Annotated in this window: 39 protein-coding genes and 7 pseudogenes; 20 read left to right on the top strand and 26 right to left on the bottom strand. The window is 69.8% G+C overall.

The window, feature by feature from the left end:
- Nucleotides 1-151: 151 nt before the first annotated feature.
- A complete protein-coding gene (locus ACZ6MZ_RS32810; protein WP_469356162.1) occupies nucleotides 152-1216 on the bottom strand; it encodes an alkene reductase in 1065 nt (354 codons plus the stop codon).
- A gap of 92 nt (nucleotides 1217-1308) precedes the next feature.
- Here ACZ6MZ_RS32810 and ACZ6MZ_RS32805 point away from each other — a divergent pair, with 92 nt between their 5' ends.
- Entirely contained in the window at nucleotides 1309-1848 is a 540-nt protein-coding gene (locus ACZ6MZ_RS32805; RefSeq protein WP_389793125.1) for a MarR family winged helix-turn-helix transcriptional regulator, read from the top strand.
- 31 nt (nucleotides 1849-1879) lie between these two features.
- On the opposite strand, the gene ACZ6MZ_RS32800 is transcribed toward ACZ6MZ_RS32805, so the two are convergent.
- Nucleotides 1880-2242 (bottom strand): hypothetical protein, encoded by a 363-nt coding sequence (locus tag ACZ6MZ_RS32800; protein ID WP_469356160.1) that lies wholly within the window; start codon nucleotides 2240-2242, stop codon nucleotides 1880-1882.
- Here ACZ6MZ_RS32800 and ACZ6MZ_RS32795 point away from each other — a divergent pair.
- A pseudogene (locus ACZ6MZ_RS32795) lies at nucleotides 2231-2581 on the top strand (amino acid ABC transporter ATP-binding protein); the annotation flags it as partial. The gene ACZ6MZ_RS32800 and the pseudogene ACZ6MZ_RS32795 sit on opposite strands and share 12 nt — an antisense overlap.
- Before the next feature lie 67 nt (nucleotides 2582-2648).
- Here the strand turns inward: ACZ6MZ_RS32795 and ACZ6MZ_RS32790 are convergent.
- From ACZ6MZ_RS32790 to ACZ6MZ_RS32780, 3 genes and pseudogenes are all read right to left on the bottom strand, one after another.
- Complete coding sequence (locus ACZ6MZ_RS32790; RefSeq protein WP_469356158.1) at nucleotides 2649-3698, bottom strand: aminotransferase class V-fold PLP-dependent enzyme; 1050 nt, start codon at nucleotides 3696-3698, stop codon at nucleotides 2649-2651.
- 69 nt (nucleotides 3699-3767) lie between these two features.
- A complete protein-coding gene (locus ACZ6MZ_RS32785; protein ID WP_384331181.1) occupies nucleotides 3768-4496 on the bottom strand; it encodes a DsbA family oxidoreductase in 729 nt (242 codons plus the stop codon).
- A 273-nt stretch (nucleotides 4497-4769) separates the two neighbouring features.
- A pseudogene (locus ACZ6MZ_RS32780) lies at nucleotides 4770-4862 on the bottom strand (transposase); the annotation flags it as partial.
- A gap of 425 nt (nucleotides 4863-5287) precedes the next feature.
- On the opposite strand from ACZ6MZ_RS32780, the gene ACZ6MZ_RS32775 reads away from it, so the two are divergent.
- From ACZ6MZ_RS32775 to ACZ6MZ_RS32765, 3 genes and pseudogenes are all read left to right on the top strand, one after another.
- Nucleotides 5288-5905: a hypothetical protein gene (locus ACZ6MZ_RS32775; protein WP_469356155.1), complete on the top strand. Its 618-nt coding sequence runs from the start codon at nucleotides 5288-5290 to the stop codon at nucleotides 5903-5905.
- Nucleotides 5906-6025: 120 nt separating this feature from the next.
- Complete coding sequence (locus ACZ6MZ_RS32770) at nucleotides 6026-6898, top strand: hypothetical protein (RefSeq protein WP_469356154.1); 873 nt, start codon at nucleotides 6026-6028, stop codon at nucleotides 6896-6898.
- A gap of 262 nt (nucleotides 6899-7160) precedes the next feature.
- A pseudogene (locus tag ACZ6MZ_RS32765) lies at nucleotides 7161-8010 on the top strand (transposase).
- A gap of 17 nt (nucleotides 8011-8027) precedes the next feature.
- Here ACZ6MZ_RS32765 and ACZ6MZ_RS32760 read toward each other — a convergent pair.
- Nucleotides 8028-8261 (bottom strand): hypothetical protein, encoded by a 234-nt coding sequence (locus ACZ6MZ_RS32760; RefSeq protein ID WP_469356152.1) that lies wholly within the window; start codon nucleotides 8259-8261, stop codon nucleotides 8028-8030.
- 187 nt (nucleotides 8262-8448) lie between these two features.
- On the opposite strand from ACZ6MZ_RS32760, the pseudogene ACZ6MZ_RS32755 reads away from it, so the two are divergent.
- Nucleotides 8449-8606, top strand: a pseudogene (locus tag ACZ6MZ_RS32755) (site-specific integrase); the annotation flags it as partial.
- Nucleotides 8607-8832: 226 nt separating this feature from the next.
- Here ACZ6MZ_RS32755 and ACZ6MZ_RS32750 read toward each other — a convergent pair.
- Both ACZ6MZ_RS32750 and ACZ6MZ_RS32745 read right to left on the bottom strand, forming a co-directional pair.
- On the bottom strand, nucleotides 8833-9585 hold the full coding sequence (locus ACZ6MZ_RS32750; protein WP_469356150.1) for a hypothetical protein: 753 nt from the start codon (nucleotides 9583-9585) through the stop codon (nucleotides 8833-8835).
- Nucleotides 9586-9762: 177 nt separating this feature from the next.
- Nucleotides 9763-10395, bottom strand: a pseudogene (locus ACZ6MZ_RS32745) (transposase family protein).
- Nucleotides 10396-10573: 178 nt separating this feature from the next.
- Between ACZ6MZ_RS32745 and ACZ6MZ_RS32740 the strand changes: the two are divergent.
- Nucleotides 10574-11098 carry a hypothetical protein gene (locus ACZ6MZ_RS32740; protein ID WP_469356148.1) on the top strand — a complete coding sequence of 175 codons (525 nt, stop codon included), beginning with the start codon at nucleotides 10574-10576 and terminating at the stop codon, nucleotides 11096-11098.
- Nucleotides 11099-11109: 11 nt separating this feature from the next.
- On the opposite strand, the gene ACZ6MZ_RS32735 is transcribed toward ACZ6MZ_RS32740, so the two are convergent.
- Nucleotides 11110-12348 carry an IS110 family RNA-guided transposase gene (locus ACZ6MZ_RS32735; protein ID WP_469356146.1) on the bottom strand — a complete coding sequence of 413 codons (1239 nt, stop codon included), beginning with the start codon at nucleotides 12346-12348 and terminating at the stop codon, nucleotides 11110-11112.
- A gap of 549 nt (nucleotides 12349-12897) precedes the next feature.
- Between ACZ6MZ_RS32735 and ACZ6MZ_RS32730 the strand changes: the two genes are divergently transcribed.
- Entirely contained in the window at nucleotides 12898-13311 is a 414-nt protein-coding gene (locus ACZ6MZ_RS32730; RefSeq protein ID WP_469356144.1) for a hypothetical protein, read from the top strand.
- 31 nt (nucleotides 13312-13342) lie between these two features.
- Here the strand turns inward: ACZ6MZ_RS32730 and ACZ6MZ_RS32725 are convergent, their stop codons facing one another.
- A complete protein-coding gene (locus ACZ6MZ_RS32725; protein ID WP_469356142.1) occupies nucleotides 13343-13567 on the bottom strand; it encodes a hypothetical protein in 225 nt (74 codons plus the stop codon).
- 713 nt (nucleotides 13568-14280) lie between these two features.
- Between ACZ6MZ_RS32725 and ACZ6MZ_RS32720 the strand changes: the two are divergent.
- Nucleotides 14281-14475, top strand: a pseudogene (locus ACZ6MZ_RS32720) (DUF6193 family natural product biosynthesis protein); the annotation flags it as partial.
- Here ACZ6MZ_RS32720 and ACZ6MZ_RS32715 read toward each other — a convergent pair.
- Both ACZ6MZ_RS32715 and ACZ6MZ_RS32710 read right to left on the bottom strand, forming a co-directional pair.
- Nucleotides 14454-14678, bottom strand: a pseudogene (locus tag ACZ6MZ_RS32715) (IS5/IS1182 family transposase); the annotation flags it as partial. The pseudogenes ACZ6MZ_RS32720 and ACZ6MZ_RS32715 overlap by 22 nt on opposite strands.
- Nucleotides 14679-14774: 96 nt before the next feature.
- Nucleotides 14775-15062 (bottom strand): hypothetical protein, encoded by a 288-nt coding sequence (locus ACZ6MZ_RS32710; RefSeq protein ID WP_469356140.1) that lies wholly within the window; start codon nucleotides 15060-15062, stop codon nucleotides 14775-14777.
- A 92-nt stretch (nucleotides 15063-15154) separates the two neighbouring features.
- Between ACZ6MZ_RS32710 and ACZ6MZ_RS32705 the strand changes: the two genes are divergently transcribed.
- Nucleotides 15155-15607, top strand: a complete 453-nt coding sequence (locus tag ACZ6MZ_RS32705) for a DUF5959 family protein (protein WP_469356139.1) — start codon at nucleotides 15155-15157, stop codon at nucleotides 15605-15607.
- Nucleotides 15608-15858: 251 nt separating this feature from the next.
- Here ACZ6MZ_RS32705 and ACZ6MZ_RS32700 read toward each other — a convergent pair whose 3' ends face one another.
- Complete coding sequence (locus tag ACZ6MZ_RS32700; protein ID WP_384183405.1) at nucleotides 15859-16473, bottom strand: DUF1349 domain-containing protein; 615 nt, start codon at nucleotides 16471-16473, stop codon at nucleotides 15859-15861.
- A gap of 8 nt (nucleotides 16474-16481) precedes the next feature.
- Nucleotides 16482-18014: an aldehyde dehydrogenase (NADP(+)) gene (locus tag ACZ6MZ_RS32695; RefSeq protein ID WP_469356137.1), complete on the bottom strand. Its 1533-nt coding sequence runs from the start codon at nucleotides 18012-18014 to the stop codon at nucleotides 16482-16484.
- 155 nt (nucleotides 18015-18169) lie between these two features.
- Between ACZ6MZ_RS32695 and ACZ6MZ_RS32690 the strand changes: the two genes are divergently transcribed.
- Together ACZ6MZ_RS32690 and ACZ6MZ_RS32685 are read left to right on the top strand one after the other, a co-directional pair.
- The gene (locus ACZ6MZ_RS32690; RefSeq protein WP_384183411.1) at nucleotides 18170-18940 is read left to right on the top strand and encodes an IclR family transcriptional regulator; all 771 of its coding nucleotides are present in this window, start codon (nucleotides 18170-18172) and stop codon (nucleotides 18938-18940) included.
- Between the two features lie 87 nt (nucleotides 18941-19027).
- The gene (locus ACZ6MZ_RS32685; RefSeq protein ID WP_469356135.1) at nucleotides 19028-19498 is read left to right on the top strand and encodes a GNAT family N-acetyltransferase; all 471 of its coding nucleotides are present in this window, start codon (nucleotides 19028-19030) and stop codon (nucleotides 19496-19498) included.
- Nucleotides 19499-19549: 51 nt separating this feature from the next.
- On the opposite strand, the gene ACZ6MZ_RS32680 is transcribed toward ACZ6MZ_RS32685, so the two are convergent.
- Nucleotides 19550-21031 carry an NCS2 family permease gene (locus tag ACZ6MZ_RS32680; RefSeq protein WP_384183416.1) on the bottom strand — a complete coding sequence of 494 codons (1482 nt, stop codon included), beginning with the start codon at nucleotides 21029-21031 and terminating at the stop codon, nucleotides 19550-19552.
- A gap of 288 nt (nucleotides 21032-21319) precedes the next feature.
- Between ACZ6MZ_RS32680 and ACZ6MZ_RS32675 the strand changes: the two genes are divergently transcribed.
- Nucleotides 21320-22576, top strand: coding sequence for an MFS transporter (locus ACZ6MZ_RS32675; RefSeq protein ID WP_469356133.1), 1257 nt, complete (start codon nucleotides 21320-21322; stop codon nucleotides 22574-22576).
- Nucleotides 22577-22605: 29 nt separating this feature from the next.
- Here ACZ6MZ_RS32675 and ACZ6MZ_RS32670 read toward each other — a convergent pair whose 3' ends face one another.
- Nucleotides 22606-23781: a hypothetical protein gene (locus ACZ6MZ_RS32670; protein WP_469356131.1), complete on the bottom strand. Its 1176-nt coding sequence runs from the start codon at nucleotides 23779-23781 to the stop codon at nucleotides 22606-22608.
- Complete coding sequence (locus ACZ6MZ_RS32665; RefSeq protein ID WP_469356129.1) at nucleotides 23778-24824, bottom strand: 5-dehydro-4-deoxyglucarate dehydratase; 1047 nt, start codon at nucleotides 24822-24824, stop codon at nucleotides 23778-23780. The genes ACZ6MZ_RS32670 and ACZ6MZ_RS32665 overlap by 4 nt, the downstream gene beginning before the upstream one ends.
- Nucleotides 24825-25077: 253 nt before the next feature.
- Between ACZ6MZ_RS32665 and ACZ6MZ_RS32660 the strand changes: the two genes are divergently transcribed.
- The 3 genes from ACZ6MZ_RS32660 to ACZ6MZ_RS32650 all read left to right on the top strand — a co-directional run bounded on the left by ACZ6MZ_RS32660 (nucleotide 25078) and on the right by ACZ6MZ_RS32650 (nucleotide 27459).
- On the top strand, nucleotides 25078-25887 hold the full coding sequence (locus tag ACZ6MZ_RS32660; protein WP_469356128.1) for an NAD-dependent epimerase/dehydratase family protein: 810 nt from the start codon (nucleotides 25078-25080) through the stop codon (nucleotides 25885-25887).
- Between the two features lie 110 nt (nucleotides 25888-25997).
- Nucleotides 25998-26219 (top strand): hypothetical protein, encoded by a 222-nt coding sequence (locus ACZ6MZ_RS32655; RefSeq protein WP_389792183.1) that lies wholly within the window; start codon nucleotides 25998-26000, stop codon nucleotides 26217-26219.
- Nucleotides 26220-26259: 40 nt separating this feature from the next.
- A complete protein-coding gene (locus tag ACZ6MZ_RS32650; protein WP_469356126.1) occupies nucleotides 26260-27459 on the top strand; it encodes a TerD family protein in 1200 nt (399 codons plus the stop codon).
- Between the two features lie 125 nt (nucleotides 27460-27584).
- On the opposite strand, the gene ACZ6MZ_RS32645 is transcribed toward ACZ6MZ_RS32650, so the two are convergent.
- From ACZ6MZ_RS32645 to ACZ6MZ_RS32635, 3 genes are all read right to left on the bottom strand, one after another.
- On the bottom strand, nucleotides 27585-27812 hold the full coding sequence (locus ACZ6MZ_RS32645) for a hypothetical protein (protein WP_078490871.1): 228 nt from the start codon (nucleotides 27810-27812) through the stop codon (nucleotides 27585-27587).
- 63 nt (nucleotides 27813-27875) lie between these two features.
- Nucleotides 27876-29456 carry a TROVE domain-containing protein gene (locus ACZ6MZ_RS32640; RefSeq protein WP_469356124.1) on the bottom strand — a complete coding sequence of 527 codons (1581 nt, stop codon included), beginning with the start codon at nucleotides 29454-29456 and terminating at the stop codon, nucleotides 27876-27878.
- Nucleotides 29457-29846: 390 nt separating this feature from the next.
- Complete coding sequence (locus ACZ6MZ_RS32635) at nucleotides 29847-31265, bottom strand: alkaline phosphatase PhoX (protein ID WP_469356122.1); 1419 nt, start codon at nucleotides 31263-31265, stop codon at nucleotides 29847-29849.
- Between the two features lie 103 nt (nucleotides 31266-31368).
- Here ACZ6MZ_RS32635 and ACZ6MZ_RS32630 point away from each other — a divergent pair, with 103 nt between their 5' ends.
- A complete protein-coding gene (locus ACZ6MZ_RS32630; protein WP_389792175.1) occupies nucleotides 31369-32136 on the top strand; it encodes an SDR family NAD(P)-dependent oxidoreductase in 768 nt (255 codons plus the stop codon).
- 98 nt (nucleotides 32137-32234) lie between these two features.
- On the opposite strand, the gene ACZ6MZ_RS32625 is transcribed toward ACZ6MZ_RS32630, so the two are convergent.
- Nucleotides 32235-33725, bottom strand: a complete 1491-nt coding sequence (locus ACZ6MZ_RS32625; RefSeq protein WP_469356120.1) for a hypothetical protein — start codon at nucleotides 33723-33725, stop codon at nucleotides 32235-32237.
- Nucleotides 33726-33919: 194 nt separating this feature from the next.
- On the opposite strand from ACZ6MZ_RS32625, the gene ACZ6MZ_RS32620 reads away from it, so the two are divergent.
- Nucleotides 33920-35752, top strand: coding sequence for an endonuclease/exonuclease/phosphatase family protein (locus tag ACZ6MZ_RS32620; RefSeq protein ID WP_469356119.1), 1833 nt, complete (start codon nucleotides 33920-33922; stop codon nucleotides 35750-35752).
- 131 nt (nucleotides 35753-35883) lie between these two features.
- Here the strand turns inward: ACZ6MZ_RS32620 and ACZ6MZ_RS32615 are convergent, their stop codons facing one another.
- Nucleotides 35884-36462: an SMI1/KNR4 family protein gene (locus ACZ6MZ_RS32615; RefSeq protein WP_384183452.1), complete on the bottom strand. Its 579-nt coding sequence runs from the start codon at nucleotides 36460-36462 to the stop codon at nucleotides 35884-35886.
- A 485-nt stretch (nucleotides 36463-36947) separates the two neighbouring features.
- Between ACZ6MZ_RS32615 and dapA the strand changes: the two genes are divergently transcribed.
- A complete protein-coding gene (gene dapA, locus ACZ6MZ_RS32610; RefSeq protein ID WP_384183455.1) occupies nucleotides 36948-37850 on the top strand; it encodes a 4-hydroxy-tetrahydrodipicolinate synthase in 903 nt (300 codons plus the stop codon).
- 60 nt (nucleotides 37851-37910) lie between these two features.
- Here the strand turns inward: dapA and dapD are convergent, their stop codons facing one another.
- The 4 genes from dapD to ACZ6MZ_RS32590 form a co-directional block, all read right to left on the bottom strand.
- Nucleotides 37911-38900, bottom strand: coding sequence for a 2,3,4,5-tetrahydropyridine-2,6-dicarboxylate N-succinyltransferase (gene dapD / locus ACZ6MZ_RS32605; RefSeq protein ID WP_469356115.1), 990 nt, complete (start codon nucleotides 38898-38900; stop codon nucleotides 37911-37913).
- Nucleotides 38901-39012: 112 nt separating this feature from the next.
- A complete protein-coding gene (locus ACZ6MZ_RS32600) occupies nucleotides 39013-39216 on the bottom strand; it encodes a hypothetical protein (RefSeq protein ID WP_469356113.1) in 204 nt (67 codons plus the stop codon).
- A 48-nt stretch (nucleotides 39217-39264) separates the two neighbouring features.
- Entirely contained in the window at nucleotides 39265-39801 is a 537-nt protein-coding gene (locus tag ACZ6MZ_RS32595) for a TetR/AcrR family transcriptional regulator (protein WP_389790479.1), read from the bottom strand.
- Nucleotides 39801-40121, bottom strand: a complete 321-nt coding sequence (locus ACZ6MZ_RS32590) for a DMT family transporter (RefSeq protein WP_389790481.1) — start codon at nucleotides 40119-40121, stop codon at nucleotides 39801-39803. The genes ACZ6MZ_RS32595 and ACZ6MZ_RS32590 overlap by 1 nt, the downstream gene beginning before the upstream one ends.
- A 125-nt stretch (nucleotides 40122-40246) precedes the next feature.
- On the opposite strand from ACZ6MZ_RS32590, the gene ACZ6MZ_RS32585 reads away from it, so the two are divergent.
- Entirely contained in the window at nucleotides 40247-41395 is a 1149-nt protein-coding gene (locus ACZ6MZ_RS32585) for a DUF7847 domain-containing protein (RefSeq protein ID WP_469356111.1), read from the top strand.
- The last annotated feature ends 137 nt before the right edge of the window (nucleotides 41396-41532 follow it).

Below are 41532 nucleotides of genomic sequence, written 5' to 3'. Positions count from 1 at the left end.
TCCCCCCCGCCGCGTCTTTCTTTCGGGGGGGAGAAGAACTCCCCCCGGGGGCATGAACTGGATGGGTGGGGGGAGGAAAGAAAAAGAAGAAAAGGGCGGGGGGGCTCCCCCCCCCCCCCCCCCCCCGCGCCCCTTTTCCCGCGTGCGGAGCTCAGCTCTCCAGGGACGGGTAGTCGATGTAGCCCTTGTCGTCGCCGCCGAAGAAGGACGCCGGGTCCGGGGTGTTGTACGGGCCGCCCGCCCGCAGCCGGGACGGCAGGTCCGGGTTGGCGAGGAAGAGCGCGCCGAAGGACACGATGTCTGCGGTGCCGTCCTCGATCAGGGCCAGCTCATCCGCGCTCGTGAATCCGTCGGTCGCGGCGTTGAGGACGAGCGTTCCCGTGAACAGCTTGCGCACGACGAGCGTGAACTCCCGGGTGTTCTCAATCAGATGCAGATAGGCGAGGCCGACCGGCTCCAGCTGCTGGACCAGCGCGGTGTACGTGGGCTCCGGCTCGGGCTCCTCGATGCTGTTGTACGGGTTTCCCGGCGAGATCCGCAGGGCGGTCCGCTCGGCACCGATCTCCGCGGCGACGGCGCGGGTCACCTCCACGGCGAAGCGGATCCGGCCCTCCACGGAACCGCCCCACTCGTCGGTACGCAGGTTGGAGGAGGGAGCCAGGAACTGGTGGATCAGATAGCCGTTGGCGCCGTGCAGCTCGACTCCGTCGAATCCGGCCTCGATCGCGTTGCGCGACGCGGAGACGAAGTCGGCGATGGTCTCCCGTACTTCGTCGGAGGTCAGCTCGCGCGGGGCGATGAAGTCCTTGGCGCCCTCGTGCGTGTAGACCTGCCCCTGCGCGGCGACGGCGGAGGCGCCCACCGGAGTCAGGCCCTCCGGCAGGAGGACCGGGTGGCCGATCCGGCCGGCGTGCATGATCTGGGCGAAGATCTTCCCGCCCTTGGCGTGGACGGCGTCGGTGACCACGCGCCAGGCCGCGATCTGCTCCTCGCTGTGCAGACCGGGGGTGTTCGGGTAGCCCTGGCCGACCACCGAGGGCTGGGTTCCCTCGGTGATGATCAGGCCGGCCGAGGCGCGCTGCGCGTAGTACTCCGCCGTCGAGGCGGTGGGTGCAAGTCCAGGGCCGAAGGCCCGGCTGCGGGTCATCGGGGCCATGGCGATGCGATTGGCGAGCTGCGTACCCGAAAGGTCGATCGGATCGAACGCGGTGGTCATGGAGGCTCCCGTAGCAAATATGTGGTCGGCCAAGTAATCAACCGCGAGTCACTGTAGCTCATTCCTTGGTCGACCAAGCTAAACTCCGTGACATGACATCCGACGACCCTGCCTGTACGGACGAACTGCCCGGCGCCGCGCGGGGCGGCCCGGTCAGTCACGCCCTGTCCCGGATCTCCCGGCTGCACCGCATGACGGCCGGCAAGCTGCTGCGGCGCACCGGCCTCTACCCCGGCCAGGAGTTCCTGATGATGCATCTGTGGGACTCGGACGGGGTGCGCCAGTCCGAGCTGATCAAGTCGATGGACCTCGACCCGTCGACCGTGACCAAGATGCTTCAGCGGCTGGATCACGCGGGGTACGTGAAGCGCTCCCCCGACCCGCTGGACCGGCGCGCGGTGCTGGTGGAGGCCACGTCGGACAGCTGCGCGCTGCGCACCGAGGTCAAGGACGCCTGGACGGAGTTGGAGGAGCGCACCCTCGCGGGGCTCGACGACACCGAGCGCGGGGAACTGATCCGGCTGCTCGCCAAGGTCGAGTCGAACCTCTGCGCGGAGACGGAGGGCTGCCCGGAACGGGGGGCGGACGCGTGCACCGGCCCACCCGCCGACGCGGAGGACGTCCAGCGCTGAGGGCCTGGCCGAGGGCCTAGCCGAGGACGTGTCAGTCCAGTCGGACGGACGAGGCGGAGGCGGCGAGGGCGATCAGCGCGGCCGTCTCGTCGAGCGCGTGCGCGTCCTCCGTGAGCCGGCTGGTGGCGATCCGGACATGCGGGCGGGAGTAGGAGACGCAGAAGCGGCTCCCCGGCGACACCATGACGCCCCGGGCCGCGAGCGTGACCAGCGCGGAGGTCTCGTCCGCCACCGGCACCCACAGCATCAGCCCGTCCCGGTTCTCGGTGGGCACCCCACGCCGGGCAAGGCGCTCGGCCAGCCCGTTACGCCGCAGGTCGTACCGCTCCGCAGCGGCCCGCACACACCGGCTCGCACCCTCGTCGGCGAGCAGATGGGCGAGGGCGTCCTTCACAAGGCGGCCGCCTATCCGCGGCAGCTCTCCGGCGGCCGGCAGCATCGCGTCGCCATCGCCCGCGCGCTGGCCATGCGGCCGAAGCTGATGCTCTTCGACGAGCCGACCAGCGCCCTGGACCCCGAGCTCGTCGGCGAGGTCCTCGCCACGATGCGGGATCTGGCCCGCGACGGACTCCCCATGCTCGTGGTGACCCATGAGATCGGCTTCGCCAGGGAAGTGGCGGACCGGGTGGTCTTCATGGACGCCGGCCGGGTGCTGGAGAGCGGCACTCCGGAGGAGGTCCTCGACCACCCGGCCAACCCCCGCACCCGGGCGTTCCTGGGACGGTTCCTGTAGCGATTGCGCGCGCTGCGTACGGCGGCCTCGTACGACGGCTTCGTACGCCCGCTGCGTACGGCCGGGCTCAGCCGGCGAGCACCTCCAGCGCCCGGTCGACATCCGCGTCGGAGTTGTAGAGATGGAACGCGGCCCGCACGTAGCCCGCCCGGATGGAGACCGCCACCTGGGCTCGCTCAAGGTCGGGGTGCCGGTGCGTCAGTCCCTTGACGGAGACGATCGCGGACTCTCCGGGGACCGGCTCATGGCCGAGGCCGGTCAGTCCCGCCCGGAAGCGGGCGGCGAGGGCGGTGCCATGGGCGTGGATCGCCTTGACGCCGATCTCCTCCAGGAGTGCGAGGGACTGCTCGGCTCCGTGGTACGAGAGAAAGGACGTGGCCTCGTCGAAGCGGCGTGCGGAGGTGGCCAGTTGCTCGACAGGACCGTACGTACTGGCCCAGAGGTCCTCGGCGGCGATCCAGCCCGCGTGCATCGGCACCAGCGATTCCTGCGCCTCTTCGGTCACGGTGAGGAAGGACGTACCGCGCGGGCAGACCAGGAACTTGAACGCGCCGGTGACGGTGTAGTCGTACGCCCCGGCGTCCAGCGGCAGCCAGCCGGCCGACTGGCTGGCGTCCAGCAGCGTCCGGGCGCCGTGCGCGGCGGCTGCCGCCCGTACCGCGTCCAGATCGGCGATCCTCCCGTCCGCGGACTGGACCGCCGAGAAGGCCACCAGCGCGGTGTCCGGCCGCACGGCCGCCGCCAGGCCGTCCAGCGGCGCGTACCGCAACACGAGGTCGCCGCGGACGGCGAACGGGGTGACGACCGAGCTGAACTCGCCCTCCGGGAAGAGGACTTCGGCGCCCGGCGGCAGCGAGGCCGCGATCAGTCCGACATGTACGGAGACCGAGCTGCCCACGGCGACCCGCTCGGCGGGGACGGCGGCCAGCCGGGCGAAGGAGGCGCGAGCGGCGCCCACGGACTCGAAGCTCCCCGCGCCCTCCCCCCGCCGGCCGCTCGCGTTCTCCTCGGCCAGGGTACGTACGGCCTCGACGGCCCGTCGGGGCAGCAGACCGCAGCTGGACGTGTTCAGGTACGTCATCACCGGCGCGAACTCGGCGCCTCCTAGGGTGTCCATGCAGCCACCCTGGAACCCCCTCACCTCATAGTCAATCGCGCATGGCTGAAGGGCACACCCAAGCAGTCCTTATGAATGGGCCCCGGCCTGCGGAATCTCGCAGGAACCGTCGGTGTCGCAGACCTCGGCGTCCGGCGCGGATCCGCCGATGGGCGTGATCGCCCGGCCCTGCCACGCCTGCTCGAGCGCCTGCGTGAACACCTCGGCCGGCTGCCCGCCGGAGACTCCGTACCGCCGGTCGAGGACGAAGAACGGCACCCCGTTCGCCCCCAGCTCGGCGGCCTCGCGCTCGTCGGCCCGTACGTCGTCGGCGTACGCCCCGGAATCCGCGAGCACCCCACGGACCTCCGCCTCGTCCAGCCCGGCCTCGACCGCGAGACCCACCAGCGTCTCCTGGTCGAAGACGGAACGCTCCTCGGCGAAGTTCGCCCGGTAGGCAAGATCCAGCAACTCGACCTGCCGGCCGCGGGCCTTGGCCAGATGCAGAAGCCGGTGAATATCAAAGGTACTGCCGTGGTCCCGCCCCTCGGTGCGGTAGGCGAGCCCCTCGGAGCGCGCGTTGGAGGCGACATGCTCCTCCATGGCGAGGGCCTCCTCGCGACTACGCCCGTACTTGGCCGCCAACATGTCCACCACCTGCGCGGTATCCCCCTTGGCCCGCCCCGGATCCAGCTCGAAGGACCGATGCACCACCTCGACCCCGTCCCGGTGAGCAAAGGCCGCCAGGCCCTTCTCAAAGCGGGCCTTCCCGATGTAGCACCAGGGACAGGCGATATCGCTCCAGATCTCGACGCGCATGTGTCTACTTCTCCAGGATCACGAGTCTCATACACCACGGAGCCACCCCCCGCCCCCACAAAAACACCCCCGGCCCCCCGACCATTCCCGGCTGCTCAAGACCGGCCCGCGGCAACGTCAGCGGACGGCTGTCGCGGTGGGTGGGGCGTCGCGGTCGCCGGTGCCCGTGCGGAGTGTGTCGTAGGGAGGTGGACGACGGATCTGCCTCAGCACGCGCCGCCAAGGAGTGCGCCGGTGCGAAGCGCGATAACCCGCTGGTTCCGGAATTCGGCCATCGGTGGTGTGCTTGTTCCGCCAGATGATGTAGCGGCTGATCGTGCTGCCCTGCTCCTTGTGGCTGGCGTGGTCGGCGCCGTCGAGGGTGAAGGTGGCGTACGACGGCGAGACGGGGTAGCGGGCGGGCCTGCCCGGTGACAACTACTGCACCCGGGGCATCGCCCGCGACAGGGCCCACGATCTCCTCAGCGGCGAGGACAGCCAACTCGTCCCGCTGGCGGAAGCACTCATCTCGGCCGCTTTCCCCCGATCTGTCCTCAACTGGCTCAGCCGCAGTGGTGGCCAGCTGCTGATGAGCCTGGCCGCGGGACAGGCTGAGATCACTCAGGACCTGCTGGACGACCTCCCTCAAGACCACGACACACGCGCGGTCCGGAACCTCTCGTCACCACACAGATCGCGCCCACCGAAATGAGTTCCTGGCCTGCCTGGAGATCTGGCTCCGCCAGGTCCTCAAAGCTCTACCCGCCCACCACCATCTGCGGATCATCCGCCCCGTTGCCGAGTGGTCCATCGTGCGCGATGCCCGGCGCAGATCCTCCAGCGGCCGCTATCTCGAATGCGCAGCAGGCATGGCCCGGGCCCAGATCCGAACGGTAATCGAGTTCATGGCCTGGCTGGACGCCAACGACCTCGCCCTCGCCGACCTGGCTCAGCCCCAACTCGAACTATGGCTGGTCACAACCCCACAGACCCGCCGCAAGGCAATCGGTGCATTCATCCGCTGGACAAACGCCCGCCGGCTGACGCACCGGCTTGAAGTCCCCATGCAATTCGACAAGGCCCCCGTCCTCCTTCCTGCGACACTGGCCCGACTCGTCGAACAGCAGATCGCCAACCCCCTGACACGCTCCGTGCTGCAACCAACTCCCGGCAGCGGACCCGTGTTCCTCTTGCCTGGGCGTTTGGCGCATCAGCCTCGACGCCTGCACGGACTGACGAGGCAGCCCCTTGAACTCGGACTACCGACTCTCGCCGCACACAACACAGCGATGATCGCCATAGTCGCTGACCTTCCATCGATCGTCTCCGGCGACCTCTTCGGCATCCACGTCAGCACCGCGATCGAGTGGGCCCCACTGGCACAGGACATCTGGGCGGACCACCTGGCCGCCCGGAAGGGCACCGAATAGCGCACGGTCGGAACGCTGACTCTTCACTAGCACCGGCCTCGCCGCAGCCTGTCTCGGCCGACGACGGATGATGATCTGCGCAGGTCAAAATGGCGTGCGAGTTCATAGGGGGATGCGGCAATGATCGAGGTCGAGCGCAACGGGGCCTTCAACGTCAACAGCGTCGGGATGAATCAGTTGCCGTTCCCGCTGAGTTTCACCGTTCGTGAGGTCGACGGGTCGTGGCAGATCAGTGCTTCGGCGGCCCAAGCCAGCGAGCTGATCGATGTGCTCTCGCGCTCGGCGAACGACACGATCCTCGTTGTGGACCTTGCGACGAACAGCTTCCTGCACGAGGACTTCCCGCAGTGGCAGCCATCGTTGATCGCCGCTGAACAGGGGGCCGACTTCACCGTTCACCCGGTCGGGGCATGGGCTTCTGGCACCCCAGGACTCGGTGAGGAGATCCTGGTGATGCACCGCAACAGCCTGCCCCGGTTCCTGGATGGCAGCTGGTCGCCCTACGAGCTGTCTCTGGTTGACGTGCCGATGGTGCCGACCCCGGCCCAGCTTGACGAAATCGCCCTGGTCATTGGAACGGCTGCCCTCGATGAGCCGGTCCTACCCCGCCTCAAGGGCTCGCGCTTCTGGTATTCCGGGCATGACGACTGCTATCTGGCGGTCGAGTCAACAGATCCGACTATGCCCGCATCGGTCCTGAGCCGTCTGCTCGCCCTGCTGGCCGGCTCTGCACTCGTCAGTGCCGGTGAAACCTCATCAGTGATGATCCCCGAACCGGACATCGCGACGATGGGCCGGCTGATCCGCGAAAGCCCCCACTGGATCGGAGTCGTTGGGGCCGGGTCAGGAACCCTGGCGACCATCTACCTGTCTGCCTTGCCGCAGCGGTGGTGTCCCGGCCAAAAACCGCCCGCGCACGTCGACTACACGGCGACGCTCGACCTGATCCGAGGCACCTGGCAGGTCGCTCCGCCGACAACCACTGCCCTCTGACGGGCGAATAGTGCAGGGTCGGAACACTGCCTCTTCACCAGTACCGCCGCCGTCTGACACAGAAAGGAGCTGGAACGGCAGTTCGCGGCAGAAGGGGGCTCCGGGGGGTGGTGTCACCGGGTCTGGAGGCACCGACGGACCGCTGATGAGGGACTTGAGCACCGGCTCCACCCGGGCCGGAGGAGCTCCGTAACTCGGGTGTGGCAGCTCGGTGCCGTGTCAGGCCGGATGAAAGCGTGAGTAGGAGTAGAGGGGCCCGCACGTGACCGACATCGGCGACATCGACGTCTTCCTCGGCTCACCGGCCAGGAAGAAGGCGTTCGACAAGCGGCCGCCCAACACCGTGCCCAGGCCCCGCGAGTTGTTCGCGAAACTCCAGGCCAAGCACGGAACAGTGCTCGTGGTGGTGGACCAACCCGCCTCGATCGGCGCTCAGCCGCTGGCAGTCGCCCGGCATGCCCTGGCCGGCGAGGCCGCCAGGGTTGCCAACCGACTGCACAGCCTGCTCACCCAGATCCACCCCACCTTGGAGCGGGTGCCGGGGCGGCGGTTGCAGCACCCGGCCGTCCTGACCCTGCTGGAACGGTGGGGTCACCGGCCAGATCCGCAAGGCCGGCCAGCGACGCTTGGTCACCCTGATACGACCGAAGGCACCGCGAATGGCCGAGCGACTGGTTGAGGAGATCTTCACCGCTCTGGACGAGCAGACCCTCACCGTCCCCGGCACCGAGGCGTCCGCGCTGATCGTCCCGAGCCCGGCCGGATCACTCACCGCCGTCCTTGACCAGCGCAAGCTCCTGGCCGGGCGGATAAAGGAACTCCTGGAGGCCCACCCTCTTTCGAAGGTCCTGACCTCGATGCCGGGCGTCGACGTCAGGACCTGAGCCAGGATCCTCATCGAGGTCGGCGACGGCAGCACCTCCCCGATCGCCGGCCACTTCGCCGCATACGCGGGTCTTGTCCCGGCATCCCGGGCCTCCTACGACAAGAAGATCGCCCAGGGCAAATACCACATCCAGGCCCTCGTCTGCCTCGCCAGGCTCTGAGCAGACGTCCTCTTCGCGATGCTCCGCAACGCAACCTTCTACGCATCCCAGCCCGCCGCCTGGTGAGGCATCAGACCGATCAGTCAGTCCTCCGGCCGAAGCCGCTGACGAGCGGCCTCAAGCCGCTGGTCGTAGTCAGACGCGAACAGCTCAGGAAGCGCTTTGTCCAGCGTCCCGGCGATTCGATGGATCGGTGCCCAGACCGCCGGATCGTCAACAACGCGACTGAGATCTGTCATCTGCAGCTTCTCCAGCCAGTGCGACAGCACCAATGCCTCATCGCTCGTGAGCGTGATCGTGACCTGGCTATCGCCCATGCACACCTCTACGGTTTGGCCTCCACCCCCGACCACACGAACCTACTGGTCTCCGGCCTTGACCAAACACATAGGGGCACCCGGGTCGTGGCCCGCCTCCAGGCTCAGCCGTGCCGCTGTCTACGACCTGCTCCGGACCCGTTAGCCCGCCTCGATCACCCTCGGCCACGCCCGCCGCATCCCCTCCCGTCGCGTCCGCGTCTACGGCACACCCGCAAGGAAGCCCTCGCCAAGCTCACCGAAAAGATCGGCACCAGCAATTGTGGTCTCCCCGTCGCAACAGCCGATAGCACCGTGGGCGGCTACATCACGTACTGGCTGAACAGCATCGCCGTCCACCACCTCTGGAACACGCCGTCCGCGAGGCCCACCCGAACCGGCGGCCTGATCGCCCTGCCCACCAAGGCCCGCGCATCCGAGCGGCGCATCGCACTGCCGGCCCACCGACCACAGCAGCCGTCCGCTGACGTTGCCGTCGCCGTCAAACGCCCCCGAAGCCCCGCCGGGCCATCTTCCGACGGAGCTTCAAGTTTGCTGTCTTACACGGCAGTGCGGCCACCTTGACGAACAATCAAATCGTTGCGCGCAGGAGGACTTCAGAAGAGATTTCGGTAGAGAAAGATTCGATATCGTTTGGCGGGGCATCCTGGAGGCGCTCCGAGATGAATGAGCTGATCGAGGATGCCCTCTCCGCCGACAGGACGGGGGAAATCCATCGCAACCATTCAGAGATCATTCTGATTCGAAATTCCATCATTGACGCTCTAAGGATAGGATCATCCTCTTGCGACGCCAATTGAATAAGCTTGACCGCGGCAGCGAGGCGATTTAGAGGGATATCGTGAGCAGAAAGGATCAGCCCGAGCTCATCTGTCGACTCCAGGGCCGATGCCTCAGTTACCAGAAACGATGGAAGGGGATGGTTTTGAGAGCTCGCGAGAGTGACCTCCTGCTTCCCCGGCTCGACCACGATGTTGATACGAGAAGCCTTACCCGGATCATCGACGGAAACCATGAGGCGCCGCTTCCCCGGGTCGCCAACCCTCTGCTGATAGCGCGACGCCCCTAGAACATCACCAATGTAGACTGATCCATCACCCAGCAGCAGAGAGCCATCGAATACCACTACGCCCTGAACTGGACTGGCTCTGCTCCATATCCTCACCCGAACGAGCCCCACTTGCGCGCGCGCCGCGATGCGCATGTGCCTTTCAGTAGCGATGAATGGTGAACCCCCGAGAGGGGTCACATCATCTTGCAGTTCACCGGACCCGAGACTAATCACTGGATGATTCAAATAGATTTCCGCGCCACCGATCAACACCTGGGCACTCCTTCATCTGTTCCGACTGACGGTGCATCGGACCTCCCTTTCGGAAGGTCCGATGCACCGCTCGATCTAGCCTCGCATATGACCTGGCAAGAGTTCCGCTAAGAGGCGTCCCGTAAATGATCTCCGAGTCGCCTCGGGCATGCTCGGTGGTCGTGTGGTCCGCTCCCCTTATCCGACGAGGGCAAGGTTGTGCACATCTGCGCGATGCCGAGCATGGCCTGACTGACGCCCTCGCCTTTGAGCCGGCAGTCGCGGAGGATCTTTTACGCCTTCATCCGTGCAAAGACGTGCTCGACGCGGGCCCGTACCTGCTTGTGGGACTTGTTGTGGTCCTCTTTCCAGTCCGGGAGTTCGGTCTGGCCGCGCTGGCGGCGGCGTGGGATGACGAGTCCGCTGCCCTGGTAGCCCCGGCGAGCAGATGTCGGCGTCTATGACGACCTGGTGGTTGGTGGAGTACCGGCAGTTCTTCGACTGTGCGGCGATGGTGTGGTCGCGGGTGGGGACCAGGGTGCCGTCCACGATGAGCACGGTGTCCTTGGCAAACCGCATACGGGGTCGGAGCGCGAGCATCGGCCCGAGGTGGTCGATGATGCGGTCCGCCGCCGACTTCGAAACCCCGAACAGCGGCGCGAGCTGCCGCATCGTCAGGTTCGTCCGCCAGTACGCCGCGACCAGCAGTGCCCGGTCCTCCAACTGAAGGCCCCACGGCCGGCCCCTGCGGACCACGTCCACGCCCTCCCGCCGCAGAACCGTCACCCGCTTGCCGAACTGCCGCGGGCTCAGCCCGGTGAACGAGGCTATCCAGACACCTCAGGCGCCTAACTCGTCAAGCTGAATGGCTATGGGTGCCTGGGAACTCGAACACGTCGGCTCGCTGTCTTGACTTGCGTATGGATCTCCGGTCGCGCAAGAGTGCGATTGACGCGGAACTTGGGGCTTGTGACGGCAGGACGGGGACGGCCAGGTGTGCAGGGTGAATGTGGCTGCCAAGGAGGCGGCGATCGATCGGTTCCTCGCTGAGTACCCGAGGGCGGTTGATGCCGGCCGTGGCCATCCTGCCCTCCAGGGGTGTGAGGCTGTCCGCTGGTCCGAGTTCCCGGAGTGCCCCGCCGGGATTCCAGTGCTGCTGCACGGCCTTCTCGACCGGGAAGCAGCATCCGAAGCCAAACGGGTGCTCACCAACTGCATTCTCAACAGCATCACGGCGATGAACGTGGCCATGCCGACGGCGCTGCCGTTCCTGTTGCGTCTGGCCAGTGACCCCCAGGCCCCTGCGCGGTCCGAACTGCTGGATCTTCTGGTCACGATTGCAGGGTTCTCCGAGTCGATCGATACCGACGACGAGGTGTCGGTGCTCTGGTTCGGCAGTGACAGCGAACATCCCGAGCGTGAGCAGTGCCGGGCGGTGTTCATGGAGCACGCGAGTGTCGTGTCGATGCTGACGGAGGAACTGGCCAGTCCTGATCAGCAAGCGATACTTCGGCAGGCCGCAGAGCTCCTGTGAAGTTTCCGTGTTCAGGCCACTTGTACGACGGCGGAGGCTGCCGTCGGGAAGGCCACGGTCTCGTCGAACCGGCAGCCGTGTTGGAGGCAGTGGTAGAGCTGTCCGAGCATGCGGTTGAAGAGGTTGCGTTGAGCGGAGGCGTGCCAGTCTGCGTGGTTGTCGCGTCGTCGCCGGTAGTGGGCTTTGGCACCCGGCGAGGCGGTGATCGCGGAGAACGCCCAGAGGTATCCGGCATGGTTGAGGCGGTCGTTCTTCACCCAGCGTCGGGTGACGCTGGACTTCTTGCCAGACGCCCGGGTGATAGGCGAGGCGCCGGCGTAGGCCTTCAGGCCGCGGGCGTCGGCGAACCTCTGTCGGTCGTCCCCGATCTCGGCAAGCACCCGGGCGCCGAGCTGGGTTCCAAGGCCGGGGAAGCTGAGGATGATCTCAGCGTCCGGGTGTTGCGGGAATGCCTCTTCGACCGCCTCAGCGAGGCTGTCGGCTGCGGTGCAGGCGGCCTCCAGCTGAACCAGGAGAGCAAGCATCTGCTTACCGAGTGCGTCCTCGACCAGCTGCGGCTGGTGGGCCCAGTCGGCTCGGAAGGCCTCGCGGAGCCGCTCGGCGTCGGCGGCGATGCCCCGCTGACGACCGGCCCGCTTGAGCGCGGCCTGTAACTGTGTGCGCGTGAGGCGAGCGGCCTTGGCCGGCGTCGGGGCCAGCTTGAGGAGCTGGTGGGCCTCGGGTCGGTAGAGCCCGTTCTTCCAAGCTTCGACGGCCGCGAGAGCGGCCGGATAGTACTCGCGCAGCAGGGAGCGGAGCTGGTTGGCGATCTGCTGCCGGTTCCAGGTCGCGTCCTGCTGAGCGCGGGCGAGGACGGCGACGGCGCGGGCCAGATCGCTGTCCTGGGGAAGCGGCCGGTGAGCGTGCATGTCGGTCCGCAGCACGTTGGCCAGGACCAGGGCGTCGCCCGGGTCGGACTTCTTGCGCGAGACGGAGTGCCGGTCTCGGTAGCGGGCCGCAGCCATCGGGTTGATCGCGAACACCTGTCGTTTGCCAGTCCGCAACACCGCGACTAGCAGGCCCCGGGATGTCTCGATCGCGACCGGGATCGGGGCTTCCTCCGTGTCGCCGTACTCAGCGAGCAGATCCAGCAGGATCTTGTAGCCAGCGGCGTCATCGGTGATATGCCGCTTGGCCACCAACTGGCCGCTATCGTCGACCAGGGCGACGTCGTGTGTCTTCTCCGCCCAGTCGATGCCGCAGTAGATCAAGATCTTTCCCCTTCCCGTGCTCGGGTGTTCGTCCTGGTCACGAGCTCATGCGGAACCACGCGGCGACCTAATCCAAGGACTCGACACGAGGCCGGTCCGCCACCTCAGCAGCTGTTCGTGGCACCAGCTCACCGCACGGGCCCCGGTCTGCGTTGGAGCTGAAGCGGCTCGGGCATCACGAGGGGTCACCATGCAGCGGGCTCGCACCAAAAACACCAACGAGTGATCAAGTGGGGAGCGTTGACGGTGGTGGCGGTCGCGAGTGCGTCGGGCATCACCGCTCTGGATATAGGGATCAAGTCCCCGGACGACTCAAGGCGTCAGCCCGACACTCACGTGACCGCCATCGCGAGCAACCTCTACTGCTCGAACAGCCCGGGCGTACGTCTCTCAGGGCTGTCGCTACCACCGGATTAGGACGGCTCCGACTCCGTGATCACCCCAGCCACGGCGAGACCGTCTCATCTTGATGATGCTGTGGGGCCCGCCATCCTCTGGCGGGACACATCTCGGTCGCCCGGACGAATTCTGCATGAGAGCCTCACGCCCGTGGCTACTGAAACCGAGGTGGGAGAGCTGTTGCACCAGCGCGGCTGGCGGACGGCATTCACGGTCGCTGAAAGGGTGCACGCGTGGGCCGCCCTGGTAAGCGTCATCGAGCGCGGCTACGGCGACGACATCTACGAGTACACCAACGACCTCTACTGCCGAAACTGGCTGCACGAGGCTTGGCTCCTGCTGGACGAGCACATCGTCCAGCTCTGGACCCCACAGATCAAAGCTCTGGACGACCAGTACAAGGCCGCGACTATCGACGACGAAGGCCAAGCACTCGACCAGTTCCACAGGCTGCCCGGCCCCGACCTGTGGTGGTGGCGGCGACACCCCCGCATCCTCACCGGAGACCTCGGGCGTTCGCTTCGCTCGGCCGGCGCCATCGGCACCGACCCGGACACAGCATGACCCTCAGCCTCCTGGGATTACGGGACAACTCTCAGGGGACCTGGTGAATGTAGAGAGCGCCGCACGCGTGACAGAGGGGCCGCCCGTCGGGCGTGCCCCACGCGTCGGACGACTGCGTGAGAGCTTCCGCGTCCAGGTCACGCCCGCACAACGCGGTCGTCTCGTGCAGGCGCGTCATGTGCCACACCTCCAGTCCGGCGTCCCGGTCACGGGGAGAGGCGCCGTGCGCGTACTCCGCACGCATTTCGTATTCCATGCTTCAGCTCCTGATCAGCGATCACGACCCAATACCCGGCCACGCATGATTGCCCCCGCCCCGGGACCGTTGAAACAGGACAGGACCCGGGCGCTCAGGCGAAGACCACGGACCGCAACACGAGGCGACCGACCGCCGCCCCACCAGGCCGGAGGACGTGGCGCCCACCGTCACGATCCGGCCCGCGAGTGAATGCACCTACGGCGGCCGAAGCGGATCCCGGGACACAGACGATCAGCGCGAATACGCCGACGCCGTCGGCCGGCGTGCTACGAAAACGCATGCGTTGCTCCATCGGTCGTGTCGCAGACGAGATACCTGGCCATTACGGGCAGCTTCGCCGCCGCGCTGGAGCAGTTGGCAGCCGGTCTTGGCATCGCTCTCGATACGGTGCCCGACAACTGGAGAGCATCCGTTTCGGCGGGCATCGCGACCTCGGTCGCTGAGCGCGGGCCACTCTCCGTTCACATCGCGTCCGAGAGCCGCTGGTTCGGTGTCTCCGGCTGGAGTCGAGGGGTCGAACTCATCACTGGAGCGATGTCAGACCTTCGGGATGTCGTGAGGGCAGGAGTGGCATGGGGGGAAGGCAGGAGTCTGCGGCAACCACACGAGCTGCTGGCGTTTCTACGCTTCAGCGAGCTCGCCGAAGCTCACGAACGCGGATCGGCTGCGGCTGTTGACGTGCAGTGGCGCCTTGATGCCGGAACAAGCAGCCGACAAGACGGGGCTTCCCTCAGTTCGGCCTGCCTGTGAAAGCGGTCCATGCCGATCCGAGGCTGCGGCAGCGGTACCCGTTCTCCGGCCACTGGACGCTCGGCTTGAGCTCCTGCACCGGGTTCCCATTCAGGGTGGAGATTGCCCTCGTCCCGTCGTACGTAATGAGGTGTCAGGGAGCCAGGCGCCGGTAGCAGATCAGCGTCACCGAGATGCTGGCGAAAGCGAGAACGCTCTGACTTACGCTCGTAGCGACGGTGCAGCCGGCCGCAGCCCGACAGCCAAGACATGCTTCGTTCCACGACTCGGCGGTGGCAGCCCAGGCGCTGTGAGTCTCGACAATTTTTCGGGCGATGCGCGATGTGATTCCGCGTCTCACCGACGAGATCGACCTCCTCGGTCGTACGCTCCACAACCCTGCCGAGGCCGCCAACCAGCCTGAGGCCGACGACGCCCCGCCGTCTTGCACGCCCTCTGCCCGCTGGCGTTGCCGTCAACTACTGCCGTCAAACACCAGAGCGTGAGTGAACCCGGTCGCCACGGAGAATGATCGCGCTTCCGGGTCAACACGAAGCCGCCGGTGACGGGAAAACTCAAAAACAGCTCTGACCAGTTCCTCATCGAATGAATCGAGCGTGTTCATTTGATAAGCTCGATCCCCTTCAGAGCTCAATGCCAACGAGAAGACAAACCTTGGATTTGGTGACCATTGCCACGCATCGGCAAGGCCGGGGAACTCTCTAGCATTCCCAATTCCAGTCACGGCCTGCCCGACATCCACGGTTCCACTCACTTCACTCTCACATCTATCTTGAGTAGTTCAGCTCGGTGATTTGCCCATATCGCTGTGTCATGGCAGGCAGGATGGGGACCATGGATTTGATCAGACTCTCGGACGGCAGCAACAGCGTCCACGTTCGTGTACTGCGCCGACGAGCGGCCGGAGTTCTGCCACTGCACGACTTGCTCGACGCTGAGCTTTTCGTGGAGAGCAGTTTCATCAGCGGGCGCCTCGCCATCTGCTTCTATCCCCGAGACCTGAAATCCTGGTCCCAGGCCCTGGATGCCCTCGCCACAGGTCGGGAGGTCGAATGGCTGGATCAGGGCAACGGCCCCGTGATCAGAATGGAATTTCCCGGTGACGCTCGGGGCGACTTGACGGTGGTTGTCGAGGACGGCTCCGGATCCGGGGTGATGGCTACCATCCCGATAGCCCTGGAAAGTGGTTGGATCGAGGAGCAGCGCCGGCACCTCCACGAGGTACGGCAGACCTGGCCGAGCGAGGTTCTGGAGACTTCGCCAGGCGCATACGTGTGGCGGCACTGAAGGATTTCTTCAGGAGGTGCCCACGTGCATCCCCGAACGGCGACCGTCCGCATCGATCGCCCCGTAGTCAATGCCTGGGCGCGGGTGTCACCGTGATCAGCGCTGACAGCGACTGGGACACCACGAAGCTCGCCTTCGGCTGACCCGCCACGACGACGACCGGCCGGGCCCGGCGCCGCTGGAGGCGTCGGGGGCGGCCGTGTTAACCGGTCCGGTTCGCTCGGGGGCGCGTCGTGCCGGGGTGGGGTGGGTCAGGTGCCGTTTCGGAGGTCTGTGAGGCCATGGGGGTGGTGGGTGATGTGGTCGAATGTCACCGCGCAGCCCTCGCCCGTCGGCGACTGGGCCAGGAAGCCGACGCGTGCGCGCGCGAGCTCTGGCGGTGTGCCGAGTGTGAAGACCCGGACGAAGGTCCACCGCTCGCCGTCCGGGGAGGCGTGGAAGGCGAACGCCGTGCCGGTGCGGCTGATCCGCAGCCAGAAGCTGTCGCCCTCCACCACGAAGGAGTTGACGTCGTCGGAGTGGCCGCGGGTGACGACCGTGCAGATGGTCGGGTGCGCCGGGGACAGCTCCAGGCAGAGCTTGGCCCACTGGTGTTCGGCGACCTCCAGACAGAGCACCCCCGCGTCGAAGGCGGCGGCGAAGCCGACCGTGACGCGGGCGAGCAGCTGGAAGTCGCCCTCCGGTGTGCCGAGCAGCCGGGGCGCGTCGGAGGCCGATTCCAGGGACTCCCCCGACGGGGGTACGAAGCGGTCCTGCCGGGCGCCCGCCCGGCCGGTGAGCGTCCCGTCGGCGTACGACCACCCGCCTTCGGGACCGTACGGCCGCAGCGGGAAGGGGAGTTCGGGCAGATCGACAAGGCCGGCCATGTGCGTGCTCAGTTCTCTGCCCGGCCGTCGACGCGGCGCGGCAGGTCCAGGGGGTTGTCGTCGCGCAGCTCGGGCGGGAGCAGCGCGGCCGGCGTCGACTGGTACGAGACCGGGCGCAGCCAGCGTTCGATCGCCGTGGCGCCGACCGAGGTGGAGGTGGAGGTGGACGCCGGGTACGGGCCGCCGTGCTGCTGGGCGGGGGCGACGGCGACGCCGGTCGGCCAGCCGTTGACCAGGACGCGTCCGGCGAGCGGGGTCAGCTCCGCGAGGAGCCGGGCCGCGCCGGGCTCGGTGCCGTCGGCCTCCGCCGCGGCGAGCTGGAGGGTGGCGGTGAGATTGCCGGGGAGCCGGGAGAGGACCGTGCTGATCTCCTCGGTCGAGGTGTAGCGGGCGACCACGGTCACGGGACCGAAGCACTCCTCCAGCAGGAGGTCGTGCGGGCCCTTCGCCGCGAGCAGCTCCGCCGGCAAGGTCAGGAAGCCCGCGCTGACGGTGTGCTCGCCGCCGGCGCCGGGGGTGATGGGGGCTTCGACGCCCGGGAGCGCGGCCCGTTCACGTACACCCGCGACGAACGCGTTCCGCATCCGGTGGTCCAGCATCACACCGGGCTCGGTCTCGCTGACGGCCGTCGTCAGGGACATGAGCAGCTGGTCCCCGGACGGGCCCGCGGGGGCGAGTACGAAACCGGGCTTGGTGCAGAACTGCCCCTCCCCCAGGGTCATCGAGCCGGCCAGCCCGGCGCCGATCTGCTCGGCACGTTCGGCGGCGGCCGCTTCGGTGATCACCACGGGGTTGAGGGAGCCCAGCTCGCCGTGGAAGGGGATGGGCGCGGGCCGGGCGGCCGCGGCGTCGTGGAGCGCGCGTCCGCCCCGTACCGAACCGGTGAAGCCCGCGGCGGCGACCAGCGGGTGCTTGATCAGCTCGATGCCCGCCTCGAAGCCGTGCACGAGGGTCACCACGTTCTCGTCCAGGCCCACCTTCGCGGCGGCCCGGCGCAGCACGGAGGCGCACAGCTCGGAGGTGGCGGGGTGGTCCGGGTGCGCCTTGACGACGACGGGGCAGCCCGCCGCGAGCGCGCTGGCGGTGTCGCCGCCGGGCACGGAGAAGGCGAGCGGGAAGTTGCTCGCGGCGTAGACGGCGACGACGCCGAGCGGCACCTTCCAGCGGCGCAGATCGGGCCAGGGCGGGGTGCGGTCGCCGTCGGCGTGGTCGATGCGTACGTCGAGGAAAGCGCCCTCGTCGACCACTTCGGCGAAGGCCCGCAACTGGGCCGTGGTGCGCGCGAGTTCTCCGGTGAGCCGGACCGGGCCGAGGGCGGTCTCGGCGTCCGCGGCCTCGATGACGTGGTCACCGGCCGCGTCGAGCAGGTCGGCCGCGGTACGGAGCAGGGCGGCGCGCACGGTACGGTCGGCGAGCCCGGACCCGGCGGCGGACGCGCCGCGGACCGCGCTGTCGATCTCCCCGGCCGTGGCCTCGTCCGCGACGTGCTCGCGCGGCTTCCCCGTTCGGGGGTCGACACTCCAGACTGGTGCTGCTGCCACGGCGGCTTCCTTCCCGGCCTTCCGGACCTCTGCCATCCCACAGGACTTGTTCGGTATTCTGAACGCGGTTCCTGATAGTGAATCTGAAGGGACTCTATTTCCGCGCGTTCTGTGTGGTCAAGAGCGGTCTAGAAGGCACGAAGGGGCGAGGGACGATGTCGGCTGCCGAAACCGGTGGGGCACAAGTCAAGTCCGCGGTACGGACGGTGGAGCTGCTCGAATACTTCGCGGGACGCCCCGGCATGCACTCCCTCGCCGCCGTCCAGGAAGCGGTCGGCTACCCCAAGTCGAGCCTCTACATGCTGCTGCGCACCCTGGTCGAGCTGGGCTGGGTGGAGACGGACGCGACGGGCACGCGGTACGGCATCGGCGTACGGGCCCTGCTGGTCGGCACCTCCTACATCGACGGTGACGAGGTCGTCGCCGCCGCCCGCCCCACCCTGGACCGGCTCTCCGACGACACCACCGAGACCATCCACCTGGCCCGGCTCGACGGCACCAATGTCGTCTATCTCGCCACCCGCCAGTCCCAGCACTATCTGCGGCCCTTCACCCGCGTCGGCCGCCGGCTGCCCGCCCACTCCACCTCGCTCGGCAAGGCGCTGCTCGCCACCCACAGCGACGAGCAGGTGCGCAAGATGCTGCCGGAGGCCATGCCGGCGCTCACCGAGCACACCATCACCGACCGCGAGAAGCTCATCGAGGAGCTGCACACCGTCCGCGAGCAGGGCTACGCCGTGGACCGTGAGGAGAACACCCTCGGGCTGCGGTGCTTCGGGATAGCGATCCCGTACCGCACTCCGGCGCGCGACGCGATCAGCTGCTCGGTACCGGTGGCCAGGCTCACCCCCGGCCATGAGCAGATGATCAAGGACGCGTTGTTCGACGCGCGCGACCGGCTCACGCTCGCCACCCGGAGACTCTGATGGATGTAAGGCGATGGCGGATGTAAGGCAAAGGTGGATGTAAGGCGACGGTGGGTGTAAGGCGATGGCGGATGTAAGGCGGTGGTGATGGACGTACGGCTGCGGGAGGTACGGGAGAGCGATCTGTCGGCCTTCTTCGCGATGACGCAGGACCCCGAGGCGAACCGGATGGCCGCCTTCACGGTGGAGGACCCCGCCGACCGGGTCCGCTTCGAGGCCCACTGGGCGCGGATCCTGGACTCGGCCGATGTGCTGCGCACGGTGCTGGCCGACGGCGCGGTGGTGGGGAACACCGCGGTGTACGGGCCGCCGGAGGAGCGCGAGGTGACGTACTGGATCGACCGCGCGTACTGGGGCCGCGGCATCGCGACCTCCGCGCTGCGGGAGCTGCTCGTGCTCGTACCGGAACGGCCGCTGTTCGCCCGCGCCGCCGCCGACAACACGGGCTCGGTCCGGGTGCTGGAGAAGTGCGGCTTCACGGTCAGCGGGCACCACAGGGACTTCGCGCCCGGGCGCGGCGAGGAGATCGACGAGCTGGTCCTCACCCTCGGCGTGTGAGCGGCCCGGCTCGTCGATCAGCCGTCAGGCCTCATGGAAGGCGATCAGCCCTCAGCCCGCGTGGAACAGCTGCTCGACCGGGTCGATGGCGAAGTAGACGAGGAAGAGCGCCGCGGTACCCCAGAGCAGCCAGTGCACCTCGCGCGCCTTGCCCAGCACCGTCTTGATGAGGACGTACGCGACGAAGCCGGCGCCGATGCCGTTGGTGATGGAGTACGTGAACGGCATGATGACGATCGTCAGGAACGCCGGGATCGCGATCTCGTACTTCTCCCAGTCGATGTTCCGTACCTGCGCCATCAGCAGGAAGCCCACCACGACCAGCGCCGGGGCCGCCGCCTGCGCCGGGACGATCAGCGCGAGCGGCGCGAGGAACAGGCTGAGCCCGAAGAGAGCGCCGGTGACGAGGGACGCGAAGCCGGTACGGGCGCCCTCGCCGACGCCCGCCGCCGACTCGATGTACGAGGTGTTGGAGGAGGCGGAGGCCGCGCCGCCCGCCACCGCCGCCGCGCCGTCGATCAGCAGGACCCGGCCGAGGTTGGGCACCTTGCCGTTCTCGTCGAGGAGCCCGGCCTCGTTGGAGACACCGACGACGGTGCCCATGGTGTCGAAGAAGTCGCTCAGGAGAAGCGTGAAGACCAGCAGGACGAGCGTGACGACGCCGATCTGCTCGAAGGCGCCGAAGAGGCTGAAGGCGCCGACGAGCCCGAAGTCGGGCGCCGCGACGATGTCCTCGGGAACGGACGGCGCGGTCAGACCCCAGGCCGCGGGCGCGATGTCGGCGATCTCGTTGATGACGACCGCCACGACGGTCGTCACGGCGATGCCGATGAGGATCGCGCCCCTCACCTTGCGGGCCACCAGGGCGACGGTCAGCAGCACACCGAGACAGAAGACCAGGACGGGCCAGCCGGCGAGCTGACCCGAGGCGCCGAGCTGGACCGGTACGGAGCCGGTCTCGCCGGGGATGCGGGTGACGAAGCCCGCGTCGATGAAGCCGATGAAGGCAATGAAGAGGCCGATCCCGACGCTGATGGCCTGCTTGAGCGACTGCGGGATGGCGTGCATGACCGCCTCGCGCAGCCCGGTGACAACCAGCCCGCAGATCAGCAGGCCCTCCAGAACGATCAGTCCCATCGCGTCCGGCCAGCTCATCAGGGGCGCGAGCTGGAAGGCGACGACGGCGTTGAGCCCGAGGCCGGCGGCGACGGCGAGCGGCAGATTACCGCCGAGCCCCATGATCGCGGTCATCACGGCGGCCACCAGCGCGGTGACGGTGACCAGTTGGGGCCCGGAGAGATGGGCACCGAACTTGTCCTCGGCGCCGCCGAGAATGATCGGGTTGAGCACGAGGATGTAGGCCATCGTGAAGAACGTGGCGAAGCCGCCGCGTATCTCGCGTCCGTACGTCGAACCGCGCTCGCTGATCTTGAAGTAGCGGTCGACGGCGCTCCCCCGGGACGGCGCGGCCCCCACGGGGGTCTCCGGCGTCTCTGGTGTCTCGGGTGTCCTGTCCACGGTCCGGCCTGACATGGTGCTCCTCGCTGGCTGACGGTCACGGGGGGTAGGTGGATTGTGCCCCTGTCAGGAACAGATCAGGTCTCGACCGTGTTACGCATCGCTCCCCCTTGTGCGGCGACCGCCTTGTGCCGCGACCGCCTTGTACCGCGACCGCCGTCCTTGTGCCGCGACCGCCGCCTAAGGCCTTCTCCCGCCCGGAAGTAGGGCGATTGCCCGATGCCCCTCCCCGGACCTCAGCTGCCACGCTGGCGACCCGTGCGAGACAGAGCGCTCGGGTGGGGCGAAAGGGCTGGTGGGGGCATGGGATGGACCGGTGGGAGCGTCCTGCGGGACCGTAACGCGGGGCTGTATCTGTCCGGGGTGATCGTGTCCGGATTCGGTACGTCCGCGCTGTGGCTCGCGTCCGGCATCTGGGTCAAGTCACTGACCGGCTCCGACAGTCTGGCCGCGCTCACCGTCTTCGCGATGTGGGCCCCGACGCTGGTGGGGCCGCTGCTGGGGACGGTCGCCGACCGGGTACGCCGGCGGCCGCTGCTGATCGGCAGCAATCTCGCCATGGCGGCGCTGCTGGTCTCGCTGCTCGCCGTCGACTCGGCGGACCGCGTCTGGCTCCTGTTCTGTGTCCTGTTCCTGTACGGGGTGAACGGGGTCGTCCAGGACGCGGCGGAGACGGCCCTCGTCGCCACCGCCGTCGACAAGCGGCTGCTGGGCGACTTCAACGGGCTGCGTATGACCGCCAACGAGGGCATGAAGCTCATCGCGCCGCTCGCGGGCGCGGGGCTCTACGCCCGGTTCGGCGGCGGGCCCGTGGCGGTGCTCGACGCGGTGACGTTCGTCCTGGCCGCCTGGCTCTTCGCGATGATGCGCGTACGGGAGGAGAAGCCGGCCCCGGAACCCACGGGGGCCCGGTTCGCCTGGCTGACCGAGGGCGTACGCCGGCTGCGGGGCTCCACTGTCGTACGCCCCCTCGTACTCGCCGCGTCGGTCACGATGCTGCTCGCCGGGCTCAACGGCGCGACGGCCTTCGCGGTCGTCGACCAGGGCCTCGGCCGCGCCCCCAGCTATCTGGGGCTGCTGTACGCGGTGCAGGGGGCCGGGTCCGTACTGATCGGGCTGGCGGCCGGTCCGCTGCTGCGCAGACTGCCGGAGCGGGTGTTCGCGGCCGCGGGCATCGCGCTGTTCGCGGTCTCGGTCGGGCTGCGGGCGCTGCCGTACGACGCGGTGGTGCTGGCGGGCTCCTTCGGGGTCGGGCTCGGGCTGCCGTGCGTGCTGATCGCGGCGCTGACGGCGGTGCAGCGGGAGATCCCGGCCGCGGTGCTCGGCCGGACCGCCGCCACCGCCAACACGCTGATCTTCGCGCCGAACGCGGTGGCGCTGGGGCTCGGCGCGGGCCTGATCGCGTTCGTCGACATCACCGTACTGCTGCCCGTGGCCGGGGCGATCGGGCTGCTGACGGGTATCGCCCTGGCCGCTCCCCGTCACGCGCGGCGCCGGGCCGTCCCGGCCACGGACGGCCGGGACGAACGCGCGGGAGCGGGCTCGGGGCCTGTCGGATGACTTCTGATCGAAAGCCACCCGACAGGCTCTCAGCCGAGGTGTGACAGGCCCGCCGCGACCGACGTCAGGTCCGCGTCCGAGGCCAGCCCCGCGTGGTACAGGCGCAGTTCGGTCGCGCCGAGCGCCTCGGCCCGCGCCGCGTCCTCGGCGAGGGTGGCCGGGCTGCCGCCCATCCCGCTGACGACGGTGAAGTTGGCGGCCAGGACGGAGGACTCGGACCGGTGGTCCGCGAAGGGCGTCAGCATCGCCTCCGCCGCGCCGCCGGTGCAGGGCAGGACCACCCCGTCCGCGACACCCAGGATGTGCGCCGGGTCCACGCCCGCGTTGGCGCCGGTGCGGTAAGGCGCGGGGTCGGCGTGCAGCAGCACCTGGAAGCCGGGTTCCGCCGCCGCCCGTACGGCCGCGACCGCCGACTCCTGGAGCGTACGGGCGCTCCCGCCGCGCCAGTCGAAGGTGACGGCGGCGAGATCCGCGCCGAGGAGCTTTTCGACTGCGGTCCTTCCCGCCTCGGCGGAACCCGTGGCCCAGACGGGCTCCAGCGCGCGCCGGACGGCGCCGCCCAGCTCGTCGGGGTCCGCCCCGAGTGCGGCGTATCCCGCCCGGCAGTCGGCGCAGAAGCAGAGCGACATCAGATAGTGTGCCGCGTCCCCGAGGCCGACGCCCGCGATCTTGTCGTGGGCGTGCAGATGAGCCAGTCCGTACCAGCCGCAGGACTCCAGCTCGGTGCCGCGCGCCCCGGGACGTACGGCCGCCTCGGCCGCCAGCTCCACCAGGTACGCGGCGACGGCGGGCCGCGCGATACAGGGCGCCCAGGGGTAGCGGTCGCCGTAGGCGTTCACCACGGAGGTGTCGGGACGCTCGGCGCCGAGGCGGGAGTTGTGCGCGAGGACCACCCAGCTGTGCACGTCGAGACCGGCGCCGGCCAGCGCCTCGGCGGCCTCGCCGTAGGCATCGCCTGGGGCCCAGGCCCCCGCGGCGTACGGACGCAGGTCGTGCCCCGCCCAGCGGGACTCGTCCGGCGGGTAGAGGACGGCGGCGTGCTCGGCGGTGACGACGCGGTGGCGCGGATGACGGGGGGTCAGCGCGCGGGTGGAGTGGTAGGCGGAGGCGAGGGTGACCTGCTGGACTCCGAGGTCCGCGATCCTCGCGGCGGCGTCCGGGTCGCCCGTCACGTCCCAGGGATAGAGAAACGCGGAGGTCTTCACGCGCCGCCCTCCGTGCTGTCCCGCGCGCCGTCGTCCGCGCCGTCCCGAGCGCCATCCTGCGTGCCGTCGTCCGCGCTGTCCTTCGGGCCGTTCCCGGCGCCGGCGCCGTCCCCGAGGAGGGCGTAGCCCCGCTCGATGATCTCGCCGAGCTCCTTGATGTGCGCGGGCTGCGGCTCGCTGAGGGGCGGCCGTACCTCCCCGACGTCCAGTCCGCCCAGCCTGACACCCGCCTTGACGAGCGAGACGGCGTATCCGCGTCCCTTGGCGCGCAGTTCGACCAGCGGGCGGTAGAAGCCGTCCAGGAGGCGGTTCACGGTGGCGTCGTCGCCGGTGGTCAGGGCCCGGTGGAAGGCGAGGGCGATCTCCGGGGCGAAGCAGAAGACGGCGGAGGAGTACAGGGTGACGCCGATGCCCCGGTAGGCGAGGCCGGTGAGTTCGGCGGTGGGCAGGCCGTTGAAGAAGAGGAAGTCGCGACCGGGCTCCTCGGTGCGTACGGCGCTCAGGATGCGCTGCATCAGATCGAGGTCGCCGTACCCGTCCTTGAGGCCGATGATCCCGTCCACCTTGGTGAGCTCGACGACGGTCTCGGGGGTGAAGACGGCGTTGTCACGCTGGTAGACGATGGTCTCCAGGCCGGTGGCGGCGGCCAGCGCGGTGTAGTGGCGCAGCAGGCCCTCCTGGTCGGCGACGACCAGATAGGGCGGCATGGCGAGCAGTCCGTCCGCACCCGCCTCCTCGGCGGCCTTCGCGTACTGGACGGCGAGCGCCGTGCCGTAACCGGCCCCCGCCACGACGGGAACCCGGCCCGCCGTCTCCTCGACGGCCGCGGCGACACAGGCGCGGAACTCCTCCGGGGTGAGGGCGTGGAACTCCCCCGTGCCGCAGCACGCGAAGACCGCGGCGGCTCCCGCGTCGACGCCCCTTCTGACATGCGCGCGAAAGGCGTCGAGGTCGAGGGTGCCGTCCGGTCCGTACGCGGTGACGGGGAAGAACAGCGGCCCCTCCACTCGGGTGAGGCGGGCGGCGAGCGGGGCTGAGGTCACGGGCGCTCCCTGGGCCGTGCGCCGAGCGCTGACCGCTCGTGCACAATTCTGATCGACGTCCATATCTCTGAACGCTGCCACGCTAGGGCAGCCGCGCGCCGCAGGTCAAGACGGGAAACCGCAACCCAGAGACGGATCAACCCCCTCCGCGCGACACTTGACGGTGCCGCACACCACTCCTTAGCGTGTCCACGCATGTGAATATCGTCTACGGATCTGAGTTGGGATCCGAGCCGTCGAGGAGATTCCGCCCATGTCCGCACCCCGCACCGTCCTGCTCACCGGCGCCGCCGGCGGCCTCGGCACCCTGATGCGGGGCCTGCTGCCCGCGTACGGCTACGAACTGCGCCTCTTCGACGCCACCCCCATCGAGGGCGAGCCGGCCGCCATCACCGCCGATCTGGCGGACAAGGAGGCCCTGCGGGAGGCCGTGCGGGGCGTCGACGCGATCATCCACCTCGCGGGCATCTCGCTGGAAGCCTCCTTCGACAAGATCCTGCGCGCCAACATCGAGGGGACGTACAACCTCTACGAGGCGGCCCGCACGGAAGGCGTCCGGCGCACGGTCTTCGCCTCCAGCAACCACGCGATCGGCTTCACCCCGCGCCCGCGGGGCGATGATCCGCTCATCCCCATCGACGCCCCGCGCCGCCCCGACACGTACTACGGACTCTCCAAGTGCTTCGGCGAGGACCTCGCGCAGCTCTACTGGGATCTGCACGGCATGGAGACCGTCTCCGTCCGGATCGGCTCCTGCTTCCTGGAACCGGTCTCGGTCCGCATGCTCTCCGTCTGGATGAGCCCCGGCGACGGCGCCCGGCTCTTCCACGCCGCGCTCACCGCGGACCACGTCGGCCACAGCGTCGTCTACGGCTCCTCCGCCAACACCCGGCTGTGGTGGGACCTGACGACGGCGCGGGCGCTGGGGTACGAGCCCCAGGACGACTCGGAGCAGTACGCCGAGAAGCTCATCGCGGAACAGGGCGAACTGGACCCGGACAATCCGGACCACGCGCATCTGGGCGGCCACTTCACCACCAACCCGCCGCTGTGGCCCCACTGAGCGGGACCGGCGGACGAGCGGGACCGGCGGACGAGGAAGACAGGCGGACGAGCGGCACCGGCGGAACAATTCGCGCGACGGCCGCATGCGCGTACGGGCACGATGAGCGGATGCCCCGGCCTTTCGGATTCAACTATCAGCAGCGGGGTGACGGCTCGGTCGTCATCACGCATCGCGGCCGCGCCGCCACGGTGCTACGCGGCGGCCGGGCGGAGAAGTTCCTCGCCGAGGTGGAGTCGGGCGACGCCCAACTGGTGATGGCGCGCTGGACCGGTGCGTACAAATTCGGAAACGAACGCACGGCGCGCGGTCATCCGCGCAATCGGCGGTAGGTAAGGGAACGGTAAAGCGGGTTCGCTCGTTACGTCTGGCATGACAGCTATGACCCCCGGCTCGAACATCCCCCTCTCCACCACCCATGTGGCGGTGGACGTCGCCGCTCCGGTGCGGCTCGACGTATCGGGCCTGCTGCTCACCGCCGACGGCAAGGTGCGCTCAGATGACGACTTCATCTTCTACAACCAGCCGGCCGGCCCCGGTGTGAGCTACCGCTCGGGCGGGGGCTCCGCGCCGGACGCGATCGTCGTCGACACCGCGGCCGTCCCCGCCGGTATCGAGAAGATCGTCGTCACGGCGAGCCCGGACGCCGCGGGCCAGAGTTTCCAGGGCATCGAGCCCACCGCGACGGTCCGTGACGCCTCCGACGGCCGCGCGCTCGCCACCTTCACCCCGCCGCAGCTGGGCGCCGAGACCGCCCTCGTGATCGTGGAGATCTACAAGCGGAACGGCGCGTGGAAGGTCCGCGCGGTCGGCCAGGGATACGCCAACGGACTCGCCGGCATCGCCACCGACTTCGGCGTCTCGGTCGAGGAGCCCGCCCCGGCGGCCGCTCCCGTGCCCGCTCCGGCCCCCGCCGTGGCGGACCCGCGCGCCGCCGCCGCTCCCCCGGCGCCGGCCGCTGCGCCCGCCCCGCCCGCGGCCGCTCCGGGCAGCGGCAAGATCAACCTGGACAAGGGCCGGGTCAGCCTCCAGAAGAACCAGACGGTGTCCCTGGTCAAGGGCGGCCGCCCGCTGCTCTCCCAGGTCAAGATGGGCCTCGGCTGGGAGCCCGCGTACCGCGGCAAGGACATCGACCTCGACGCCTCCGTGATCGCCTACGGTCCGAACCGGAACCACCTGGACAGCTGCTACTTCGGCAAGCTCTCCATCCTCAACGGAGCGGTCAAGCACTCCGGCGACAACCTCACGGGAGAGGGCGCAGGTGACGACGAGGTGATCGTCGTCGATCTCGGCCGGCTGCCCGCCGACGCGACGGGCCTGGTCTTCACGGTCAACTCGTTCTCGGGCCAGAAGTTCACCGAGGTCGCCAAGGCCTACTGCCGGCTGATCGACGCGGCCACCGACGAGGAGCTGGTGCGCTTCGACCTGACCACCGCCGAGCCGCAGACCGGCGTGATGATGGCGAAGCTGATCAAGCAGTTCTCCGGCGAGTGGGAGATGACCGGCCTCGGGGAGTTCGTGAAGTCCCGCACGGTCCGCGGCATGGTGAAGCCCGCCGCGAAGATCCTCTGACCGACGGCGCGGGCGGCCGGGGGGCGGCCGCGCGGGCGGGCAAAAAAAGACGCCCCTACGGGCCGCCGCGGTCCCTCAGGACCCGCGGCGGCCCAGGGGCTCGGCCTCCCGCTCCAGGCTCGGCTTCAGAGCTTGGTGAGCTTGGCGAAGGGGCTCAGGATCCTCCCCTGTCGCCCCGAGAAATCGATGAGCACGGCATGTTCGCCCTCGACTCCGATGACTCTGCCCAACCCGAACTGATCGTGGGAGACACGGTCTCCCACATCGAACTGCTCGGGCGGGGGTGAGGCCGGGGCCTGGCGGTTGAAGGGACTGGACGGCAGGTGGCGCCGGGATCCGGCTGACTTTGTCATTACTTGGAGTATGCGCCCAAGGGGCCCTGCCGCGCCATGCCCGGCGTCCGACGGGCCGCCGGATCACCCCTTCCAGGGCCAGTCCGCGTCCCGTCCGCTCTCCAGCAGCGAGACCATGCGGAACGCCGCGTCCGTCAGGCCACCGAAGGTATGCCGCCCGTCCTGACCGGACGGGGCGTGCCCGGCCCGGTACCCCGCGAGATTCCAGGTATAGACCGGGACATCCGCCGGAACCTGCCCGGCCGGATCCCCGTGACCGTGGTATGCCGCCTGCTCATCCGTGATGATCATCACGCGGTCATGGCGCCGGTAGTGGGTGCGGACGGCCTCGGTGGTGTTCGTGCCGCCGAGGCTCCCGAAACGCTCCAGGACCTTCAGCACGGACTCGCCCCGCCGGTAGGCCACCGGCGCGCTCGTCGTACCGAACTCCACCAGATCGGCGTCCGCCGCCCGCATCGCCACCGCCGCACCGAAGATCGCGGCGGCGTCGGCGCGGTTGAGCTCGGAGCGGTCCGAGAGCCGGTTCCACATCGAACCCGAACGGTCGACCAGGATCAGCGTCCTGCCGGACAGCGACGGCACATTGGCCAGCGAATGACCGAGCGCCTTCTCCAGCGGATACGCCCAGCGCAGCGACGGCGCGTGCTGGTACGCCGCGAGATAGCGGAACGGGAACTGTCCTGCCCTCGCGACCACTTCGGGATCGGAGATCTTCGCCGCGACCCCCGCCGCGACCTCGTCCCCGACCCCTGCCTGGTCGAAGTTCCGCAGGTTACGGAGCAGGGCCATCGCGCCCATGGACGGGATGACGGCTTCCCAGGCCGCCGCGTCCATCGGGCCCTGCAGCCAGCCCGCGAGCGCCTCCCAGGTCATGCCCGCCTCGGCCAGACGCGCCGCGCCGTCGCGGGCGGTGACCACCGCCCGCCGCTCCGCGACCGGCAGCCCCATCAGCGCCCGGTGGGCGGTGAGGACGCGGTCCGAGACGGGCGGGACGGCGGCCTCCGGGTGGTGGCGCCGGTCGAGGGCGTAACGGAACAGCTCGCCCTGCCACGGCTTCGCCGGGTCGGGCGCGGCATGGACCAGGTTGAGGATGTCGCCGAAGCGGTACCCCTTGGCGGCGGTGTCGTACTTGAGCAGCGACTTTCCGTTGTAGAGCCGTCGGACGGCGTCCGCGATGCCGCGCTTGACGGGCTTGGGGACATTGCCGCCGTACCGCGAGGTCCAGTAGCCGAGCAGCTCGCCCGGCTCGTCCGGGCGCAGCAGGACGGAGGTGACGACCTGCCGGTTGGCCGGGCCGTCCGTGGCGCCCGCGTCGAGCCGCGCCTTGACGTACTCGGCGGCGCCGACGATCGAAGCGGTGCGCATCCGGCCGTCGTTCCGCAGCCAGCCGAGCAGCGCGGCGGTCCACTCCGGGTCCTCGACGGCGAGCTTGCGCACGAGCCCGGCGAACCGGTCGTCGCGCTCGTCGCCCGGCTCGTAAAATGTCTGCTGCGCGACGAAGTTGGCGACGGCGAGCAGGAAGAGTTCGGACTTGGGGTCACGCAGGACGCCCGCGCCGCCCTCGTGGGTGCGCGTGGTGACACCGGCCGACCGTACGGGCGACGTGGTGCGGGCCTTGGTGGTACGGGTGTTGAAGCGGGCCATGAGAATTCCCCCGAATTCCAGAATGCCGGATGTTCAGGGAAAGCGCGGCGTGCACAGCGGCACGCCGCGCCTCCCGAGATCAAAGTGGCCGCGGCGTGATTTCGGGAAAGGAAGTAGCCGCGGCCCGCGCACCGGGAGGTGCGTGCCTGAAGTCGAATGTCCAGAGATCAAGGCCGGCGGAACCGACGTGTGGTGCTCTGCCGAACTGAGCTACACCGGCACGAAATGCCGGTGGCGGGATTCGAACCCGCGGCCTCCCCATTAGAAGTGGAAGTAGGTCCTGCCTGTCGCACCTGGACAAGGATCACTTTAGGAGGGGCGACCGAGCGGGTGCCACGGGTTTTCGGCGGAGCGTGGAACCGGCGGCGTCGGTACGGGCATACCGCGCGGTCAGTGCCGCGGCGAGCGCCGCCACGGGCCGGTGATGGCCAGCATGATGCCCGGCTCCTGGATATTGGCGTACAGCGTGCGGCCGTCGGGCGAGAAGACGACGCCGGTGAACTCGCTGTCGTTGAGGTCGTTGCGGGCGAGGGGATACGTACGACCGCGCTCCGTCGCGCCGAACAGGTGCTGGACGCCTTCACCGTCCTCCGCGATGACCAGACCGCCGTACGGGGAGACGGTGATGTTGTCCGGGCCGTCGAAGGCGCCGTCCCGGTCCGGTTCTGCGTTGACGCCCAGCAGCACCTTGAGCATCAGCGTGCGCCGCCTGGGGTGGTAGAACCACACCTGCCCGTCGTGCGGGGCGCCCGGGCTCTCGTCACGGGCGTACGAGGAGACGAGATACGCGCCGCCGTCCGCCCACCACATGCCTTCCAGCTTCCTGGCCCGTGTGACGTCCTCGCCGTCGAACTGCTCCCGCACGTCAACGGTCTTCGCGTCCCGGTCGGGTACGTCCAGCCAGTCCACGCCGTAGACGGTGCCCAGTTTGGTGGCGCGCGAGAGGTCGTCGACGAAGCGGCCGCCCGCGTCGAAGCAGCGGGGCGCTTGCAGGGTGCCCGCGTCGTCGGCGAGCCGGCGCAGCCGGCCGCGCCCGTGCTTGAAGCCGTGCGGCGGAACCCACCGGTAGAGGAGCCCGTTGGGGCCCGAGGCGTCCTCCGTCAGATAGGCGTAGCCGGTACGGGGATCGACGACGACGGCCTCGTGGTCGAAGCGGCCGAAGGCCTTGACGGGCCGCGGGTCACGGTTGGCGCGGCGGTCGTAGGGGTCGACCTCGAAGACATAGCCGTGGTCCTTGGTCATGCCGTTCTCACCGGCCCGGTCGGAGTTCTCCTCGCAGGTGAGCCAGGTGCCCCAGGCGGTGCGTCCGCCGGCGCAGTTGGTGGAGGTACCGGCGATGCCGACCCACTCCGCGGTGTGGCCGTCGTGGTGGGTCTCGACGACGGTGCAGCCGCCGGCCGCGGCGGGGTCGTACACCAGGCCCTCGGTGAGCGGCACCGGGTACTGCCAGTCGGCCCTGGGGCCCTTCAGCTCGTGGTTGTTGACGAGCAGCGTGACTCCGCGCGGGCCCTCGAACGTCGCGGTGCCGTCGTGGTTGGAGGGGGTGTCCTCGCCGGTCTCCAGCTTGGTGACACCGCTGTGCGTGATGACCTGGTACGAGAAGCCGGCCGGCAGCGCGTGCATGCCCCGGCGGTCGGGGACCAGCCGTCCGTACCCCGGCTCGGGCGCGGCCGCGCCGCTGACCTCGGGAGCATCCTCGGCGGCGAGCGCGCCGGGCGCGGTGGCGAGGGCGCCCGCGGCGCCGGTGACGACGAATCCCGCCCCGGTGAGTGCGGATTTTCCGGTGAATTCCCTGCGGGTCAGCGGCATCACGGTCTCCTGAAGGGCACCTGAGTCGGGGTTACGCTCCCGACACTCCCGCCCGCGCCTGAACGCCGGTTGAACACCGTCCGACATCGAAAGGCCCCCTTCCATGAACCTGCCAGCCACCGGCCGCCGTGTCCTCGTCAGCGGCGCCTCCCGCGGCCTCGGCCGCGCCGTCGCCCGGGCCTTCGCCGCCAACGGCGACCGGGTCGCCGTCCACTACGGCAGCCGCGCCTCGGACGCCCGGCTCACCCTGTCGTCGCTGGCCGGTACGGGCCATGCCCTGGTGGGCGGCGATCTCTCGGACCCGGCCGGGGCGGCGCGGGTCGCGGACGAGGCGGCGGAGGCGCTCGGCGGGATCGATGTGCTGGTCAACAACGCGGCGGTGAACGAGCGTCATCCGCTGGCCACGACGTCGTACGAGGAGTGGGCGGAGGCCTGGCAGCGCCACATGTCCGTGAACCTCCTGGCCACGGCCCTGCTCAGCCACCGCGCCGCCCGCTCCATGATCGACCGGGGCGCGGCGGGCCGGATCGTCAACATCGGCTCCCGGGGCGCCTTCCGCGGCGAACCGGACCACCCGGCCTACGGCGCCACCAAGGCGGCGGTCCACGCCCTGGGCCAGTCCCTGGCGGTCTCCCTGGCCCCGCACGGCATCGGCGTGGCCTCCGTCGCCCCGGGCTTCTTCAGCACGGAACGGGTGGCGGACCGGCTGGCCGGCGCCGAAGGTGACGCGATCCGCGCGCAGAGCCCGTTCGGCCGGGTGGCGTCCCCGGAGGAAGTGGCGGACGCGGTGCTCTGGCTGGCGTCGCCGTCGGCGGAGTGGTCCTCGGGAGCGATCCTGGACCTGAACGGCGCGTCGCATCTCCGTATGTAGGGGCCGGGCGGGGGGTGGGGACCGGCCCCGGCCCCCACCCCCCGCCGTGCGACCCCCCGGCCCTCATCCCCCGCCGGGCGACCCCGTGTCCGTACCCCTCAGGCGCTCCCACGCGAGCGCGCCTTGAACGCCGCCTTCCGCGCGTCCTTCGACGCCGCCCGGTCGCGGTGCAGCCGCCCCATCGCCTCCAGCACCTCTGCCGTCGCCGGATGGTCGACCCGCCACGCCGCGTCGAAGAAGCCGCGGTGCCGGCCGACCAGGCTCTCGACCAGTTCCTGGAGTTCGGCCGGCTCGTCCTCGGCGTCGAGCTGCGCCGCGATCGTGTCGATGGCCAGCCAGAAGATCATCGACTCGGGCGGCGGCGGCACGTCACCGGCCCCCAGCTCGGCCAGCCAGACGCGGGCCAGGCCGCCCAGTTCCGCGTCGTCCAGGACCTCCCGTACCGCGGGCTCGGCCTCCGCGCCGACGAGCGAGAGCGCCTGCTGGCAGTGGAGGCGGCGCAGCGGAGCGCCGGGGTCGGTGCCGCGGGCGGCGGCGAGCAGTTCACGCGCGGCCTCCGCCGGCGCGCGGCGGGCCAGCCACTGTTCCGTCTCGGCGCGGGCGGACAGCTCGGGGAAGTGCGCGACGCCGTCGAGCAGCGCGTGCGCGTCCTTGTCCGCGAGATCGCCGACGGCGGGGGCGTCGACCCCCGCCGCCAGCATCCGTGACCTGATGCCGTGCAGCCCGAGCGGCGTCAGCTGGACCATCCCGTAGCGGGTGACGTCCTCCGCGTCGATGGACGGGGTGGACCCGTTCGCCTGGTCCTCGCTGTCCTCCGCCATCAGGGCCTCGTCCACCGGCGTGTACGAGACGAGTCCGATCGGCTCCAGCAGCCGGAACTGGTCGTCCAGCCGCATCATCGCCTCGGACACCTGCTCCAGGATGTCGTCGGTGGGGTCGCCCATGTCTTCGGGCACGATCATCGAGGCGGCGAGGACGGGCAGCGGTACGGGGCCTTCCGCCGCGTCGCCGTCGGCGAGGGTGAGCAGGTAGAGATTGCCGAGGACGCCCTCCAGGAATTCCGCCTCCGCCTCCGGATCCCAGTCCAGCGACTCGAGGTCGATCTCGCCGTCGTCGCCGATGGCCGCGGCCAGGTCGTCCAGGACGGGCGCGGTGGCGTCGGCGAACACGACGTCGAGGGCGTCCAGCCAGAGCGACAGGATGTCCTGGGGGGAGCCGGAGGTGATCCGCCCGAGCTGCGGGCCCGCGGTGACGCGCCCCGCGGTGTGGTCCTCGTCCGAGCGGCCGTGCGCGTCCTCGTCCGAGTCCTCGACCGTGACAAGTCCCGTATCGACGGCGACCCGCCACGCCTCGCTCGCGTACGCCTCGCCGTCCCCCTCCGTCAGCTCGTCGCCGAGGCCGAGCACTTCAGCCGCCGCGGGGAGCTGCTCGTCGACCAGCTCGCCGCCGGCCCCGACCCGCGTCCCCGGCCCCGCCCAGCGGGCGAGGCGCACCGCGCGGGCGAGCAGCGGGGCGGCGAGCGCGTCCCGCGCCAGTTCCGCGTCCGAGGGCAGTCGCACCGGCGGCAGGGTGGGGAGGTCTCCGGGCATCTGGCGGTTCTCCTTGCGGCGTGCGGGATCAATGCCTTTCCAGCGTAGACGTTTTTGGCCCCTTCCCACCCGGTTCCTGTCCCCGACAAGCGGCGTACAGCCGGGCGCCCTTGACAAGAGCTCGTCCAGCCAAGAGATTGACGCGCGTAGAACCGCGTGGAACCACCCTCGTCCCTCACTTCCGGAGTTCAGTGATGCCTTCTTCCGTACCGAGAGCGGCCGCCGTGCCCGCTCTCGTCGCCACCGCTCTGGCCGCCGGACTGCTCGCCGGCGCGGGCCCCGCCACCGCCGCGGAGATCCGGATCCACGGCATTCAGGGCACCGGCCGAATATCGCCGCTGGTGAGCGCCCCGGTCACCGACGTCCCCGGCATCGTCACCGGCGTACGGACCTCCGGCTCCCGGGGCTTCTGGATCCAGGACCCGAACCCGGACCGCGACGACGCCACCAGTGAGGGCGTCTTCGTCTTCACCAGCACCGCGCCGACCGTCGCCGTGGGCGACTCCGTGCTGGTCTCCGGCACCGTCGCCGAGTACATCCCCGGCGGCGCCGCCTCCGGCAACCAGTCGCTCACCCAGATCACCTCGCCGAAGGTGACGGTCGTCTCCGCCGGCAACAAGGTCCCCGCGCCGGTCACCATTTCGGAGAAGTCGGTGCCCTCGGCGTACGCCCCGAAGGGCGACCCGGCGGCCGACGGCAGCATCAACGGCCTTGCTCTCAAGCCCCGTAGCTACGCCCTCGACCACTACGAGTCGCTGGAGGGCATGAACGTCCGCATCGGCGGCTCGCGCGTGGTCGGCGCCACCGACGCGTTCGCCGAGCTGTGGGTGACGGTGAAGCCGCAGGAGAACGACAACCGCCGCGGCGGCACGGTCTACGGCTCGTACACGTCCCAGAACACCGGCCGGCTGCAGATCCAGCAGCTGGCTCCGGTCGCCGAGCGGCCCTTCCCGACCGCGAACGTCGGCGACACCCTGTCCGGGACCACCGAAGGCCCCCTGGACTTCAACCAGTACGGCGGCTACACGCTCGTCGCCCGCACGCTGGGCACGGTCACCGACCGGAAGCTGACGCGCGAGACCACCCGTCCGCAGCGCGACGCCGAGCTGGCGGTCGCCACGTACAACGTCGAGAACCTCGCGCCCTCCGACCCGCAGGCGAAGTTCGACGCGCTCGCGGACGCGGTCGTGCGGAACCTGGCCTCCCCCGACATCCTGGCGCTGGAGGAGATCCAGGACAACACGGGCGCCACGAACGACGGAACGGTGTCCGCCGAGGAGACCATCAAGAAGTTCACCGCGGCGGTCACCGCGGCCGGTGGCCCCTCCTACGCCTGGCGTACGGTCGACCCGGAGAACAACACGGACGGCGGCGCGCCCGGCGGCAACATCCGCCAGGTCTTCCTCTACAACCCGGCGCGGGTCTCCTTCACCGACCGCCCCGGCGGCGACGCGACGACGGCGACGGGCGTCGTACGCGCGAACGGCCGCGCGGCCCTCACCCTCTCACCCGGCCGGATCGACCCGGCGAACGCCGCCTGGACGACTAGCCGCAAGCCGCTCGCCGGTGAGTTCTCCTTCCGCGGCCGCCCGGTCTTCGTGATCGCGAACCACTTCGCCTCGAAGGGCGGCGACGAGAGCCTGACCTCGCACCACCAGCCGGTCAACCGTGTCTCCGAGGTCCAGCGGCTCCAGCAGGCACAGTCGGTGAACGCCTTCGTCAAGGACATCCTCGCGGCGCAGCGCGACGCGGACGTCCTCGTCCTCGGCGACATCAACGACTTCGAGTTCTCGGACACGGCCAAGGCGCTGTCCGCCGGCGGCGCGCTCTACCCGGCGGTGAAGTCCCTGCCCGCCTCGGAGCGTTACTCGTACGTCTACCAGGGCAACACGCAGGTCCTGGACCAGATCCTGACCAGTCCGTCGATCACCGGCGGCTCCTTCGACTACGACAGCGTGCACATCAACGCGGAGTTCGCCCAGCAGAACAGCGACCACGACCCGCAGGTGCTGCGCTTCCGCCCCTGAGAAGCCGCGGTGGTCCGGCCATACCCCACGTACGGCCGGACCACCGCTCTCACCCGGCGCTCAGGCTGATCGCGGTGTGTACCGCCGCCACTGTGGCCGGGTGATCCCGAGCGGGCCCGGACCGGCGCCCCTCAGACCACGACGTCGAACCACGGCCGGCGCGTGGCCGCCCAGTGGCCCACCCAGGCGGCGAAGCCCTCGGCGGTGGGGTGGCCGAACGCCGCTCCGAAGGGCGCCGCGCCCACGTCGCTGATGTTCCAGATCCGGCCCCGGTGCGCGCCCGTGACGACAAGATGCCAGTACATACCGCAGCCGTCCGTGCCCAGCACCACGCTGCCGTGGTTGCACACCTCGTCGATGAGGGGCTCGATCTCCTCGTACGGACGAGGGTCGTCCTCCCACACCCAGGCCTCGGTGAGCGGGAAGGGCTTCGACAGCACCCGCTGCTTCTCGTCGCAGCCCCAGTCGGCGGGCACGGCCGCCACGGGTATCAGCCCGTCGACATCGGCGGGCCCTTCGCTACAGCCGTCGCAGATCTCGGCGACCAGCGTGCGGTACGGCTCGGGCAGGACGATCCCCTGTTCACGCTCGAAGGCGCGCACCGCGTCCCATCCCAGCGCCGGCGTGCAGTGCTCCGGCGGGAAGGCCGCGCGCAGCGCGTCGAGTTCGCTCCGGTCCGCTTCGCCCGGGTTGGCGTATTCGGTGTCCATGCTCTCCATGCTCTCCATTGGAACAGCGACCTCTGACAGTTCGGTCACCGTTACCCCGAGGCCCCCTCCGGCACGCCGTGGTGCGGGGCTCCGGTCCTCGTCGCGAGGGGCGGTAAGAGCGGAAGCAGCGGGGGCCGGAAGGTACGCGTCATGGGAGCATCCTGCCGCATCCCGAACGGTCAATCGATCACCATTTGATGCCGAAATACGGGCAGCGCGCCCCGTTTTAACGGCTCAGGACGTCACCGTCCGGTGGTTTCCGAGGTCGGCGCATCCGGCCGCGGCCATCGGCACCAATACCCCGGCCGCCGCAGCGGCCGAACGGCGTATCCCCCTCGTGCGGCCTTCTCCCGGATCGGGCCCCTTGCAAGGCCGTCGCCGACCCTGCCGGACACCTCATCGGCCGATACTTTTCAGCGCAGCTACACCTTCACCCCAAGAGGAACTAAGTGGACCTTCACAGTGCTCCGGCGGACACTGCCGGTATGAGCACTCCACGCCCCTTCGGCCGCGCCCTGTGCGCCATGATCACGCCCTTCACCGCCGCCGGAGAGCTGGATCTGGACGGCGCCCGCAAGCTCGCGGGCCATCTGGTGGCCGAGGGATGCGACGGACTGGTCCTGAACGGCACCACCGGCGAGTCCCCCACCACCACGGACGCCGAGAAGACCGCCCTCGTGCGGGCCGTGTGCGAGGAGGTCGGCGGGCGCGCCCAGATCGTCGCCGGTGTCGGCAGCGCCGACACCCGGCACACCATCGAACTGGCCGGAGCGGCCGAACAGGCGGGCGCGGACGGCCTGCTGGTGGTGACGCCGTACTACAGCCGCCCGCCGCAGCCGGCCGTCGAGGCGCACTTCCTGCGCGTCGCCGACGCGGCGGGCATCCCGCTGATGCTCTACGACATCCCGGGCCGCACCGGCACCCGTATCGAGCCGGCGACGATGCTCCGCCTCGCCGCACACCCCCGTATCGTCGCCGTCAAGGACTGCGCGTACGACCTGCTCGGCAGCTCCACGGTGATCGCCCGCACCTCGCTCGCGTACTACTCGGGGTGCGAGGAGCTGAATCTCCCGCTGTACGCGGTCGGCGGCGCCGGATTCGTCAGCACGGTCGCCAACGTCGCGCCCCGGCAGCTGCGGTCCGCCCTCGACGCGTACGACTCCGGCGCGTGCGCCGAATCCGTCCGCCTCAACCAGCTCACCCTGCCGCTGGCCGAGCTGATGATGGCGTCCGGGCTGCCCGGCACGGTCACCGCGAAGGCGCTGCTCGACGGGCTCGGTATGCCGGCGGGACCGGTCCGTGAACCGCTGCAGCCCGCCGGCCGGGAGACGGCCGACGGGCTGCTGAAGGCGTACGGAGAACTCGCGGGCGCCGCCTGCCCGGCGTGACCAGCGTGACCGCGTGACCGCTGCCGTGACCGGTACGGCCGGTGTGCTCAGTTGTGGTGCTCAGTTGTGGCTGTGGAGCACGTCGTTGAGGCCGCCCCAGACCGCGTTGTTCGGACGGGCCTCGACGGCGCCGGTGACCGAGTTGCGGCGGAAGAGGATGTTGCTCGCGCCGGACAGCTCACGCGCCTTGACGATCTGCCCGTCGGGCAGCGTCACGCGCGTACCGGCCGTGACATACAGCCCCGCCTCGACGACGCACTCGTCGCCGAGCGCGATGCCGATCCCCGCCTCGGCGCCGATCAGGCAGCGCTCACCGATCACGATGCGCTCCTTGCCTCCGCCGGAGAGGGTGCCCATGGTGGAGGCGCCGCCGCCGATGTCCGTGCCGTCGCCGATGACGACGCCGGCCGAGATCCGGCCCTCGACCATGGAGGTGCCGAGCGTGCCGGCGTTGAAGTTGACGAAGCCCTCGTGCATCACGGTGGTGCCCTCGGCGAGGTGCGCGCCGAGGCGTACCCGGTCGGCGTCGGCGATCCGGACCCCCTTGGGGGCGACGTAGTCAGTCATCCGCGGGAACTTGTCGACCGAGGTCACCTGAAGGTGCAGCCCCTCGGCGCGGGCGTTGAGCCGTACCGCCTCCAGGGCGCCGACGGAGACCGGACCGAGCGAGGTCCAGGCGACATTGGCGAGCAGCCCGAAGAGACCGTCCAGGTTCTGGCCGTGCGGCTCGATCAGGCGGTGGCTGAGCAGATGCAGGCGCAGATAGGCGTCGTGCGCGTCCAGCGGCTTGTCGTCGAGCGAGGCGATGACCGTACGGACGGCGACGACCTCGACCCCGCGGCGTGCGTCGGGCCCGATGGCCTTGGCCGCGCCGTCCCCCAGCAGCTCCACGGCACGCTCGGCGGTCAGCCGCTCCGTGCCGGCCGGGCCGGGCTCCGCGGAGAGTCCGGGGGCGGGGAACCAGGTGTCGAGGACGGTGCCGTCCTCGGCGAGGGTGGCGAGGCCGGCGGCGACGGCGCCGGTGGTGCGGGGAGAAGTCGTGTCGGTCATGTTCAGAACTTAACGGGCGGGGCGGGGCGCGGGCGAACCGGTCTCAGGTGACGGGCGCGTCCCCCCGCGCGTACGCGTATCCGGCCGGCGCGGCGCACCGGGTGGGCAGCGCTCAGCTCAGACGGTTGGGATCGCGGCCGCCCGCCGCGTGGTCGACGTCGTCCTCCGCCCGCGGCAGCGGCGCGTGCCCTTCGGAGTGGTGGTTGACCCAGCCGCAGACGCCACAGCTGTAGCGGCCGTCGAGCCCGGCGATCAGCGTGCCGCACTGCCTGCACTCGGCATAGGTGATCTCAGGGCCCGGGGGTGGGGTGTCCATTCGATCAACTTACCTCCGCCGGGCGGGGCGGCCGGCGGGCGGCCCGGCTCACGGAATCAGCCGCCCCAGCATCTCGCGCGCGTACTCGGCGTCGTACACCGCGTCCGTGAGCAGCACCTGCAGACAGATCCCGTCCAGCAGCGCGACCAGCGCCCGCGCGGTGACCGGATCGGTGTGCCGGGCCAGGGCCTCGGCGACGCCGTCGCCCCACTCGGCCGCGACCGGGCGCAGCGCGGGCTTGCGCAGGGCCGCGAGATACAGCTCGTACTCCAGCTCCACCCCCGTACGCTCCCCGGCGAGCCACTCCCCGGTGAGCCGGGCCAGCTCGGCGGGCACATCGCACCCTGGGTGGGCGAAGACCTCGCTCTCCCGTACCGCGGCGGCGAACCCCTCGTTGGCCTGCCGCAACGCGGCGACCAGGACTTCGTCCAGGGAGGCGAAGTGGTACGTGGTCGAGCCGAGCGGCACATCGGCCTCGGCGGCGACCGTGCGATGGCTCAGCCCGGCGATACCGCTGCGTCCGACGACCCGGATCGCGGCGTCGATGATGCGCTGGCGCCGCTCGGGGTCGTAACGACGGCTCATCAGTGGGCCCCTCCGAGGTTGAGTACGACCACGCCCGCAATCACGAGGGCGATGCCGGCCAGTTTGACCAGATTCGCCGACTCCCCCAGGAAGATCATGCCGATGGCGGCGATGACCGCCGTGCCGGCGCCGGCCCAGATCGCGTAGGCGGTGCCTATGGAGAGCGTCTTCAGCGTCTGCGCGAGCAGGGTGAAGGCGAGCACATAGCCGACGACGGTCAGCAGCGAGGGCCACAGCCGGGTGAAGCCCTCGCTGTATTTCATGGCCGTCGTGCCGGCCACCTCCGCCGCGATGGCCGCGGCCAGTAGTCCGTATCCCATGCGTACGAGTGTACGCATCGATGTGTACGGTCGTACACACCCCTGGGGCGCACCGGTACGCACCGGTCTGCGCCGAACCGCTACGGTGTGCCGTTCGGGCAGGGGCGAGGAAGAGCGGGGCAGCGGTGACACAGGGCACGGGGTGGGGCGGGGACGGCGGACCGCACGGAAACGGTCCGTACGGGAACGGTCCGTACGGGAACGGTCCGTACGGAAACGGCCCGCAGGGTCCTTACGGCTGGGGCGGCTGGACGCCCCCTCCGCCGCCCAAGCCCGGGGTCATCCCGCTGGCACCGCTCGACCTGGGCGGGATACTGGGCGGCGCGTTCGCCACGCTCGGCCGCTACTGGAAGCAGCTGTTCGGGGTGGCCCTGACGGTGTACGGCGCCGCCATGCTGGCGGTCGCGGCCGCGGCGGCGGTCGCCTACGGCGCCGTCGGCGACCATCTGCCCAAGGTCTTCGACCCGCCGTACGACGTGGATCCGTCCTGGACCGACATCCGGCCGCTGCTGATCGCCTTCGGCTGTGTCTGGGCCTTCGGCATGCTGGCGCTGCTGGCCGCCACGGCGATGATCCAGGCCACCTGTCCCGCGATAGTCCAGGACGCCGTCCTGGGGCGTCCCGCCACGTTCGGCGCGATATGGCGCCGGGCCTCGGCCCGGATTCCCGCGGTGCTCGGCACGGTCGTCATCAGCGCCCTGATCAGCCTCGTCCCGATGGTCCTGCTGCTCGCGGGGTTCGGCGCCATCCTGTTCACGTACGTGGCGCTGGACGGCTCCGGCGGGGCCACCTGGCTGATCCCGCTCGGCTTCCTGGGCGCGCTGGCGTTCGCGCCCCTGGCGGTCTGGCTGTGGGTCCGCTTCAGCCTGGCCCCGGCGGCCGCCGTGATCGAGGCGCAGGGCCCGCTCGCGGCCCTGCGCCGCTCGGCGGACCTGGTGCGCGGCGCCTGGTGGCGGATCTTCGGGATCTCGCTGCTGGCCTACGTCATGGCGGCCGTCACGAGCATGGTGATCCAGCAGCTGGTCAACGTGGTGGGCCTGTTCCCCGGCATGATCGGCGCGTCCGACGTCGACGGCGACCCGACCGCCGCCCAGCTGCTGGTGGCCGTCGGCGGCTATCTGCTGCTGGTCCTGTTCTCCCAGCTGATCAGCCAGCTCATCACGACGACGTTCCCGCAGCTCGTACTGAACCTGCTGTACATGGATCAGCGCATCCGCAAGGAGAACCTGGCCGCCGCCCTGATCGAGGCCGCGGCCGTCCCGCCCGCGCGCTAGCTCCGGTCCGTAGCGGAACACGCGAAAGGGCCCCACGACCCGGCTTGCGTTCTAGTGGTCGTTGCAACACCCCAGTTCAAGGGGTGCGATGGACTTCGAGGTCCGGGGCGACCGGAAGCCACAGGGACGACGGAAGC

The sequence above is a fragment of the Streptomyces sp. NPDC042201 genome, assembly GCF_055582185.1.
This window is presented reverse-complemented; position numbering and strand designations above follow the sequence as displayed.

Bases quoted from the DNA above. Each gene is read 5' to 3' on its own strand.
- ACZ6MZ_RS32810 (WP_469356162.1), bottom strand. From the start codon at position 1,216: ATGACCACCGCGTTCGATCCGATCGACCTTTCGGGTACGCAGCTCGCC.
- ACZ6MZ_RS32805 (WP_389793125.1), top strand. From the start codon at position 1,309: ATGACATCCGACGACCCTGCCTGTACGGACGAACTGCCCGGCGCCGCG.
- ACZ6MZ_RS32790 (WP_469356158.1), bottom strand. From the start codon at position 3,698: ATGGACACCCTAGGAGGCGCCGAGTTCGCGCCGGTGATGACGTACCTG.
- ACZ6MZ_RS32785 (WP_384331181.1), bottom strand. From the start codon at position 4,496: ATGCGCGTCGAGATCTGGAGCGATATCGCCTGTCCCTGGTGCTACATC.
- ACZ6MZ_RS32770 (WP_469356154.1), top strand. From the start codon at position 6,026: ATGATCGAGGTCGAGCGCAACGGGGCCTTCAACGTCAACAGCGTCGGG.
- ACZ6MZ_RS32760 (WP_469356152.1), bottom strand. From the start codon at position 8,261: ATGGGCGATAGCCAGGTCACGATCACGCTCACGAGCGATGAGGCATTG.
- ACZ6MZ_RS32725 (WP_469356142.1), bottom strand. From the start codon at position 13,567: ATGGAATACGAAATGCGTGCGGAGTACGCGCACGGCGCCTCTCCCCGT.
- ACZ6MZ_RS32705 (WP_469356139.1), top strand. From the start codon at position 15,155: ATGGATTTGATCAGACTCTCGGACGGCAGCAACAGCGTCCACGTTCGT.
- ACZ6MZ_RS32700 (WP_384183405.1), bottom strand. From the start codon at position 16,473: ATGGCCGGCCTTGTCGATCTGCCCGAACTCCCCTTCCCGCTGCGGCCG.
- ACZ6MZ_RS32690 (WP_384183411.1), top strand. From the start codon at position 18,170: ATGTCGGCTGCCGAAACCGGTGGGGCACAAGTCAAGTCCGCGGTACGG.
- ACZ6MZ_RS32685 (WP_469356135.1), top strand. From the start codon at position 19,028: ATGGACGTACGGCTGCGGGAGGTACGGGAGAGCGATCTGTCGGCCTTC.
- ACZ6MZ_RS32680 (WP_384183416.1), bottom strand. From the start codon at position 21,031: ATGTCAGGCCGGACCGTGGACAGGACACCCGAGACACCAGAGACGCCG.
- ACZ6MZ_RS32675 (WP_469356133.1), top strand. From the start codon at position 21,320: ATGGGATGGACCGGTGGGAGCGTCCTGCGGGACCGTAACGCGGGGCTG.
- ACZ6MZ_RS32660 (WP_469356128.1), top strand. From the start codon at position 25,078: ATGTCCGCACCCCGCACCGTCCTGCTCACCGGCGCCGCCGGCGGCCTC.
- ACZ6MZ_RS32655 (WP_389792183.1), top strand. From the start codon at position 25,998: ATGCCCCGGCCTTTCGGATTCAACTATCAGCAGCGGGGTGACGGCTCG.
- ACZ6MZ_RS32650 (WP_469356126.1), top strand. From the start codon at position 26,260: ATGACAGCTATGACCCCCGGCTCGAACATCCCCCTCTCCACCACCCAT.
- ACZ6MZ_RS32645 (WP_078490871.1), bottom strand. From the start codon at position 27,812: ATGACAAAGTCAGCCGGATCCCGGCGCCACCTGCCGTCCAGTCCCTTC.
- ACZ6MZ_RS32640 (WP_469356124.1), bottom strand. From the start codon at position 29,456: ATGGCCCGCTTCAACACCCGTACCACCAAGGCCCGCACCACGTCGCCC.
- ACZ6MZ_RS32635 (WP_469356122.1), bottom strand. From the start codon at position 31,265: ATGCCGCTGACCCGCAGGGAATTCACCGGAAAATCCGCACTCACCGGG.
- ACZ6MZ_RS32630 (WP_389792175.1), top strand. From the start codon at position 31,369: ATGAACCTGCCAGCCACCGGCCGCCGTGTCCTCGTCAGCGGCGCCTCC.
- ACZ6MZ_RS32625 (WP_469356120.1), bottom strand. From the start codon at position 33,725: ATGCCCGGAGACCTCCCCACCCTGCCGCCGGTGCGACTGCCCTCGGAC.
- ACZ6MZ_RS32620 (WP_469356119.1), top strand. From the start codon at position 33,920: ATGCCTTCTTCCGTACCGAGAGCGGCCGCCGTGCCCGCTCTCGTCGCC.
- ACZ6MZ_RS32615 (WP_384183452.1), bottom strand. From the start codon at position 36,462: ATGGACACCGAATACGCCAACCCGGGCGAAGCGGACCGGAGCGAACTC.
- dapA (WP_384183455.1), top strand. From the start codon at position 36,948: ATGAGCACTCCACGCCCCTTCGGCCGCGCCCTGTGCGCCATGATCACG.
- dapD (WP_469356115.1), bottom strand. From the start codon at position 38,900: ATGACCGACACGACTTCTCCCCGCACCACCGGCGCCGTCGCCGCCGGC.
- ACZ6MZ_RS32600 (WP_469356113.1), bottom strand. From the start codon at position 39,216: ATGGACACCCCACCCCCGGGCCCTGAGATCACCTATGCCGAGTGCAGG.
- ACZ6MZ_RS32595 (WP_389790479.1), bottom strand. From the start codon at position 39,801: ATGAGCCGTCGTTACGACCCCGAGCGGCGCCAGCGCATCATCGACGCC.
- ACZ6MZ_RS32590 (WP_389790481.1), bottom strand. From the start codon at position 40,121: ATGGGATACGGACTACTGGCCGCGGCCATCGCGGCGGAGGTGGCCGGC.